Source organism: Faecalibacterium sp. An192, assembly GCF_002160175.1.
Lineage (GTDB): Bacteria > Bacillota > Clostridia > Oscillospirales > Ruminococcaceae > Faecalibacterium.
In genome coordinates this window covers 1-51,175 of the sequence record NZ_NFKB01000024.1, presented here as the reverse complement: position 1 = coordinate 51,175, position 51,175 = coordinate 1, and the positions used below count along the sequence as shown (strand labels likewise).

Here is a 51,175-nt window from a genome sequence, read left to right as displayed (position 1 = left end):
TGCCGCTTGAAAAAGTGATGAAATGCTTGAGCCGTATGACGGGAAATCTGTCACGTACGGTTCTTAGGCGGGAAAGCGGTGGTAACACCGCCGACCCAGCCGATTACGCAGCTCTGGTGGAACGTCTGAACGGGCAGGTCATCAAAATTTCGCCCACCAGTACCCAGTTCATCAACCCCATGGACATCAACAGCAATTACAGCGAGGAAGATAACCCGATTGCACTGAAATCGGATTTTATTTTGTCGCTGTGCGAACTGGTGGTGGGCGGCAAGGAAGGGTTGCTTCCTGTCGAGAAAACCGTCATCGACCGCTGTGTGCATCAAATTTACCAGGCGTACTTTCAGGACCCGCAGCCCGAGAAAATGCCGCTGCTGGAGGACCTCTACAAAGCCCTCTTGGAGCAGGAGGAAAAGGAGGCCCACCATGTGGCGACGGCTCTTGAAATCTACGTCAAGGGCAGTTTGAACCTGTTCAACCACCGCACCAACGTGGACATCGACAACCGCTTTGTCTGCTACGACATTCGGGAGCTGGGCAAACAGCTCAAGAAGATCGGGATGCTGGTGGTACAGGATGCCGTCTGGGGCCGTGTCACCACCAACCGCTACGCCGGAAAAACCACCCGGTTCTATGTCGACGAATTCCACCTTTTGCTCCGGGAGGAACAGACCGCCGCTTACTCGGTGGAAATCTGGAAGCGGTTCAGAAAATGGGGTGGCGCACCCACCGGCATCACCCAGAACGTGAAGGACCTGCTGGCCTCCCGGGAAGTCGAGAACATCTTTGAAAACTCGGACTTCATCCTCATGCTCAACCAGGCATCCGGCGACCGCCAGATTTTGGCCAAGCAGCTGAATATTTCTCCCTATCAGCTCAGTTATGTGACCCATTCCGGTGAAGGCGAGGGACTGCTGTTCTATGGCAATGTGATCTTGCCCTTCGTGGACCGGTTCCCCCAGGACCTGGAGCTGTATAAGATCATGACCACCAAGTTCTCGGACGGCACAGGTGAGGCCGGATGAAGCGCAAAAAATCCCGACTGACCTTTGTGGAGGAAAAGCAGCCTGGGACAGGTGCCCGCCCCGCAGGAGGCAAAACCCCTGGAGCCGATCAGAGCGGCAAGGCCAAAGCAAAACATTCCACCCGCGCCCCGCCCAAACGGGGCCTCAAGATGGATGCAGACAAAGCCAAAGAGCGGGCAGCACAGCTCCGGTTCGGCAAGGCTGAAATCATCGAAGAAAGCTCCAAACACCGCCGCCGCAAACCGGCTTTGGACGTGGTTCTGGCCGGGGAAACCCACAAACAGGTGGACCAGCAGAACCAGGATGAGAATACCGGCGTACAGGCTGCCCATGAAGGGGAACGTCTGGTGGAAGGCGCGGCAAAAAAGGGCGCAAAGAAGCTGAAAGATTCCAAGTACAGCCAGAAGCTGAAAGCCTCCCGAAAAGGGAAAAAGCCGGTCAAAGACCCCGACAAACCAAAGAGCCAGCCGGCGCAGGCGTATCGGGAGCAGCAAGCTGCACAGCCGCAGCCGGCATCCAACCCCATTTCCCGATGGAAGCAGCGCCAGAAGATCAAGGCTGGGTATTATGCCCGGAAGGCTGGGGGCAAGGCCGGGGGCGCAGCCGGTGAAAAAGCCGGGAGCACTGCTGCCAAAAAGGCTGCGGAAAAGGCCAAAGCTGCCGCTGCCAAGGCGGCGCAGTTCGTTTCCACCCATGCCCACCTGATCCTGATGGGCGGTCTCCTGGTGGTGCTGATTCTGGTACTCATTACCTTTATCACTTCCTGCTCGGTATTCTTCCCGGGCGGAACCGGTACTGTCTGGACCACCTCTTACACTGCTGAGGACGAGGACATTCTGGGTGCGGAGGAGGATTACTGTCTGTTGGAGGAAAAACTGATGGCCGAGATCGAGGCAATCCCGGCCAGTCATCCCGGCTATGACGAGTACAACTTCGACTTGGACCCCATCAACCATGATCCCTACGGGCTGGCAGCCATGCTGACGGCGATTCATGAAGCCTACACCCGGGGCGAAGTACAGGGCACCATGACAGCTATCTTTGATATGCAGTACGAGCTGATCTTGACCGAAACCATCGAGATACGAACCCGAACCGAAACCCGAACGGACATTGATCCGGCCACCGGTGAGACCTACACCTATGAGGTGGAAGTGGAGTATGAGTGGAAGATTTTGAATATCACCCTCATCAACTACGGCATTGATTTTGTGGCCGTTAATATGTTGTCCGGGGATGATCTGGAGCGGTATCAGATTCTGCAGGAAACCCAGGGCAACCGGCCGGAACTGTTCGGCGGATTGTCTCTGGTGATCGGTTCGGACGGCTCGGGAGAAGCGGGCATCGACTACCAGGTGCCCGCCGAGGCTCTCACCGACCCGGAGTTTGGTTCCATGCTGAAGGAAGCTGAGAAATACCTGGGCACCCCCTATGTCTGGGGCGGTTCTACCCCGGAAACGGGCTTTGACTGTTCCGGTTATGTCTGCTGGGTCCTGAACCAGTCAGGCTGGGACGTGGGCCGCACCACGGCCAACGGCCTGTGGCAAAAGGCTGCCAAAATCTCGGAACAGGAGGCCAAACCCGGTGACCTGGTTTTCTTTGAAGGCACCTATGATGTGGCTGGCGCGAGCCATGTGGGCATTTATGTGGGGAACGGCATGATGATCTCTGCCGGCGACCCCATCAAGTATTCCAATATCCATTCCAGTTATTGGGACAAACATCTGCTGGGATTCGGGAGAATCCCGAAGTGACAAGGAGGAAATATGAGCGAAAAACTTGAAAAGATGCGGGCTGACCTGGCAAAAGCCAAAGAGCGCCGCATCCAGCTGAATAACCGCATTGAGCTGCTGGAACGCCGGATTGCGGAGGCCGAAAAAGTGGAGGTGGCCGAGATGGTGCGCACCGCCAACGTCACGCCGGAGCAGCTGGCCATGCTGCTGAAGCAGGCGGCCAATGCAGCACCGAACCCTGCGGCCCTGGCTGCCGCTGGGGTAACTTTTGACAACAAGGAGGACATGGATGAAAGCATGGAATAAGTTCTGCTGCGCCCTGGCATCGCTGGTGCTGCTGATGGGCAGTCTGGCCGCCCCGGCCTTTGCCTATGGGACGGAAACGGCGGACCCCACCCCCGCCCCGGCACCTGCTCCCGTCACGGTTCCTACCGCGGAGCCTGCGGAAGAAACCCCGGTAACGGTACAGGAAGAAGTCACTGGTCCCCTGACGCCGGAGGGCAACCTGACCCTGGTGGATGATTACCACACCACTTATTCGGATGGCTCCGGGCAGCAGTTCATTACGCTTGTGAGCAAGTCCGGGGCTTATTTCTACCTGGTGATTGATCGTGCCGCGGATGGAGACGAGACGGTCCACTTCATGAATCTGGTGGATGAGGCAGATCTGCTGGCCCTCATGGAAGAAGAAGATATTCCGCAGCCGGAACCGGAACCGCAGCCGGAACCCGAACCGGAACCCGAGCCCATGCCGGAACCTGAACCGGAACCCGAGCCCATGCCGGAACCTGAACCGGAAAAAGAGGAAGGCGGAGCCGGTAAATTCGTGCTGGTTCTGTTGGTGCTGGCAGGCATCGCCGGCGGTGGAGGCTACTTCTGGATGAAGCTGCAGCAGAAGAAGCGGGAGGCCGAGGAAAACAAGCCTGATCCTGACGCCGATTACCGGGAAGATGAAGAAGAAATCATTCTTCCCGACGGTGAACCCGAACCGGATGCAGCGCAGGACGAGGAAGCTGAACGCAAGGCATACCAGACCAGCGACGGCTACGAGGAAACTGAATAATCCAAACAATCAAAAACGAGGGGATGGCAAAGCCGTCCCCTCAAATTACATATCACTATATCTTATACGTCGATATTTTTTTCCAGTTTAGAGGAAAGCCCATTGCGTTCAAAAGTTCATCTTCCGCTATGTGATTTGTTGCCTTCAATAATTTGTCAATGCATTGGGTTAGAGATTTTTTAAATGTGTGAAACTCATTCGGAGAAAGTAAGTATCGGAAGGCGATGACCATAGCAAACAGATCGCGTTTTCCTAATATATAGGCATTCCCTGTTTTAGAAATGCAAAGCTTTTGATGAAGAATGGTATCAGGAATGGTGTCCTTGGTACGGTAGGAAAAAAGCCGCTCATTATGGGCACACACGTTTCTGAATTTCGTTAGTACTGTTAAATATTGCCGGAGTTGTTTTTCATTAACATGGAGGAAATTTTTACTGACTTTGGTTTGAAGGTCTGATGTCAAAAAGATATACATTTTTGATAATGAACCAAATGTCATTGCGTTCACCAGTACCCACAATGGTACATTATTATAGGTGTTTCTTTGATATTCAATATAAGGGTACTGTGTAGACTGAGATAGCCTTGTCAGCTCGGAAATCAAACGAGAGATGCCAGCCTGATGTTTGGCGATACTATTGTAGTTTGTTGGATTTAAGTATGCGCTTTGGTTTTCTCCATATTTTTCTGTAAAGTAGTAGGACAAAAGAGAACGCAGATGTTGTTCTATATGTAAGAGATATTTTAAAAACAGAGCCCGGATGTTTTCGTCGAACTCATATAAAGATACAATTTCATCAAGAGAAGTTCCACTCTTATAAATTTTCTGACCTGGAATACGGAAGATATGCTTATAGCCGGTAACAAGAGAATAGTAACCAATTTCCTGTAACTTAGCCTTTGCTTTGACTTCGTCAGGAATAAGGATGTGTTTCTCATCTTTTAATTTTGTGAGCTGTTGCTCATACGTCATAAAAGGTTTTGGCATATTGTATCCTCATGTCAGCAAATAAAGAAAAGGAGGTCCCTTACGGAACCTCCCCTCTGGCTACGGGCCTCACAAGTTTCCGCAGCACGATCACTATACATAGTATATGCAGAAGGGTTGAAATTGTCAACAACAAATTTTGAAAGGAGAATTATTTTGCCTAAACTGATTTATGTAAAGATTTACATAAATCAGGTTATGCGAAGATTTGCAAGATGTGGAGTTTTTTGAGCAAATAACGTCACTAAGCAAAAAAATCATTCCTTTCTTTACATAAAATCAATGCTTGTAGCAGAGGTATATGTAGGTGTGCGACTCTACTACAAGCATTTGTTCTCCTTAATTAAAATTTTCCGAGATTAACCAGCCATCGCATCAGATCATCATCGTCGGTCCATGAACGAAGCGGCTGCGGCGTTTCTACCACATTGGCAGCTTCAATCGCTTTTCTTTTTAAAGTTACATCAGCCCTAGCATAGATTTGAGTGGTTTTTACATCCACATGGCCCAAAAAATCTCGAATGTAAATAAGATTCACTCCACCTTGTAACAAATGCATTGCTTTGGAGTGTCGTAGACAGTGTGGTGTCACTTGCTTCGGAATTAAGTCTGGATGAGACTGGCGTGCTACGTCAACATTTTTCTTGAGAATATAACCGACACCAGCACGTGTCATTTTTTGGTGTGAGTGATTGAAAAACAAATAGCTATCTTTTGTTGTCAGATAATGTTGTTGGTCATTCATATAGGCAGACAAAATTTGGACATTGCCTTTGAGAAGCGGAACGGTTCTTGACTTTTTCCCTTTTCCTGTAAGGCGAACAGTTGCAGGAGAAATCAAACGAACATCGCCTACCTTTAAATCAACAATTTCCTGCACGCGAGCAGCTGAATCATATAAAAGAGATAAAATCGCCAACTCTCGCCGGCCTTTGGCTGTATGAATGTCAGGGCTATCAAGAAGTATTTTAATTCCGTCAATCGAGAGATAACGAACCTCTTTTTGAGCCACCTTTGCGAATTTCAGAAATAAAATCTGCTGGCATCGAACAGCAAGTTCCGGATGCTCATACTGTGCATAACGAAAGAAAGCATGTATGGCTGCAAGACGCTGGTTGCACGTCGAAATACTTGAACCGCGTTTGGTCTTTAGCCAATTCAAAAATTTTTCTATCAATTCAGGGGTGACATCGTTAAAGGTTAAAGATTCGGCAGAAATGCCAATTTCTTCATTACAAAATGTCAAAAGGAGCTTGAATGTATCCCGATATGAACGAATTGTATTATCACTAAAATTACAGAGTCCAGCCAGATAGTGTGTTAGAAATTTTGTGAGTGTATAGGAAAAATCAGTCGGTTTCTGCAATATATTCACCTCCAATTTCAGGGAATACAGACGCTGTCAATAAATTCATTTTCTCTGTAACATCTGGAAAAGCTTCAGCCGTCAATCTGAGATACCATTGCGTTGAAAGAACGCCTTTGTGGCCAAGATATTTGGACAGTATAGGAAGCATAATCATTAAATCTGTTCCTTCGGTAGTCCACTTGTAAAGTTGGTGGCAAGCAAACGTATGGCGCAAATCATGAATTCTTGGGCCCAGCCGCTTTCCACCATAAGAAATTCCGACACTCCACATTAAATCTCGGAAATGCCGTTCGATTGCTGAAATGCAATAATGTTCGCCATGCATGGTAAAAATATATGGATAATCAAGAGAGTGTCCGCAGTGAGCTATAGATACATATTTTCTACAGTATTCAGTCAAAGAGTCAGACATCGGAACCAAACGTTCAATATTGTTCTTGGTTTTGTTTAAATGAACAACACCCGTTTTCAGGTCAACATCACCTAATTTCAGACTTAGAACTTCATTAATACGGAATCCACACGCATAGAGCATTCTGTACAGCATCGGAAATGTAAGATGTCTGGATGTCGATTTTTGCGAAAAAGAGGCTTCATCAACTTCTTGAATCATTTTGCGAATTTCATCATGTGTGAAGATATACGGCGTGTGAAGACGATCCCTTTTAAATTTAAACATGGGCAACTCCACTTCATATCCATTTTGTTCCAGAAATGAAACGAACTGGCGCATTACGAGAATACGCGAAGAACGGTGTAGCTCACTCTCATTATTTCTGGGTTGGCTCCATGCCTGAGCAATTTCAAGAGGGAATTTTTGACTTTCTATTTTAAAGTCCTTGCAGAAATCATCGAAAGCTCGAAGAAGATATATTTGTCCCATATATTTAATTCCTTGCGCTCTTTTATAGGAAACAAACGCAACACACATCTCTGCAAAAGGACCAGTAAAGATTGGATCTTTCCTCACACTTTTACTCAAATTGAGTCACCTCCATTGCACATTTTTTCAACAAGGAAGGACTTATACGAATGTAATTTCCAACTGAATGCAAATCACTGTGCCCTAAAGTTTGTGCAATAACGGTAACAGGAACATCATTTTCAAGCATACTTGTAGCAAGAGTTCTTCTTAACGTGTGCATTCCTACTCGTCTTCCTTCTTTACTGTACATTCCTGCTTTTCTCAAGTACTTGACAACATAGTTGGTATATTGAGTCAGATCATTATATGGAGGACAATGGCTTGTAAAAATGCTGGCAGATGTAGATTCGGGACGACCGTTTTTTATATAGTCGATTATAGCCCAGCCAACGTCCTCAGGTAGTGGTAGCGTGACCAAAACGTTCGTCTTTTTTTGAATAACATGAATTTCTTTTTTGCTCCAATCGATTGATCCAAACTTCAAAGAAATGGCATCGCAGCTTCTGAGTCCAAGTCGTATGCAAATAAGAACAATGGCGTAATCCCTTTTACCCAGCGGATTGTTTCGATCTATTGCAGCCAGAATTTTATTGATCTCGTCGGCAGTAAAACGATCTGGCAAGCGTTGCATCCGTGTGTTTTTAAAATGAGGCAGATCACCAGAAAAATCATCCGGCAGAATCTCGTTGATTTTGGCAAATTTAAAGAGATTTCTAAGCTCTCGTGTGACTTGACAAACGAACGAAGTCGAATGATCTGTCAGGCTGTATACATATTGTTTGACCAATTCATGTGTTATTGACTTGGGTTCAGAAATTCCATTATCCAACAAATAGTTTTGGAATCGGAGTAAATGAGACCGGCAATTCTGAATGCTGTCTTTCGCGTAATTTCTGCCTTGCATATAGTTTAGATATGATTGAAAAAGATTTGCGTAGGAACCTTCAAAACCACAAGTCGATCTGTACTTTTGACGAAAGATTGTCCCAGTTCTAATAAAATCATCCAGCATTGAAAATGGACGGTTATACCGATAGCTATGGTAGACATCTTGAAAATTATCGCCAGACTTTGAGATTACAAATTTTTGAACGGAAAAGCTGTCATACTCCACTATGCCATTATCCACTGCAAAGTCACAATACTGCTTTAAAACAGTCCTTGTGCGGCGGCATGTCGATTCAGAATAATCCATTTTTTGTAGTTGAAGGCAAAGCTGCTCAATGTACAAAGGTAAATCTTTAATGGGTATGCTGTTTTTTGACATAAGGGAACCTCCTCAAATTTTTTGTACATAAATGTACGTTACCATTCTGCAGCATTTGAGGATATTATGTAAAGAAAAAAGGAGAAAATAACGAGTTATGAATGCTTTTATTAAAAACTCCACATTTTGCAAATCTTCGCATAAGTTGATTGTGAGCGAAAAGCCCTCTGTCGCCCATGCCATAGCTAAGGCTCTGGGCATCACCAAACGCCATGACGGGTATCTGGAAGGAGAAAAGTATCTCGTCAGCTGGTGTGTTGGCCATCTGGTGGAGCTGGCTCCACCCGGCAGCTATGACCCAAAACTGGTCAAATGGTCCAGGGCGGACCTCCCTATTCTGCCCAAGGCATGGCAGTACCTGGTGTCGCCTGGAACCCAAAAGCAGTTTGAGGTCCTGCGGAGCCTTATGGCCCGGCCCGACGTGGACCAGCTTGTCTGTGCCACAGATGCCGGGCGGGAGGGAGAGCTGATTTTCCGCCTCGTCTATCACCAGTGTGGCTGTGCGAAACCCTTTACCCGGCTCTGGATCAGCAGCATGGAGGATGCCGCCATCCGGGAAGGATTCGCCCACCTCAAGCCCTCAACCGAATACGATGCTTTATTCAAAGCAGCCCTTTGCCGGGAGCGTGCCGACTGGTTGGTCGGCATCAACGCCACCCGGCTTTTTTCGTGTCTGTACGGTCAGCCCCTGAACGTAGGTCGGGTGATGACCCCGACGCTTGCCATGACGGTGAGCCGGGAAGCCGCCATTGATGCGTTCCAGCCTGAACCTTTCTACACGGTGCTTCTCAAGATGGAGGACTGTATGGCATCCAGCGAACGATTCAAGGACAAGTCCCAGGCAGAGGCTCTGCTGGCAGAGTGCCGGAAAGCAAGCCGGGCAGTCCTGCAAAAGACAGAACGAAAGGAGAAAACGGAACGTCCGCCCGCCCTCTATGACTTGACATCTCTCCAGCGGGATGCCAACCGGATGCTGGGATATTCAGCACAGCAAACTCTCGACTACACCCAATCTCTCTATGAAAAGAAGCTGGTGACCTACCCCCGCACCGACAGCAGGTTCCTGAGCGAGGATATGGAGCCGGGCCTGCCGGAGCTGGTCCAACAGACCGCCGCTCACTTTGGAGTAACCGGCGAAATCCCCATCCACGCAAAACAGGTCATCAACAACAAAAAGGTCAGCGACCACCATGCAATCCTGCCCACCAGGAGCATGGCGAAAGCTGACCTTTCTTCTTTGCCCGCAGGTGAGGCCAACGTCCTTCGGCTGATTGCGGCCCGCCTGCTGGCCGCCGTGGGAGAGCCGTACCGCTATGCAGAGACCACAGTACAGATGGGGTGTGCCGGGCAGGTTTTCGCTGCCAAAGGCAAGACTGTTCTGGCCGAGGGCTGGAAAGCGGTGGAGCGGGCTGTCCTTGGTGATACCGCCCAAAAGAACGAGGAAAAACTGGAACTTCTGCCCGAGGTGCAGGAGCAGGAAACCTTGCCTGTCCTGGATGCGCAACTGAAAGAGGGCAAAACGTCCCCGCCCAAGCATTTTACCGAGGACACTCTTTTGTCGGCCATGGAAACGGCCGGGAAAGAGCGTATGCCGGAAGAAGCCGAACGCCAGGGCATTGGAACCCCTGCCACCCGGGCGGGTATCATCGAGAAGCTGGTCAAGAAAGGTTTTCTGACCCGTGAGGGCAGCGGCAAAACCAAGAACCTGATCCCCACCGAAAAGGGCCGGGCGTTGATCGCTGTCATGCCCGAAGAAATCCAGTCTCCCGCCATGACCGCTGACTGGGAGCAGCAGCTCCTGCAGATCGAGCGGGGTGACTTGGAACCCGAAGCCTTTATGAATGAGATCGAACAGATGGTCGCCTCTCTGGTCCAGACCAGTGAGGCAGTGAAAGGAGCAAAAATGCTTATGAAGAACAATGGAAAGATCGTTGGTATCTGTCCCCACTGTGGTGCCGATGTGGCTGAACGGGATAAGGGCTGGTTCTGTTCCAACCGGGAGTGCCGGTTTGTGCTCTGGAAGGACAACGCCTTCTTTAAGCGGCTGGGAAAGCACCTCACTGGCCAGCTGGTGGATAAGCTGCTGCGGGATGGCCGTGCCCGGCTCAAGGACTGCAAGAGCCAGCGCACCAGTAGAACTTATAACGCCTCTGTCCTGATGACCACCGAGGCTGATGGGCGGGCACAGTTCAGCCTGGAGTTTGAGAACGGGGGCGGCAAATGACGAATTTCACCTACGAAGAAGTGAACTTGATGGCCCTCTACAACACTGGCAGCCGGGAACGGCTGATCGAAGTGCTGACTGAGATGAAGACCTATCTCACTCTTTCTGAAACGGAGCTGCGGGACCTGACCGACGGCACCCTCGATAAGCTGATCGGGATGACTGATGCCGAGTTCGATGCACTGGAACTGTACCCCGATTTTATCTAAGTAAGGAGGGCCTATGGCAGAGGAAAAAGACAACAAGTGGCAGTGCTATATCATCCCGGACCTTGCCACTTGGACGGGAGCAGCAGGGAGCAAACCCCATACACCCATCGAGTTCTATGACACCTACGAGCAGGCAGCAGCCCGATTTCAGGAGCTGCGCTCTGAACCCTATAACAGCGAGGACCTGTCGGCAGCCCGTCTGACCTTTGGCGTCCAGCGGGAGGACCCGCCCAGCGCTGCCGACCTGCTCCAGGTCCGACAGGGCAAAAACTACCTGGTGGACGATTACACCCGGATGGCATCGGTGAACCAAAGCCCCGAGGTTATGAGCATCCTGAAGCAGATGCGGAAGGACCTGGGCTTTGACCGGGTCCGAGTCTATGATCGGGACGCCTATGGCGGTTTCATCGGCCCCAAAGATATGGCTTTTGCCCGCTGGAAACACCCCCTCAAACCGATGCTGAGAAAATCGGTGCTGAAAGAATTGAAAGAAACTGACAGTAAGACTGCACCTGTTCCTAAAAATGCACATCGAAAAAGGACACAGGATAGAGAATAAGAGCTGTTTCCAAGGTCGATGAAAAGTGCATGAAAACCTATCATTTTTCTATTTTCAAAGGAAATCGGTTCCGATATAATGGTTAAAAATGCAAGCCGGTGGGAGGAGTATCAAGATGGAGGCTTCGCGGGATATTGCCAAGGATGTTGAGGCAGTTGTCACAAGTTTTAATCAAGGGACTATGATTATGGAAGCTGTTCGGTCTTTGTGCAAACAGACCACACCGCCCGCAAGGGTAATTCTTGTGGACGATGGATCTACGGATCAAGAGTCGCTGGAAGTCCTAAAGAAAGTAGAAACAACTTTTTCTAAAAATCTCCCCATTACACTGATACGGAAATCAAATGGAGGAGTATCATCAGCCAGAAACGCCGGAATTGCCGAGACAAAAACATCGTTGGTTTTGGTGCTGGACGGTGATGACAAGCTGGAGCCGTCTTATATTGAAAAGGTCAGTCAGCTGCTCCGCGGTGATTCATCTATGGTTGCAGCATCGTCATGGATGCAGACTTTTGGGGTGTTGGATGCGATTGTCTGCCCATGCGGGGGCGGATTAAATGCATTCCTTTCCAAAAATTGCTGCGCTGCGACTCATATGATGCGCCGTAAATACTGAGAGAAGTGCGGTGGTTATGATGAAAGTATGCGCTCAGGATTTGAAGATTGGGACTTCTTCCTGAGTATGCTGGAAACCGAACCGGATTTGCAGATTGGAGTAGTCCAGCAACCTTTGATTGACTACCGAACCGCGCCTGCCTCATCGAATATAACGAGTATGGATAAGCGTTTGGATCTTATGCGTTTTATCATTGGGAAGCATTTGGAATCTTACCGGAATCATGTAGCGGATGCGATTTTGGGAGTTGAAGCTACCTCAATGGCGCGGCTGTTTGGATGGGAAGCTGAAATCCTTCGTACGGTGAGAGGTAACCAGGAGCTGAGTAAAGCATCAGATGAGTTTATGCAGCATCCAACGTATGGAGATGGAGGTATGGCTGCAGCGGTCCGCATTGTGTCTGCAAAAAAGTGAAACGCAGAATCGCAACGAAAGTCAATAGGAATATTTATGATCCAGCGGGAAGCGTTTTGGCTTTCCGCTTTTCTTTTTTGAATTTTCGGAAAGGAGGAAATTCCTATGCCCACAAAAGCCGAGCTGTACTCACAGCTTGCGTCCGATACTGCCCGCCGTCTGACAGGAAACTGGGAACGGTGGGCGGATTTTTTATCTCTGGCAGGTCGGCTGTACAAGTACCCCTATTCCGACCAGCTGCTGATTTATGCCCAGCGCCCGGATGCCACCGCCTGCGCTGAGTATGATGTCTGGAACAACCGGATGAACCGGTTTGTCCGGCGCGGCTCCAAAGGCATCGCCCTGCTGGATGACAGCGGCGGCACCCCGCACCTGCGGTATGTCTTTGACGTGTCGGATACCGGCACCCGCCGAAACTCCCTGGACCCGGACCTCTGGCAGATGGATTACAGCTTCCGGGAACCAGTGGCCGAGATGCTGGCGAAAACCTATGGGGTCAGTGATCCCAACTTCGCCCAGCAGCTTGCAGATCTCTCCGGCAAACTGGTGGAGGACTACTGGGACAACAATGCTCAGGAAATCCGCGACATCGTTGACGGTTCGCTGCTGGAAGGGTATGATGATCTTGGGCTTGAGATGGAATTCAAGTCCGCAGGGGCCATTAGTATCACCTGGCTGCTTTTGTCCCGGTGCGGTATCGACCCCGAAGGATGGTTTGACCGGGATGATTTCCAGGCGGTCTATTCCTTCAGCACCCCGGCAGCCGCGAACGTCCTGGGAACGGCTGTTACGGAGAGCTGCAGCCAGGTGCTGCGGCAGATCGAGAGAGCCATCAAAACCACCACCCGGCGCAGAAATGCAGAAAGGAACCAAGAATATGAGCAGCTTAACTTATTCTCAGAACGGGGATTATCTGATCCCGAACCTGGTTCTCGACCCGGCCCCGGCCCAGCCCCTGGGCAAGTACGGGCGGATGCGGCAGGCTTATCTCAAAACCCACCGGCGTCTGATTTACAATCAGATGCTGCTGTCCGGGAGCCTGTTTCCGCACCTGCAGGAGGTGGACGAGACAGCGCACCAGCGGCTGGAGCAGATGATGCCCCAGCTGGCGAAGGAAGCGGGAGCAACGGAGGAGCTGAAAACCCGCGATCCGATGCAGTGGGTGGGCCTGATGAACACCTGCAAGGCACAGGCCGAGGAAATCCTGATGGCGGAACTCATCAACAACTGAGTTTCTTCCCCAGTGAAGCGGAGCAAATCGAACAGATCGACCGACGAGCGGAGACCGAAAAAGTCTCCGCTTTTTCGTTTTCGGGGGAAGATATTGCGCTGGCCATGGCCAGCGGCAGCGGCTTTGCCCAGGGCAAAGAGCGGATTGCAGCTTATTTTGAGGAAGATCACACCCCCAAAGAACGGGCCGAGTTTTTGAAAAACGAGTACGGTATCGGAGGGCAGACCTGGACTTTCCTGGATGGCAGCCACGGTTTCCTGGAGTACAATGCCCGCGGAATCCAGCTGCGCTCCTATCCCGATGGGCAGGAGCAGCGGTTTTCCTGGTCTGATGCAGCAAAAAGGATCGGCGTGCTGATTGCCGCCGGCAAGTATCTGGACGAGCCGAGCAAAGACGAACCGATTTGGGAATACAACGGCGTCAAGGAGCGCCACCCGGATAACCTCGTCCTTTACCAGATGGGGGACTTCTACGAGCTGTATGGTGAAGATGCCCGCACCGCCGCTGCCGAGCTGGACCTGAACCTTTTCAGCCGCTCCATTCCGGGCGGAGGCCGGGTGGAGATGTGCGGAATCCCGGCGACCCAGCTGGAACAGACTGTAGAACGGCTGCGCGACAAGCACGATGTGACGGTTTCCACCCAGCAGAAGGGCAGCGCCCAGCGCCGGGAATATACCGTTCTCTCCATCGACCACGAAGCAGAGCAGGCCATTGATGCCCACGAGGCTGAGTTTGGCGCAGATGGATTCCGGGCGTTTCCGAATGAGGAAGCCGGAAAGGCAGCTACGCTTCGGGAGCTGCATGAGCAGTTTAAGCCCATTGTGGTGGAAGCGGTTATCCAGGATACCAGATACGGGAATGTTTGTAGCGACGGCGACCGAGATCGCGCTGTGGTCGAAGGCCGGGCAGCCATCCAGCGGGCTGTTTTGTCATCTGGCAACCGGGAACTGCTCCATCTCTATTCCCACATCCCTGAGTTCCGGCAGCGCTTGACCCGGGAAGTCATTGATGAGACCTATCCCAAGCTCTATGAGCTGCTGCACCCCCTCTCGGATACAGACATCGACAAGGCCATCCAGGCTTGGAATGGCAAAATCGAGAGCAAGCACGCTGTTGTGCGTTTTATGCGAGACCATGCACGGGAGAAAGATACCGCCGCATGGCTGGCCCATGAGTATGACGGCAGTGACGGCAAAACCCCGTTTGTAGTTCGTCCCGGAAGTCCGGTCAGGACAGAGCTGCCCTGGCCCAAGGTCCAGCGGCGGATTGCACAGCTCATCAAAGAGAACCGTTTTTACACCCAGATCGAGCAGGACCGCTTAGATGATGTGGACCCTGTTTCGATCCGGGAAACCCTGGCTGATCGAGGTATCGTAAACGGCCAGGTGGTGGAACCTGAAAAGCTGGACAACGATCCCTTTATTCGGCAGGTGGTGTCGGACGCCGAGCAGGCAGCCGCAGAACCCGCCGCCGAAGCACCGGAGGAGCCGGAACCGGAAGCCCTGTCCGATGCAGAGTACGCCCGTCAGAATCTGATCCCGGGCGAAACCGCCTTTGACTTGGATGACCGTCGGTTCATGGTGGATCGGGTGGATTTGGATTTAGAGCGCGTCAGCCTGCGGGATGTGACCTTTGCCGAGGCCACCGGTTTCCCCATCTTCCGTTCGGAGCCGATTTGGGTGATTCGTCAGTACCTGGAGCAGGAAGCGGCCCCGGCCAAACCTGAGAAGCCCCTGACGGCGGAGGATGTGACCGATATCCGGCTGGAGAGCAGCAGCTATTCGGCGGTGTCCCGTGAAAAGGAGTATCACTTAACCTGTAAAATCAACGGGGTGCCGGACACGCTGGTCTACACCGTATCCCAGCACGATGACGGCGAAGGTTTTACCATCCAGAGTCAGAAGGACGATATCTGGAAGAAGATGTCCCGCCCGGAGCTGGAAAAGCTGGAGGATGTGCTGGCCAGAGCGGTGGAGTTTGACTACTGGAGCAAATCCATCGAACACGCAGCGGATGCAGACGCCCTTGAAGTAGTGGCACTGGATTACCGCTGGGCCGAAAATCTGAATCTGAGCGATGGACAGCGGGATGCACTTTGGAGCCAGATCGCGGCCCGCAGGGCGCAGCTTACCGCCCAGCCTACCTTTGCCACAGAACCGGTGGCGGTTTATCCGGCAGAGGAAACAAATCTGCCCTACGATGTAGTGGTCGAAAAACTCCACATCGAGCCGCCCATTGAGCCTCCCGCACAAGAAACGCCTGCGCCTCCCGCCCGGAACTTCCACATCTCCGACAGCCACCTGGGCGAGGGCGGACCGAAACAGAAGTTTGCCCGCAATGTGGAGGCCATCTGTACCTTGCAAACCCTGGAGAACGAGAACCGAAATGCCACCCCGGAAGAACAGGAAATCCTGTCCCAGTACGTTGGCTGGGGCGGTCTGGCAGATGCCTTTGACCCGGACAAAGACAGCTGGGCCAAGGAGTACACCCAGCTGAAAGAACTGCTGACCCCCGAGGAATATGCCGCTGCCCGTGCCAGCACCCTGAATGCTCACTATACCAGCCCCACCGTCATCCGTGCCATCTATGACGCAGTGGAGAAGATGGGCTTCCAGACTGGCAACATCCTGGAACCCTCCTGCGGCGTGGGCAACTTCTTCGGAATGTTGCCGGAATCTATGCAAGGCAGCCGCCTGTACGGCGTAGAACTGGACAGCATTTCGGGCCGCATCGCCCGAAAGCTGTACCCGGAGGCAAACATCACGGTGGCAGGCTTTGAGACCACCAAGCAGCAGGACTTCTACGATCTTGCCATTGGCAACGTGCCCTTTGGTCAGTATCGGGTGAACGATAAGGACTACAACAAGCTGGGATTCTCGATCCACAACTATTTCTTTGCCAAGGCGCTGGATCAGGTTCGCCCGGGCGGCGTGGTGGCCTTTGTCACCAGCCGATACACGATGGATTCCAAGGATTCCACCGCCCGCAAGTATTTGGCTGAGCGGGCCGACCTGCTGGGGGCCATCCGGCTGCCCAACAATGCGTTCCGCGCCAACGCCGGCACTGATGTGGTGTCCGATATCATCCTCCTTCAGAAACGTGACCGGCCCATCGACCGGGAACCTGACTGGGTACAGCTTGGCCAGACCGAGAGCGGCATCTCCATCAACCAGTATTTTGTGGACCATCCTGAGATGGTCCTGGGAGAACTGACCACCGAGAGCACCCAGTATGGCCGGGAGGAAAGCACTGTCCTGCCCATTGCCGGTGCAAACCTGAGCGAACAGCTGACGGAGGCTATCTCCCATCTGAAAGGCGAATACCGGGAAGCCGAGCATACTGCCCCGGATGTGGGAGAGGCTGAGACGGGCCGCGATTCCCTGCCCGCTGACCCCAATGTGAAGAACTTCTCCTACACGGTGGTGGACGGAGAGGTTTACTACCGCGAAAACTCGGTCATGACCCACCTGGAGCTGAATGACACGGCCAAGGGCAGGGTCAAAGGCATGGTGGAACTGCGGCAGATCGTCCACGACCTGATCGACCTGCAGATGGAGGACGGCCCAGATGATGCCATCCAGGCAAAACAGTCTGAACTCAACGCAGCTTACGATGCCTTTGCCAAAGAATACGGCCTGTTGAATGACCGCAAGAATGGCCGCCTGTTCGAGGACGATTCTTCCTATTACCTGCTCTGTTCTCTGGAGAACCTGGACGAGAACGGTAAGCTGAAAAGCAAGGCGGATATGTTCACGAAACGGACCATCCGGCCCGAACGGAACATCAGCCATGCCGCCACCCCCAGCGAGGCGCTGGCCATCTCCATCGGAGAACGAGGCCGGGTAGACCTGCCCTATATGTCCGAGCTGCTGGGCAAACCGGGAGACTATGACAGCATCATCACCGACCTGCGGGGCGTGATCTTCAAGGACCCTTCGGAGGATGTGACCGACCCGGAAGCAGGATGGCAGACTGCGGATGAATACTTGTCCGGCAACGTCCGCAACAAGCTGCGGATTGCCGAACTGGCAGTCCTAACCAACCCGGAATTTGCTCCTAACGTGGAAGCTCTGACCAAGGCTCAGCCCCGGGACCTGGAAGCCTCTGAAATTGATGTGCGTCTGGGTGCCACCTGGCTGGACCCCAAGGTGATCCAGCAGTTCATGCTGGAGACTTTCCAGGTGCCTTTCTATCTGCGGAGGGCTGTCCAGGTAAACTTCTCCCCTCTCACAGCTGAATGGCAGATCGAGGGCAAGGGCAAGACCGGTATCAACGATGTGGCCGCCTACGAGACCTATGGCACCAGCCGGGCCAACGGCTATAAAATCCTGGAGGACACCCTGAATCTGAAGGATGTACGGGTGTATGACACCATTGAGGACGTGAACGGCAAGCAGCAGCGGGTGCTGAACAAAAAGGAAACGACTCTGGCCCAGCAGAAGCAGCAGGCTCTCAAGGACGCTTTTGCGGGTTGGATTTGGAAGGACCCGCAGCGCCGTGAAACCCTGGTCAAGCAGTACAACGAGTTGTTCAATTCAACCCGGCCCCGGGAGTATGACGGCAGCCACATCCATTTCGTGGGGATGAACCCGGAAATCAGCCTGCGTGAACACCAGAAAAACGCCATTGCCCATGTGCTCTACGGCGGCAACACCCTGCTGGCCCACGAGGTCGGTGCCGGCAAGACCTTTGAAATGGCGGCCTCCGCCATGGAGGCCAAGCGGCTGGGTCTTTGCCAGAAATCCCTCTTTGTGGTGCCCAACCACCTGACCCTCCAGTGGGCACAGGAGTTTCTGCATCTCTATCCCAGCGCCAAACTGCTGGTGGCAAACAAGAAGGATTTTGAAACCGCCAACCGAAAGAAGTTCTGCGCCCGTATCGCCACCGGTGACTACGATGCCGTCATCATCGGTCATTCGCAATTCGAGAAGATTCCCCTCTCCTTTGAGCGGCAGGAGCGGATCATCCAGGAGCAGATCGACGAGATTCAGGCTGCCATCACGGAGATGAAGTACCGCGTAGGCGAACGGTTTACCATCAAGCAGATGGAGAAAACCCGAAAGGGCCTGGAACAGAGGCTGGAAAAGCTGAAAGCCACCGAGCGGAAAGATGACGTGGTGACCTTCGAGCAGTTGGGTGTGGACCGACTGTTTGTAGACGAAAGTCACAGTTTTAAGAACCTTTTTTTGTACACTAAGATGAGGAATGTGGCTGGACTGTCCACCTCAGAGGCCCAGAAGTCCAGCGATATGTTTGGCAAGTGCCGCTATATGGACGAGATCACCGGCGGCCGGGGCGTGATTTTCGCCACCGGCACCCCGGTGTCGAACTCCATGACAGAACTGTATACGGTGATGCGCTACCTGCAGTACGGCACGTTGCAGCAGAAGGGGCTGACCCACTTTGACTGCTGGGCATCCACCTTTGGCGAGACCACAACCAGTATAGAATTGGCCCCGGAAGGCACCGGCTACCGGGCGCGTACCCGCTTTGCAAAGTTCTTCAACCTGCCGGAACTCATGAATATGTTCAAGGAAGTCGCAGATATCAAAACTTCGGACCAGCTCCACCTGCCGGTGCCGGAGGCCAAGTTTGAGACTGTGGTGGTGAAGCCTTCGGATATCCAGAAGGACATGGTGGCCGAGCTTTCCAAGCGGGCCGCCGCCGTTCACAGCGGCGCGGTTGATGCTGCAGAGGACAATATGCTCTGCATCGTGCGCTGCTAAGCGCGAAGGTGTATCTCCCCCACAGGGGGACATTATTAAAAGTAAATAATGGGAACAACCAACCTACCTGGCGAGGAAACTCAAAGGGGACAATCGCATGTTGGTAAAGCGGATAAGAGATTAATCGTAAAATCTCGACGTTCCGCGAGTTCCGTGTTCTATGGTTAAAGCTAAACTGCCTGAACCTCAGTTCCGACTTGGTGCAAAGCATCGCCCATCGGAAAGCGATTGATACCGATGTTATTGCATATCCGGTAACGTGATGCAGTATCGGATAACTTTTTGTAATAAAAGAGCCTGCAATGAGCAGGAATAAAGGAACGAACAAGGAACCTAAGGAACACTCGACACGTACACTTTTGACGAATAGCAGGATGGCCTAAAGGGGGAGACCCCCATGGTCACGGAGCCGTCATAGTAGTCTGAGAAACCTGAAATAACAGGGATGGCCGTAAAATCGGAAGCGGGAAAGCCGCTCACATGGCGAAGGACGGCAGGTAATTTCGATTTGTTAGAAAGGAGTAGGTGCGTGAGATGCGTACAGCCCAAACTGTTTTAACAGTCATTCAAGAACGTGGAAAACAGCATAAACCCATCGAAAGAGTTTATAAGCTCTTATTCAACCGCGATCTTTATCTGAACGCCTATGCAAAGTTATACCCGAATAACGGCGCAATGACAAAAGGCGTCACCAAAGAAACGGTTGATGGTATGTCAATCCAGAAAATTGACAGGATGATTGAGCTTCTCAGAGAAGAAAAGTATCAGTGGAAACCAGCAAGGCGTGAATATATCCCAAAGAAAAACGGGAAAAAGCGTCCCCTGGGCATTCCAACATGGGGAGATAAACTGTTGCAGGAAGTAATGCGCGAGATTCTGGAAGCGTACTATGAACCGCAATTCAGCACACATTCTCATGGATTCCGGCCCAACAGGGGATGTCATACGGCCTTGCAGGAAATTCAAGTATGGAAAGGAACACGCTGGTTTATCGAAGGGGATATTTCCAAATACTTCGACACAATAGACCATGCTGTTCTGCTGAAAATACTTGAGAGAAATATCCATGACGGCAGATTTATCCGGCTAGTAGCGAACATGCTGAAAGCCGGGTACCTGGAGGACTGGAAGTTTAATCAGACAATCAGCGGAACTCCGCAGGGCGGCGTTATCAGTCCACTTCTGGCGAATATTTACCTCAATGAGTTTGACCAGTGGATTGAGAAAGTCCTGATTCCCAACAACACACGGGGAAAGCGGCAAAAGGCAAATCCTGTGTATAGTCGGATGAACGCTGAAATCAGCAAGGCGAGAAAGAACAGCGATATTCAAACTGCCCACAGACTTAAAGTTGAGCGACGAAATATTCCAGCGGTTGATCCGTATGACGAAAACTATCGCAGATGCAGATATGTCCGCTATGCGGATGATTTTCTCATTGGATTTACAGGCTCCAAAGCGGATGCTGAGGAAATCAAGGCGGCAATGCACGATTTTCTCGAAAAGGAGCTTCATCTGGAATTGTCGCAGGAAAAGACCTTAATTACCAATGCGAGTAGCCAGGCTGCCAAGTTCCTTGGTTATGAAATAAAGGCGCAAAGGGTGAATGATTATCTTGACCCCAAAGGCCGCAGAGGAGCCAATGGTGCGATCGCATTGTTTGTTCCGGCAAGGGTGATTGAGGATAGATGCAGGTCGTTCAAGCGAAATGGAAAAGTGACACACAGAAATGCGTTGCTTCACGATGATGATTTCTCTATCGTTCAAAGGTTTCAGCAGGAATATAGAGGACTGGTACAGTATTACGTTCTGGCCCAAAACCTATCTTGGTTTTCCAAACTCTACTGGACAATGGAAACCTCTCTGCTGAAAACCTTGGCTTGCAAACATCGGTCATCTATCAAAAAGCAAAAGGTAAAGTATAAAACTACGACCACAAGCACAAGCGGAAAAACGGTACCCTGCCTGCAAGTGGTTGTAGAACGCCCTGGGAAAAAGCCATTGGTGGCTACCTGGGGAGGAATTTCACTGGCCCATAAGCGTAAAGCTGTCATAGAGGACAAGCCCTACAAGGTATATGGAGGGCGTACAGAACTCATTAAGCGGTTGACAGCGGATACTTGTGAGTTGTGTGGGGGCAGAAAAGATATCGAAGTGCATCATATCCGTAAACTGGCGGATTTAAAGACCAAAGGCAAGTCCGCGCCGCCGGTCTGGGTTCAGATTATGGCTGCGCGGCAAAGAAAAACGCTGGTGGTATGTCGGGAATGCCACACAGCTATCCACAATGGAACATTAAATAGACGTTCTTGAAATGAAATTACTGGGGAGCCGGATGATGCGAAAGTATCAAGTCCGGTTCCGAGGGGGGATAACGGAAAAGGGACACTTACTACCTCGCCGGTATCCTACCCGACACCAGCGATGGCCGCAAAATCGGCCTGGACCAGCGCCTTATGAACCCGCTGCTGCCGGATAACCCGGACAGCAAGCTGAACGCCTGTGTTCGCAATGTCCTGAAGATCTGGGAAGAAGGAAAGGAACAGAAGCTGACCCAGCTCTTGTTCTGCGATCTGTCCACCCCCAAGGGGGATGGGAAGTTCAACGTTTATGATGATATCAAAAAGAAGCTGCTGGCAGCGGGGGTGCCCGAGAGCGAGGTGGCCTTCATCCACACCGCCGACACCGAAGCCAAGAAGAAGGAACTGTTCTCCAAGGTCCGTGCAGGCCAGGTCCGGGTTCTGCTGGGCAGCACCCAGAAGATGGGAGCAGGCACCAACGTACAAGACCGGCTGGTGGCAGTTCACCACCTGGATGTGGGCTGGAAGCCCTCGGATATGACCCAGCGCAATGGCCGCATCATCCGCCAGGGCAACCGGAACAAAGAAGTGCAGGTCTACAACTATGTCACGGAAGGGACCTTCGATGCCTACTTGTTCCAGACCCTTGAGAACAAACAGCGGTTCATCTCCCAGATCATGACCTCGAAATCTCCCGTCCGCTCCTGTGACGATGTAGACGAACAGGCTCTCAGCTATGCCGAGATCAAGGCTCTGTGTGCCGGAAATCCGCTCATCAAAGAGAAAATGGACCTGGATATCGAGGTGGCCCGGCTCAAGGTCCTCAAAGCGGACCACCAGAGTCAGCAGTACCGGCTGGAAGATAAGCTGCTCAAAACCTTTCCGGCCTCCATCCAGCATCAGAAAGAGGTTATCGCCTGCATGAAACAGGACGCAGAAACCGCAGAAGCACATCCCCAGGTGAAGGATGGCTTCTGTGGGATGACCATCAAAGGGATGCACTATGAGGACAAGCTCACCGCCGGCGAACGGCTGCTGGCTGCCTGCCAGGAGCTGCCCTCGGCAGGGGCGGTGGAGATCGGCAGTTACCGCGGCTTCCCGATGGAGCTTTCCTTCAGCACCCTTCACAACCAGTTTGAGCTTGCCTTCAAGGGCCAGTCCACCAACCATGTGTTCCTGGGCACCGACGCCCGGGGCAACATCACCCGGCTGGACAATGCCCTGGACAACTTCCCGGAACGGATTGAGAAGGCTGAGAACCGCCTTGGAACCTTAATTCAGCAGCGGGATGCCGCTCAGGCCGAGCTGGGCAAACCCTTCCCGCAAGAGGATGAACTGGCCGCGAAATCTGCCCGACTGGCAGAGCTGGACGCCCTTCTGAACATGGAGGAGAGCCCCAGCCAGGAAGCGCCCGAGAAAGAAAAGGCGGAGACAAAAGAGGAAGGCCGCAAGCCGTCCGTGCTGGCCGAGCTGAAAGCTGCGGTGTCTGACCGGACGCCCCGGCCCAAAACCCATGAAAAGGAGGCGGATGCCCGATGACCGATGCAGAATTGAACACAGCCCTTTATAAGAAAATGTTTGCGGAACAGGAGCAGTTCAAGGACTGGCTGCTGACACAGCCGCCTGAAAAAATTCTGGAACACAGCTATAAGTACAGTGTGCGGGAGGATTTTATTCTTGCACTGGAGTACGACGATCTGACCAGAGGTCAGGCCGCTGCCCTGCTGGCCTCTCCCACGCCGCTGGATGACCTCTTTCACACGTATGAATCAACCGAAACGCACCACATGGAGGAAGTCTGGAGCTGCCTTGAGAGCTTGGCGGAGTACCGCAAAGCGGAGCGGGCCGTGCAGGAGGAACGGATCAACATTTCCTGCAAGGAAGCCATTGAGGGAGCCATCGACGGCAACTACAAGGGGAACAGCCTGGACGCCAAAGCAGCGGCGCAGGAAGTCCTGGATCAGTTCGGACCCGAGCGGGTCCAGACTGTCCTTGCTGCAACAATAAAAGACAAGGACTGGGATGGCCGGTTCTCCTGTGAGAACAAAGCGTGGGCGCAGACGGTGCCCATGCAGGAGGGCGGCGAGAATAGGAACCGACGCTCCCACTGGGTGGTGGACAGCCATCCCGGACTCGTCAATCTGCTTGTGGATCAGGTCCGGGACATGGTCCGGGAACGGGAGAAGGAAAAGCCGTCGGTGATTCAGCAGCTGCGGCAGGAGTCTGCCGCCGGTAAAATCAAGGCGGCCCCGCCCAAAAAGCGGGAGACGGAAAGATGACCGCCCCCAAGAGAAAGCGGGACGTTCAACTTAACTTCCGGGTGACAGCCAAGGAACTGGAACAGATCGAGGAAAAGATGGGGCATCTGGGTATCTTTAACCGGGAAGCCTATCTGCGGAAGATGGCTTTGGATGGATATGCGGTTAAACTCGATCTGCCCGAGCTGAAAGAACTGCTGTCTCTCTTGCGGCGCAGCAGCAACAACCTCAATCAGCTTGTCCGAAGGGTCAACTCCACCAGCCGTGTCTATCAGGAAGATTTAGCTGACCTCTCCAGGCGTCAGGAGGAGATTTGGGAAGGAGTGCATACAATTCTGACACAGCTGGCGAATATTTTATAAGACAAAAAGGAGAGGCGGTGCATTGGCATCGCCTCTCCTCTTTTTTATTGGTTGACATCCTTGCTCTTTGAAAAAGGATTTGAGAGAATCACTACAGAAAACCACAAAGGAGGCCCTAAAAATGACTGTTCTGTTCTCGATCTTCAAGCTTTTGCTGAAAATTGCAGCAGCCCCTGTCATAGCCATTCTAGCCCTGTTTGTCTGGTTCTGCACATGGCTGGTGTGTGTATCCGGTGCGGTGCTGGGACTGGTCAGCCTGCTTCTTTGCGTTTGTTCGGCGTTCCTGTTCCTCAGTTCTTCTGTGGCAGGCGGCATCATTTACCTGGTTCTGGCCTTTTTGGCAAGTCCTTTTGGGCTGCCTGCTGCTGCCCTATGGCTGCTGGATAAGGTTCAAGGAATCCGGTATCTGATTCAGAATACTGTGTTTGAGTAGAATAAGAAATAGCCAGCCAATTCCTTACCAGCTGGCTATTTTACTGCTCCGTGTGTTCCAGGACTGCCTTTATCATGGTGAGGACAAGTTCCTGCTTTTGCGGGGGAGCATCCTTCCAGAGCTTTTCCACTTCACGAATGGTACTGATCTCGTTCTCTGTCAGTTCATCCTGCAGCAGATAGTCTGGTGAAATACGAAGTGCCTTGCAGATGTCGATGAAGACCGGCAGACTTGGCATTTTGGTCCCGCCCTCGATCTGTCGGAGATAGGTTGCATTGATGTTGCAGAGTTCTGAAAGCTTGTCTGAAGTAAGTCCGCGATCTTTTCGAACTGCATTGATGCGCTTTCCCAACTGGTTCTGTCCCATGCTGTATACCTGCCTGTAAGCTATTAGAAGTTATTCTATATACTTTTAGACTACATTATGATTGAGACTTTTAATAGTGTCTGTTAGACTATATAGTGTAAGCCGATGGCTTGGAGCCGGGAACGTGATACAGACAGAACGGGAGGGTTTAGGATGATCGTAACATTTTGCGGCCACAGGGAAATTGCGCAGACCACAGAAGTTGAGGAATGGCTGCAAACCGTGATCCATTGTCTGATTAAACAGGGAGCGACAACTTTTTACCTTGGCGGATACGGCGCTTTCGATGGATTGGCTGCATCTGTTCTGCGCAAGGAAAAGAAAAAACATCCCTGGATTGAACTGATTCTTGTCCAGGCATACCTGAACGACAGACAGGATGCTGCAGGTTATGACGGTTCTGTATATCCAGAACTTGAAAAGATACCGCGCCGCTTTGCGATTCTGCATAGGAATCGCTGGATGGTACAGTCCGCAGATGCAGTCGTAGCCTATGTCCTTCACGATTGGGGTGGGGCGGCGACAACGTTGCGATATGCTGAACAAAAAAGAAAAAAGATTATCTCATATTGTAAAGGAACAAGGGGACAGCATCTCTAGCTGCTCCTTTGAAAGGGGGGGAAGGAAAGTGGCCACCACCCGCATCATGCCGCTGCACACCGGGAAGGGCCGAACCGTGAGACGCGCCATTCGAGATATCATCGGGTATGTAAAGAACCCGGAAAAGACGGATGACGGCAGGCTTGTCACCAGCTATGCCTGTGACAGTCGGACTGCGGATGCCGAATTCCTGCTGGCCAAGCGGCAGTATATCGCGGCCACGGGCCGGGTACGGGGCAAGGATGATGTGATTGCCTATCACCTGCGGCAATCCTTTGTGCCGGGGGAGATCACAGCGGAGGAGGCAAACCGCCTCGGCGTGGAGATGGCGCGGCGGTTCACCAAAGGCAATCACGCTTTCATCGTCTGCACCCACATCGACAAGGCCCATGTTCATAATGTACGCCCAGATAGGGCAATGAGAAAAGCAGTATAAGGTACTGCCCCGTAAGATAACACGGGAAACAACCAGCCTAACCGAAAGGCGAAAGCTGACACGGGAACACAGTACGGCTGGAAAGCGGTAAGTCACCTAAAGGCAATCGGGTGCGACTGAACCGCAATGTTAATCGGATATAAGGTATAAGTTGGATTCACTGAACGCAAGCTTCCAGTTTCTGTTATGTGCCGATGGAGGAAAATTGCCTGAAACCTCTGGTACGGAAAAGGCAAGTTATGGTTGTGGGCTTGTCGGTTATCATTCATTCCGTACAACCTGTAGGAGAACCTATGGTAACGAAGCGAAAGCGATACCGAGAATCCGAATTTACCAAGTCTCATTGCTAACCGGGGATGCCCTAACCAGGAGTGCCGCATGAAAGGGGGAATGAAAAAGCGGCTATGGCTTTGGAGCCTGAAAATCCTGCATGGGTACGGAGTGCTCGTAGTAGTCCGAGAGGGGTAATGACCCTTACATGGCGAAGGAGCACAGTTATTGCGCACTAAAATTAGAAGTTGATTAGGGAGGAAAACCTCACATGAAACCAACAACGGAAATTTTAGCAAGAATCAGTCAAAACTCACTTGCAAATAAAGAAGAAGTATTTACAAAACTGTATCGCTATCTGCTGCGTCCTGACATCTACTTTGTGGCATACAAAAACCTGTATGCCAACAACGGTGCGGCAACGAAAGGAGTAACCGAGGATACGGCGGACGGTTTCAGTGAAGCCAAAATAGATAGTATTATCAAAGCATTGGCGGACGAAACCTATCAGCCCATGCCGGTGAGGCGAACCTATATCCAGAAGAAGAATAACCGCAAAAAGCTGCGTCCCTTAGGTATACCAACCTTTACTGACAAATTGGTGCAGGAAGTGTTACGGATGATACTGGAAGCGGTATATGAGCCTATCTTTCTGGATGTCTCCCACGGTTTTAGGCCAAAAAGAAGTTGCCATACGGCCTTAAAGCAGTTGAGACGGGAGTTCAACGGTACGCGTTGGTTCGTCGAAGGCGACATCAAAGGCTGCTTTGACAACATCAACCACGCCGTTCTTGTAGGTTTGTTGAGCAATAAAATCAAGGACGCCCGGATAACCAAGCTGATTTACAAATTCCTGAAAGCAGGATATTTAGAGAACTGGCAGTACCATAAGACATACAGTGGTACACCGCAAGGCGGTATCATTTCTCCGCTACTCGCCAACATCTACCTGCATGAATTGGATAAGTTTGTAATGAAGTTGAAGTCCGAATTTGACACGCCCGGAGTGGGACAAATCACACCTGAATACCGAGAGCTGCACAATGAAATCAAACGGCTATCCCACCGCTTGACGAAAGTAACGGGTGAGGAAAGGGAAATGGTGCTGGCAGAATATAAGTCCAAACGTCAGAAGCTGATGACCATTCCCTGCACTGCGCAGACCGACAAAAAACTGAAATATGTTCGGTATGCGGATGATTTTCTAATAGCAGTCAAAGGAAACCGTGAGGACTGTCAATGGATTAAGAGCAAACTGGCCGAGTTTATCGGAGATACACTGAAAATGGAACTCAGTGAAGATAAAACGCTCATAACCCATAGCAGTAAATGTGCAAGGTTCTTAGGCTATGATGTGCGTGTGCGCAGAAGCGGAAAAATAAAGCGGGGTGGCCCCGGTCATGTAAAAATGCGTACCCTCAATGGGGGCGTAGAGTTGTTGGTGCCACTTAACGATAAAATCCGCCAATTCGTTTTCACGAAAGGCGTGGCGATACAAAAAGAAGATGGTTCCATGTTTCCAGTCCATCGGAAATACCTAATTGGACTCACAGACTTAGAAATCGTTTCAGTATACAATGCGGAGTTAAGAGGAATATGCAACTATTATGGTATGGCAAGCAACTTCTGCAAGCTGCACTACTTTGCCTACCTTATGGAATACAGTTGCTTGAAAACCCTCGCTTCAAAGAATAAAACCAGCCTTTCCAAAATCATTGACAAGTTTAATGATGGTACAGGAAAATGGGGTGTCCCCTATGAAACGAAGCTGGGAAACAAAAGACGTTACTTCGCAAATTACGCTGACTGTAAAGGCAAAGGTTCAGCTACGGATTACATCAGCAATGCCGCCGTTGTCTACGGATACGCAGTCAATACCCTTGAAAACCGGTTGAAAGCAAAGGTCTGTGAGTTATGTGGAACGACAGAGAGCGATCATTACGAGGTTCACCACATTAACAAACTCAAAAATCTCAAAGGCAAGGAACGGTGGGAAATCGCAATGATTGCCAAGCATAGAAAAACGCTTGTGGTGTGCAGGGATTGCCACCGCAGTATTATCCACAAAAAGTGAGTTTTGTCTGAACGAGCAGTAACAGAGCCGTATACTCTGAGAGGGGTACGTACGGTTCCCGGAGAGGGTGGCGCAAACCTACCACAGCAATGTGACAAGGCGGTGCTTCCCTACTCCACCACATCATTTGGAGTGCAGTCAACCTGGACTGCGACCGGAAATTCCGCAATTTCTGGGGCAGCACCCGGGCGGTGCGGCGGCTCAGCGACACCATCTGCATTGAGAACGGATACTCCATCGTGGAGAATCCAAAGCCCCATGGAAAGAGCTACAACAAATGGCTGGGCGATCAAGCCAAGCCGTCTCACCGGGAGCTGCTGCGCACTGCAATCGACAAAGCACTGGCCCGAAAGCCAGCGGATATGCCGGCCTTTCTGAAGGAGCTGGAACAGTCGGGCTGCACGGTCGGCCAGCGAGGGAAGAACATCGCGATTTGTGCCCCTGGCTGGAAAAAACCGGCCCGCATGAGCAGCCTGGGCAAAGGCTATACCCAGGAGGATGTGGCGGCAGTTCTGTCCGGAAAGAAAGAGCACACGCCGCGCAAAAAGCCTGTTGCCGCTGTGCCGGCAGCCCCTAAGATCAACCTGCTGGTGGATATTCAGGCAAAGCTCCAGGAAGGGAAGGGGATGGGGTATGTCAACTGGGCCAAGACGTTCAATTTGAAACAGATGGCCCAGACCATGATGTACCTGTCCGAGCATAACCTGATGGACTATGCGGTCCTGAAAGAAAAGGCGTCCTCTGCCACGGCCCGTTATGATGCGTTGGCCGCCCGGATCAAGGCGGCAGAAAACCGGATGACCGAGATTGCAGAGCTGCGAACACAGATCATCAACTACGCCAAGACCCGAGAGGTGTATGAGGCTTACCGGAAAGCCGGGTACAGCAAAAAGTTCCTGGCCGAGCATGAGGGAGACATTCTGCTCCACAAGGCTGCCAAAGCAGCCTTTGACAAGCGGAAACTGAAAAAACTGCCCAAGGTCAAAGCGCTGAGTGCAGAGTATCAGGAACTGCTGGCTGAAAAAAGAAAGCTCTACCCGGAGTACCGCCGCGCCCGTGAGGAGATGCGGGAGCTGCTGACGGTGAAGGCCAACGTGGACCGGATTATAAATAGGGATGAACAAGAGACCGATAAAGAAAAAGACCGCGACCGGCATGAAGCTGGCCACGGTTAAAAGCGTTTGCAAAAACGCGCAGCCGCAGAAGGAACTTCTGCGACAGGCAGGGGATTGGGGAGTGCCCCAACAAGCAGCGTCTGGCTAAGTGGATAGCCAGACGCATTGCTTGCCCTTACACTTTTTATAGTTTTATTGAAGTTCTTGTTCCAGATCGTCAAACAGGGCGCAGGAGAAAAAGTTGCCCAATGTGATTTCCAAACCATCACAGAGCTTTTTTATCGTGGTGATGGAGATCTGCTGCCTTGATGGATCAAGCATGCTGTATACAGTAGAGGGGGTAACGCCTGCTCGATTAGCCAGTTCATTTGGGCAGATGCCCCGCTGTTGACAAAGCATAAGAAACCGTTTGGCGACAGCATCCTTCACGGTCATATCGAATATCACCTCAAATCAGATGATACCGAAATTTTTGCATTCGCGTATACGCAGTTGCGTATAAAAGGGCTTAAGAATCCAAGCGTGAAAATTTCCACACACTTGGAAAGAGCTTTAAATGTCAGGAATGGGACAAAAACAAAAAGTATCCTCCATCTATAAAATGGAGGATACCTCTTACTGGTCCTGTTTAGACACAGGTTCAATAAATTTATTAGTATTTTATCATGTTTTTCCAGAATTTGCAACCGTGGCCAAATTATTTCACGATCAAAAAGATGCGTCATTCCACTTAAAAATTGTACAAGATGTACTGCTGTTAAAACTTGCGGCGTGCGTAATATGCTGGAAGTTGATGATTAGATGAAAGATTGTTCATTATTGGAGGTTTTATGTTCAAAAAAAGTGAAGGTCAAATGACATTTGCAGAATTGTCGGAGCAGTGGCTTCGATCTGTGTCCCATGGCATCAAAGAATCCACGCTGGCTCATTATCAGTATACGCTGAACCGGTATCTTTTACCGGTCTTTGGTCAATTCCATTTGAGAACGCTGAACACGCAGAAATTGGAGATGGGCATTCTTCAGGTGATCTCTCCCGAGGATGACAGTCATCTGCCTTTAGGTGCCTCTTCTTCACGGGAGTGTCTGACGATTCTACGCAGAATTTGCAAGTATGCGGCTCACCTCCGTCTCATGCGTTCGGTTGAAATCATTGTCAAATTGCCTCAAATAGAGCAGAACCACACAAAGCCTCTTTCCGCCAAGGAACAAGCCGCTCTCCAGACCTTTGTCCTGCAGAATCCTACTGCACGAAAAGTCGGATTGCTTTTACAGATGCAGATGGGGTTGCGGATCGGGGAAGTATGTGGGCTTCAGTGGGGAGACTTCGATTTTAAGGGGAGTACGCTGACCATTCGCCGCACCGTGACCCGGATTTACTGCGGTCCCCAAAAAACAAAGCTGGTGGTACAGACACCAAAAACCAAGAGCTCAGGCCGGGAAATTCCCATTCCCCGGGAACTGGTGGCTTTGCTGCGCACATTGAGAGGAAGGGCCACTCCCTGCACATGGTTTCTCTCTGGCAGTGAAGCCAAACCGGTTGAACCTCGGTGCTACCGCAAGAGCATCCGAGATTACTTGCGCCGTGCAGCAGTACGGCAGGTTCACCCCCATGCGCTGCGTCATACCTTTGCAACAACTTGCCTCCAGACAGGCTGCGATATCAAGACACTGAGCGAAATTCTAGGACATGCAGATCCGAATATCACGCTGAAACGCTATGTCCACTCTGACATGAAAAGAAAACGGAGTGAGCTGGAACGAATCTTCTCTTCCGTATGGAAAAAGAGCCGGAAGAGAAGCGAGCTGGAACGGGTTTTCTCTTCGGTGTGGAGGAAGCGGCCGGCATCGGTACTAGGCAACACGCTATAAGAAACAAGCGTGTCTTATAGATACCTCCATTTTATAGATGGAGGATACCCCTACATATCAGTGAAAGGGGGGCTTGGATGGCATTGCAGCTTTATGAACACAACCTAAAAGCATACTATGCCGCAGCAGAGATGCTGTCGCGGTATGGCAAAGCTGCTGTAGTACATCCCACTGGCACAGGCAAGAGCTATATTGCATTCAAGCTCATCGAGGACCATCCCGATGCGGCCATCCTCTGGCTGTCCCCCAGCGAGTACATTTTCAAGACCCAGGTCGAGGGTCTGCATAAGCAGGAACCGGTCTTCCCGCTGGACCATGTCCACTTTTATACCTATGCAAAACTCATGTTCTGCACACCGGAACAGCTGACAGAGATTGCCTCTCTGCACCCTGCTTATATCATTCTGGATGAATTTCACCGGGCGGGGGCCGAGCGCTGGGGTAAAAGTGTCCGGGAATTACTGAAACTTTGTCCAAATGCAAAGCTGCTGGGACTGACCGCCACCAGTATCCGGTATCTGGACAATCACCGGGATATGGCGGAGGAGCTTTTTGAAAATCATATTGCATCTGAAATGACCCTGGGCGAGGCAATCGTGCGGGGAATTTTACCTGCGCCCAGATATGTGACCACCGTGTTCCGGTATCAGCAGGAGCTGCAGCGGTATCAGGCCAGGGTGGACAGTCTGCGCAGCCCCGGCGTGCAGGATGCAAACCAGAAGTACCTGGATGTGCTGCGCCGGGCACTGGAACAGGCCGACGGCCTGGACAAGGTGTTTGCAAAGCATATCACAGACCGCAGTGGAAAGTACATTGTCTTTTGTTCGGGAAAAGAGCACATGGATGAAATGCTCTCCCATGTGCAGGAATGGTTTGCAGCAGTCAATCAGGAAATCAAGACCTATTGCACATATTCCAGCGACCCGGAGGCCAGCAGGGAATTTGCAGCCTTCAAGGCAGACCAGGGCTGCCACCTCAAGCTGCTGTTCTGCATTGATATGCTGAACGAGGGCGTTCATGTGGAGGGCATTTCGGGCGTGATTTTGTTCCGTCCCACCGTGTCGCCCATTATCTACAAACAGCAGATTGGCCGCGCCCTGACGGCGGGGACCGCGTCAACGCCTCTGATTCTGGATGTGGTCAATAACTTTGAGGGCCTGTCCAGCATCTCGGGCCTCCAAAAAGAGATGGAGACGGCAGTCCAGCGGCTCTATCAAAACGGAGAAGGGGACAAAATTGTTGCAGATCACTTTGAGGTGATCGAACAGGTGAGAGACTGCCGGCTGCTGTTTGAGCAGCTGGAAAGCAGCCTTTCTTCCAGCTGGGACCACTATTTTGCCCAGGCGCGGATTTACTTTGCGGAGCATGGTGACCTGTGTGTTCCGCTGCGGTACAAAACGCCTGGCGGGCTGAGCCTGGGGGACTGGGTGCAGACCCAGCGGCGGCTGCGGAGGGGCAAATGTCAGTTCGGCGTGCTGACCCAGCAGCAGATCGACAAGCTGGACAGCATCGGGATGGTGTGGGAAACCCGTACCGAAACGGCCTGGAACAGGGGGCTGGAAGCAGCCCGGCGCTATTACCAACAATATGGAGATTTGCAAATACCGCAAACATACAAAGATGATACAGGCTTTGCCCTGAGCAACTGGATCAACAATACCCGGGCCCGCTACCGAATCGGCGGGCTGAACCAGAGCCAGGTGGACGCCCTGGAAGCCATGGGTGTCATCTGGAACATCGTGGACAGCCGCTGGGAGTACTGTTACGCCGAGGCGGCGCGGTATTACGAGCAGCACGGTGATTTGGGATTTCCGAAAAACTATGTGACCGAGACCGGCCTGCGGCTGGGGCCGTGGCTGGAAAACCAGCGGGCCGCCTATTTAAAAGGCGCTTTGCCCGCCGACAAGGTGCAGCGGCTGGAGGCCATCGGAATGCTGTGGGAAGGGCGCAACGACCGCCAGTGGCGGCAGGCATACCAGCTGGCAAAGCAATACTACCGCGCCCATGGCAACCTGGAAATCCCTTACAACTACACAGCACCCAATGGCATTCAGCTTGGCAAATGGATCATACGCCAGCGGATGATGTACAAAGGAAGCCTTTCCGGCAGTGGAAAAGGCAGCCGCAAGCCTCTCAGTTCTGAACGGAAGAGGCTTCTGGATGCCATTGGAATGGACTGGCGGGAAGAAGATTCCTGGCAGAAGCATTTTGAAGATGTCTGTGCCTATCGGAAAGAGCATGGCACCCTTGTCATTCCGGCAGCCTATCGGACAGCAGACGGCTGCTGGCTGAACCACTGGCTTTACACCCAGAGGCAAAGGATGCGGGATGCACCCGAAAAACTGACGCCGGAGCAGCGCCAAAAGATGGAGATGCTCCTGGGCCGGGCAGGAATGGGGGAAGCAGCTGGATGAAGCATCAGGGATGGATCGAGATGCACAGTCATGTGCTGCCCCATTTGGATGATGGAAGCAATTCCATCATGATGTCATTGGATATGCTTCGCCGGGAAGCAGCACAAGGTGTCTCTATCGTTTGTGCTACGCCCCATTATTATGCGGATCAAGCCTCGATTGGGCGTTTTTGTCAGCGCAGGGAGGCATCTTTCCAGATGCTCCGCTCCGCTCTGTCGTACGAGACTCTGCCCCGGATCCTTCCGGCGGCCGAGGTGGCATTCTTCTCAGGAATGGGTGAGTGCGCTGACCTGGAACAGCTTTGCATCCGGGGCACCAGAACCTTGATGCTGGAGATGCCCTTCACCGAATGGAATGACTTCCAGATCGAGGAAGTTTCTGCATTGGTGCTGGACCGTGGGTTTCATGTGGTGCTGGTGCATCCGGAGCGGTTTTGCGGCAGCAAGAACAACGTCTGGAGATTGAAAGAACTGGCAGAACTTCCGGTTGCTTTTCAGGTGAATGCCGGAACGCTGATCCGCTGGCGCACCCGTAAGCTGGGATTGAAGCTGCTGCAGGAAACCCAATACCCGCTGCTGGGCAGCGACTGCCACAACCTTACCACTCGCCCGCCCAACCTGGCAGAAGGCAGAGGAGTTGTGGCCCGGAAACTGGGAGAAACATTTCTGATGAAGATGGACCAGAGTGCCGCCAGGCTGATTGAGCCGGCAGCAGAAAAGGTGGTTCCATGAGCCGATACGGAAGAAGGAAAATCAGCCGGCGGGACCTGTTGAAGGCAGCCGGCGTGGTGGTTCTGGCGGGTGCCGCATTGGGCGGCGGGGCCTATGCTCTGGGCCGCTGGGAAGACAACCAGGATCAGGTGGAGTCCGCTGACAGCTACACCACCAACGATCACCGGACTGAAGCAGAACTGAAAGAAATTACCTATCAAGGCAAGACCTACCGCCAGCGGCCCAAGATCAAGAGCTACCTGTTCCTGGGCATCGACGAGATGGGGCCGGCGGTGGGTACCCAGAGCTATATCGCAGGCGGCCAGGCGGATGCCCAGATGCTGCTGGTGCTGGATGACGAAGCCAAGACCTGGCAGGTTTTGCAGATCAACCGGGACAGCATGGTGGAAGTACCGGTCATCAGCATGATGGGCACCGTGCCCTATACCATCGTGCAGCAGATTGCTCTGGCCCATGCCTACGGCAACGGCCGGGAGCAGAGCTGTGAAAACAACGTGACCGCCGTCTCGATGATGCTGGATGACCAGCCCATCGACGGTTATTTCTCCCTGAACATGGGGGGCGTCGGGATTCTGGTGGACCTGATCGGCGGGGTGACCATTACGGTCACCTCTGACTTCTCCGCTGTGGACCCGTCCCTGGTGGAAGGGGAGACCATCACCCTGAACGGGGAGCAGGCTTTTGAGTATGTGCGCTCCCGTCGGGACGTGGACGACCAGACCAACCTGGCCCGTATGGGCCGCCAGCGGCAGTTCCTGAAAGCCTTTGAAGAACAGATCAGAGGCATGGACGCTGACTTTGCAGTAACTGCCTATGATGCTTTGTCTGACTATGTCATTACCGACATTGCCAGCGGCACAGCGGTGGACATTGCAGACCGGCTGAAATCCTACGAGGAGCTGCCTTTGCTGACCATCGACGGTGAAAACACGGTGGAGGATGGCTACTGGGCCTACTACCTGGACCAAGACAGCCTGCAGCAGGCCATTCTCCAGCTGTTTTATGAGGAAATTTGAGAGAGGAAAGGGATTTATGGAAAATCAAGCCATCAACCAACCAACAGCACAAACTGTCCGGCGGCAGGATGACGATGTCATTGATTTGGTGGAACTGTTCTATGTGATGTGGGGCCATGCCTGGCAGATCATCCTCTGCCTGGTTGCAGGTGCAGCCATTGCCTTTGGCGTGACGCGGTTCCTGATCACGCCGATGTACCAGGCGACCTCCAGCATTTACATTGTTTCCGCTTCCAACAACTCTGTGGTCGACCTGACCGACCTGCAGATCGGCGCCCAGCTGACCGCTGATTACCAGGAACTGCTGGTGAGCCGTCCTCTGCTGGAGGATGTGATCAAGAACCTGGATCTGGATCTTACTACAAATGACCTGGCCGGCATGGTTTCCATTACCAACACCGCTGATACACGTATCCTGAAAATCACAGTCACCAGCCCCGATCCTCGGGAGTCAGCAGACATTGCCAACGAGCTGGTAGACCAGGCCTGTATCTATCTGCCCCAGATCATGGAAACCGACGAACCCAACCTGGTGGAGGAGGCAATCCCGCCCACGTCCAAGTCCAGCCCCAGTTACTCGAAGAACATTGTGCTGGGCGGCCTTCTGGGTGTGATTCTCTGCTGCGGCGTTCTGGTATTGCGGTACCTGATGAATGATACCTTTATGACGCCGGATGATGTGGCCCGGTATCTCGGCGTTCAGCCTCTGGCTACGATTCCCGAGGCAGATCTGGGGAATTTCGGTCAAGACAAGAAGCGCGGCTTGCTGAAGAGAAAGGAAGCAAAATGAAAGAACTGGAAATTAAAAAACTGCCTGAGCTTCCTTTTGATGTAACCGAAGCGCTGAACCAGCTCCGAATCAACCTGGGTTTCTGCGGGGAGCAGATCAAGACCATCATGGTGACCAGCAGTGTCCCCAACGAGGGCAAGAGCTTTATTACCATGCAGCTGTGGAAGATGATGGCAGAAGTCGGCGCCCCGGTTCTGCTGATCGACTGCGATTTCCGCAAGTCGGAAATGCGCCGGAAGTACAGCATCAGCAGCGTCAACAACGAAAAATTGATCGGGGCAGCCCATTACCTGGCAGGTCAGGCGGAAATTGAGGACGTGATTTACAAGACCAACATCTCCAATGGCTACATGATCCCGGTAACTTCGGCCATCGCGAATCCCACGATTCTGCTGGAAAGCCCGAATTTCACCAAAATGCTGGAATACTGCGAGCAGCGGTTCGCCTATGTTCTGGTGGATACACCGCCGCTGGGCAGCGTGGCGGATGCGCTGAATATCACCCGTCACTGCGACGGCAGTGTATTGGTGATTCACAGCGGCAGTACGCCCCGCAAGGTGGTACTGGATTCGGTTCAGATGCTGAAGCGGGCGGAGAGTCCGCTGCTGGGGGTTGTGCTGAACCGGGCCGATGTAAACGGACGTTCCAGCGCCTACTATCACCGGTATTACCATTCCAACTACTACTATAAGAATGGCTATCGATATGGCAGCTATGGCTATGGTTCCGGCCACGGCCATTCCCGCAATAAAAAAGAGAACAATGGAGGTAAGTAATATGAAAAAGAAATTGGCAGTCACGTTAACCAGTGTTGCGCTGGTTGCTGCAATGGCAGCTGTGATGGGCGGCCAGGCTCTGGCCATTGAGTGGCATCCCAGCCGTACCCAGAGTGAAGTGGGCGTTTCTGAGAGCACCACCACCACCACGACCGGCACTACCATTACGGTGACCACGCCCACTGGTTCCCAGGTTCAGGATACTTCTGCCCCCGTGATTCAGGTGACCCCTGTTTCCGAAACCCTGGCAGCCAACGCCGCCGTGGATGCAGCCAACCCCGGTGCTACTGGCGATCAGCTGGCAGGAATTGCCACGCAGAGCGGTCTGTCCTATGCAGCCAACGGGCAGCTGAACAACCTGTACAACCAGGTGACTTCTGCTGAATCCACTGAGCAGCTGCTGGCTGCGACTGCCCCTGCAGCAGCGGCAGAGTTCCAGTCCGCAGTGGGGGAGAGTGCCAACGCCTATACCCCGATCGCTCTGTACGACGTGGCAGCATCTCCCAGTGCTGAGGCCGCTATTGCCCAGAGCGGCAGCGTTCAGGTGGCTATTTCTGTGCCCGGCGTGGCAGACGGCACCCAGCTGGTTGCTGTCTGCTGGGACCGCAATGGCAACTCCTACCTGGTTCCGGTGCGTGTGGTGAACGGTGTTGTTTACCTGACTGTGCGCGCTTCCGGCCCTGTCATGATTATGGCTCGTGTCCGGGTGCAGGGATAAACAGATCTTGAAGGCAACAACTCTTTCAGGCCAGGGCGGCCGGCCTGAAGGAGCTGTAGGAATGAGAAGATATCAGGGCTGCTTTCCAAACACGAAGATCGTGCAGGAGAGCAGCTCTCTTTCTTTTGATGTCTTTTTCAAAAGACAGGCTGCTTTTGGATGTATAAGGAGAGTTGTATGTCAAAATTTCAGCATGATGTGATGCTGCGAATCGTCAAAGTACTGGATGTGGTGCTGGTTACGCTGCCGTTTGCAGCCTGCTGGTTTCTGTATTATGAGAGGCAAGTTAAATCAACTTTAACATGGGTGGGAAACAGTGCAGTTCTGCTGCTCTATGCAGCTTTGTTTATTGTACTGGGCAAGGTATACGATGCCTTCCTGATGTCGATGCAGCACGTCTCGGAGCTTTTCTATAGCCAGGCGCTGGCGGCAATGGCATCCGATGGCCTTATGTATATCGTGATTTGCCTGATGTCAGCGAAAGTCTGTAATTTGCTGCCGGGAATTGCAGCCATTGCAGGCCAGCTGGTGATGGCCGCAGTGTGGTCTTTTGGTTCTCATAAGTGGTACTATACAGTTTTTCCGCCTCGTCCGACGGCTGTTGTATATGATCATCGTCAGGGAATGGAGAAGCTGATTCAGGAGTACGATCTTGGCCTGAAATATGACGTCCAGGAGACACTGAGTGTCGATGAATGCCTGGATAATCTGAGTCTTTTGAATGATATGGATACTGTATTCCTAAGCGGGATCCACAGCCATGACAGAAATATTATTTTGAAATATTGTGTTGCGCGCGGCATTGATGTTTTTGTGATCCCCCGGGTGGGCGACGTCATCATGAGCGGTGCACACCACATGCATATGTTCCATTTGCCGATGCTGCGGGTAGGGCGTTACATGGCAAACCCTGAATATCTGTTTGTCAAGCGTGCAATGGATATTGTGCTGTCCCTGGTCGCGCTGGTGATTACCAGCCCAATTTTCCTGATCACCGCGATCGCCATTAAATTAGATGGAGGGCCTGCCTTTTACAAGCAGGTACGGCTGACAAAAGATGGCAGGACCTTTGAAATCATGAAGTTCCGCAGCATGCGGGTGGACGCTGAAAAAGATGGCGTGGCGCGGCTGTCCACAGGTGACAAGGATGACCGCATCACGCCGGTGGGCCATATCATCCGCAAGTGCCGGATTGATGAACTGCCCCAGCTGATCAATATCCTGAAAGGGGATTTGTCCATCTGCGGACCCCGCCCGGAACGTCCCGAGATTGCAGCGCAGTACTGCGAGGAAATGCCTGAATTTGCGTTGAGATTGCAGGCAAAAGCAGGCCTGACCGGCTATGCCCAGGTGTATGGAAAATACAATACGACGCCTTACGACAAACTGCAAATGGATCTGATGTACATTGCACATCCCAGTATTGTTGAAGATCTCAAAATTATGCTGGCAACGGTGAAGATTCTTTTTATGCCGGAGAGTACTGAGGGGATCGCGGAAGGGGCAACAACAGCCATGAGCGGAGAAGAGCATTAATCAGGATTATAACTATTTCACAATCAACTTTTTGACATTACAGGTATCGTGCATAGTGTCGGTTGATTCGTATGCCATGGTGAAATGTTCATGAAATTATAAAAGTTTGAGAAGAAAGAATCAACTTGAATTCTTTAAAGTTAATTCGGGCGGTTTATGTGTGATAGAGGAATGTAAATGAAAAAGGTTTTATTCGTTGCGACGGTTGTAAAAACACATATTATGGAATTCCACGTTCCTTATCTCAAGATGTTCAAGGAGATGGGCTGGGAAACAGCAGTCGCTGCGAGAAATGATTACGAAAATCCTGCTGACTGCGTAATTCCCTATTGTGATACATATTATAATATTCCATTTGAGCGTAATCCGTTAAAAATTGGAAATCTGAAAGCATACAAAAATCTGAAAAAAGTTATCGATAACGGTGGGTATGATATTATTCATTGTCACACGCCTGTTGGTGCGATGCTGACGCGTCTTGCTGCAAAGCGGGCACGAAAGAATGGAACAAAGGTGTTTTATACCGCACATGGATTCCATTTTTACACAGGTGCGCCTATTATAAATTGGATTTTATATTATCCAGTTGAAAGATGGCTTGCTCATTACACGGATGTTTTGATAACAATAAATCAAGAAGACTATAAACGTGCCCAAAAATTTCAATGCAGAAAGGTGATCTATATACCAGGCGTTGGAATTGATTTAAGTAAATTTAATACAATGGAGTTCAATAGAGATAGAAAACGTGAAGAACTTGGAATATCACATAATAGTTTTGTTATTTTGTCTGTAGGAGAACTTATACCAAGAAAGAACCATAAAATTGTTCTAGAAGCATTGTCGATCTTAAAAAATATCGATAAAATTAGTGATATTCAGTATCTTATTTGTGGAAATGGCCGCTTAAAAAAGGATCTAAAGCAGCTGACGTTAGAATATGGGATTTCGGAACATGTACATTTCTTGGGCTATAGAAATGATGTTTCTGAAATGTATAAATGCAGTGATTTGTTTGTTTTCATGTCAAAGCAGGAGGGACTACCGGTTGCTCTAATGGAGGCAATGGCATGTGGAGTGCCCATAATATGTTCTAATGTTAGAGGCAACAGAGACTTAGTAGAAAACAAATATAATGGCATAATAATTAAATTGGATCCCCAATTACTTTCAGAAAAAATTTTGGAATTAAAATCCAATGAGAAAGATAAAAAAATTTATTTGAATCATAGTCTAGAGAAAATCAAACATTTTGAATTGTCATATGTTCTAAAGGAAATGAAAGATATTTATGAAGGACAATAAAGAAATAAAAGATTCCAAAGTTGCTCTACTAATGCAAAGCGCTGTAAATGGCGGAGTTCAAAAAATTATAATTAATTTAGCAAAAGGAATGATAAAAAAAGGACTAAAAGTTGACCTTCTTATTGCAGACGCAACTGGCGAAATGCGTGAATTAGTTCCTGATGAATGTGCAGTATATGATTTTAAAAAAAGAAAGTATCATGGAGACCTTAAAGTTTTGATGGCTATGCCAGATATTGCTAAATATATTAAGCAAAATCCGGGCATTACTATTCTAGCTGCTCCAGGATTATCTTGCTCGGTTCTAGCTTTTTTAAAAATTTTTAATAAAGATTTAAAAGCGATTTTGATTAACGATAATAAATGCTCGCTTCTATGGAAAAAAACAGTATATCATAAAGCCGTTTTTTGTATAAATGCTATTTTGTATCGATTCGCAGATTATATCGTGGCAGCTCATACTCCGGCTAAAGACGATATAATACAATGGTATAAGATTAGTCCAGATAAAATCAAGGTAATATATCATCCGTTAATAGACTTGACCGAAATAAATGAAGCCCTCGCCGAAAAAGAACACCCATTTATTAAATTAAAAAAAGAAGGATATAAGCTGGTTTTAGCCGTAGGACGTTTGGTTCCAGAAAAAGCATATGATAATTTAATAAAGGCAATTCAATATGTAAAAAAAGAAGAAAAAGTGAAACTAATTATACTTGGAGAGGGACAGCAAAGAAAATTCTTAGAAAGCTGCGTAAAGAAAAATGGTTTAGAAAGTGATATAGAATTATATGGATATACAGATAAAGTATTCCAATTTATGAAAAGTTCAGATTTATTTGTCCTTTCATCAAGGCAAGAAGCATTTGGAAACGTACTAATAGAAGCTATAGCGTGCGGCGTGCCTTGTGTTGCAACAGATTGCGATAGTGGTGGCCCGAGAGAAATTATGGAGTCGCATGGAATAGGAAAATATGGAGTTTTATGTGATTGCAATGATGCACAACAACTGGCGAATGCTATAATTGCTGCTTTAAAACTTGATTATAATCGTAAACTGTTTGAAGAGAAAGCAATTAAATTTACAATTGATCATGCCGCAAGCGAGTATTTGAATGTAATAAGGAAAGTAAACGGATGAGTATTTGTAATAAAAATCCTGTTGCATCTATTGTGATGATTGCTACAACGATCGGTGCAGTACTTATATCGAGTATTTCACTAATTATCGGAAATGACGATGTATGCTATGGCCTGCTTGTTCTTGGAATTCTCTCTGGTGGTTTGGCAATTTCTGCAATAAAAAGATCCCATACAGGAAATGCAATAGCAATTGCATATATCACTCGACTGATAATATGCATTCTGTATACTGTTCAAAACGATGGAGATGCAGATGGCTATGGCATTTATGCTGTACAATTTGCAGCTATGCCAATAAGTGATGTGTTCTCTTCAATTCCAACTGGTGCATACTTTTACTCGTGGGTTATTAGCTTTTTGTTTCGTGTATTCGGAGAAAACTATATGCCTGTGCGGGCCATGAATATGGCAATAAGTGTTTACTGCGTTTATATTGCAATAGATGTTGTTGATCTAATCTATGGAAATAAAAAAACAACAAATGTTGCGGCATGGTGTATGGCGTTGTTTCCTAATTTGATCAGATTTTCAAGCTACTTTGCAAATAGAGAACCATTATTAATGATTTTTACATTGTTATATATAAAACACTCATATATATATTATTTGAAGAATAATAAAACGCATTTATTCCTATCTGTCGTATTTTTAATACCTGCAATGATATTACATACTTCAATGATAATTATGATTGCATTAACTGTTTTAATTATCTTAAGTAGAAAAGATAAGTATAGTAGCAGGCTTTCAAATGCATTGAAAAAAGGGTTGCTGGCAGGTGGATTGATTGTATTTTTTATATATATGCTTTCAAATGGTGTCGGTACAGAAAAATTGGGGGTTGGAGGTGGAGTAGAATTAAGTATATCTGGCATTAGTAGTATTGGAAATATGTCTGCTGAAGGCCGTGCAGCGTATCTAAAGGGTGTAAGCTTTTCTAATCCAATTCTGACAATTCTGTTTTTACCAATAAGAATGATGTATTTTTTATATACCCCGTTTCTATGGATGATTAGAAATTTGGTTGATATTGCGGGTCTATTTGATGCGCTCTTATACATCTATCTTTCAATTGCAGTAATAAAAAAGAGCATAAGTATTCTGAAATGCGATCACAAATCAACAGAAGAAAAATTTATCCTAATGCTACTTTTGGTTTTAGTTGTAATTGTGGCAATGTTTGCAGCCGTTACTTCAAATTACGGAACTGCAATTCGACATCGCTGCAAGCTGTTTCCAATCTTTTTGTTTATTGCAGTTGATGGCATTCAATCTAAAATTGAATCTATCATAATAAAAAAGTGAAATATTGTGTATGAAAATTAAAGTAGTAATTCCTTATTTTGGAAAATTGCCTGATTATTTTGATTTGTTTTTAAAAAGCTGTGAAATCAATTCTGAAATTGAATTCCTTATTTTTACAGATCAAAAAGTTAAAAAAGAGTATCCTACTAATGTTACAGTGTATCATACTGAATTTGAGGTGTTGAAGAAAAAAATTTGTTGTGCGCTTAATTTGTCAAAAAGCGCAATGAAAAACTTTTCACCTTATAAATTATGCGATTTTAGACCCACATACGGTTTGATCTTTGAAGACTATTTAAAAGATTCAGATTATTGGGGATATTGTGACGTTGATTTGATCTTTGGCAAAATCTTTGACATTCTTGACATTGGAGAAGTTGCTAAAAGTGAGAGAATTCTTACACAAGGACACTTGACTCTTTATAAAAATTGTCCGAAGATGAATCACATGTTTAAATTACCACTAAAGGGCGGGATTAATTTTGATAAAGTAATTACATATACGGAGCCCTGCTTTTTTGACGAAATTTTTATGCCAGCAATTTGCAAATCTCAAAATGTGATTCAATATGGAGATAATTGCTTTGCCGATATATTGCCTCAGTATAATCAATTTGTGGTTGCACCAACATGTACGATTAAAAATGTAAGCAACCAAAAGTTCTATTGGGAAAATGGACGCCTTTTACGCGAATATACAGAATCTGGAAATAAAATGACAGATAGCCTTATGTATATTCATTTGCAAAAAAGAAAATTGGACTGTCACTATTCTTATGATGATCTGAAAGGCAGAATATATATTACTCCGCAAGGCTTCTTTTCGGCTTCTAAGTATTCAGAGCAGTGCGAAATGCCAAGCAGCAGTCAGAAAAAAATATATTTTGCCAATAGATGGAAAGGCTTTACGCCGAGAAAAATCTGGATTAAAATAAAAGCTGAAAAATTCAAGGAGATACTAAGTTGAAAGTAGGAATCTTAACCTTTCACAGGACAACAAATTATGGAGCTGTATTGCAGACGTATGCATTGCAGAAAACCATTCTGGATTTAGGATACGATGTAAAGGTCATTGATTATAATAATGAAGAGATTTATTCTTATTGTGACTATAGAGTATTATATGGAAAATTGCCTTTAAAGACACGGGTTGGAAAAATAATAAGATATTCACATAACAAAAAAATAGCAAAAACTTTCAATAAATTTAGAAATAAGTGGATTGATTTATCCGTTGAATGCAATACGAATGCACAACTTCAAAGTGTTGAAGATGGATATGATGCTATTATTTGCGGAAGTGATCAGGTCTGGAATCCCCTTGCAATTCATTTTGATTTCGATGCATTTTTGCTGTCAGGTGTTAAAGGCAAACGCATATCTTATGCGGCGAGTGCTGGTAACATAACGCTATGGGAAAAATATTTGAAAAAGTATTGGATATGTTTGCATCGGTTTGATTCGATTTCGGTCAGAGAATCTGAAATGATACAACCTGTGGAAAATCTCTCCGAAAAGAAAGTGAGGCTTGTTCTGGATCCAACATTGCTTTTAAATAAAAAGGAATGGGAAAAGCTGGAAGAACCTCTGGGAAATGAAATTGAAAAGGATAACTATATATTGGTTTACTATTTGGGGAAAAATCGAGCACTGACAGATACGGTCAAAAAACTTCAGAAGCAAACAGGATTGCCGGTAGTATTATTAGGCAGACAAATTGAAGGAATAAAATCAATTTCTGTCCCCGCAGGACCCAGTCAATTTCTGTCATTGTTTCATCACGCTAAATTTGTAATAACAAGTTCCTTTCATGGAACAGTATTTTCAATTCTATATCACAAACCCTTCTTGGTGTTTGGAAATGGAAATTATAACTCTCGTATGAATACGTTGTTGTCAGCGCTCAAATTGCAGAGCAGGATGATTGATAATGAGAGTGCCAATTTGGAGAGAATAAATAAGGTGGTTGACTGGGGTCAAGTCGATTCTTTACATAAGGCCTTAAAAGAAAAATCTATTAATTTCTTAATTGAAGCTTTAAGGTAAGAGGGTTTAAAATGTTGCCATTGGATGAATGTGTAGGGTGCGCTGCTTGTCGGGCTGTTTGCCCGAAAAAATGTATTACAATGGAGCCGGATGAAAAGGGTTTTTTACATCCTTTTATCAAAATGGAAAATTGTATTGCATGCCATGCATGCGAAAATATTTGTCAGGTATATCATCCGGAAAGTAAAATTTTGCCAAAACTTGTATTGGCGGCAAGAGTAAAGAATACAGAAATTCTGAAGGGTAGTTCATCAGGAGGTATTGCATATCTTCTTTCAAAGGTGGTTTTAGATCAGGGCGGGTGTGTTTATGGAGCTGCTTTTGATGAACATTTGAAGGTTAAGCATATTCGAGTGGATTCATTACACAACCTTGAGAAACTTCAAGGAAGTAAGTATATTCAAAGCGATATTCAAAATGTTTATGATTCGATAAGAGATGATTTGAAAAGTAAAACAGTTTTGTTCATTGGGACACCTTGTCAAGTGGCCGCTGTGAAAAAATTTTTTTATGGTAGGGAGAATTTAATTACATGTGACCTGATATGTCATAGCGCACCAAGTCCCAAAGTTTTTTCTGATCATATCCGGGCAATTGAATCAAATAAAAAGAAAGTTGCAAAGTTTAATTTCCGGGATAAAGCATTAGGGTGGCATTATAATTTAAATCGTATTATCTATAAAGATGGACGTGAAGAGTTGCATTCGTATTGGAATCAGTGTTACAAAAGGTTGTTTTTAATGAATTTAATAGAAAGAGAGTCATGTTATAGTTGTCCATATACAAGCTGTTCACGTGTAGGAGATATCACGTTAGGAGATTATTGGAACATAAAAGATGTTACGTCTTTATTTGACGATGATAAGGGTGTGAATTCGGTTTTCTTTAATACAGATAAAGCAATTGATTTTTTTGGTATACATGTAAAGAAAAAAACAGTTTGGATGAAAACTAAGTTGGAAGATGCACTTCAAATACACTTAGTTATGCCATGTAAAAAAAAACCAGAAGTAGATCAATTCTGGGCATATTATAAGAAAAATGGATACAAGAAAGCTGCATATAAATTTGCGGGAGGTTATCATAAGCTGACAATCCGAAATTACATTAAAGACACACTGGAAAAATATGGACTACTAAAAGTTATTCTAAATAGGGGATAATAGTTAATGAGGCGAGATATAATTCTAATAAAAAATACTCTGATTATTTTGTTTGGAAAAGTTTGTACGCAACTCATTTCATATTTGCTGCTCCCTGTTTACACAACCGTTTTATCAACGGAAGAGTATGGAACGGTCGATTTGCTCATTACTTACGTTACGCTGATTGCACCTGTAATTACTTTACAGTTTGAATCAGCTGTATTTCGGTTTTTAATTGATGCGAGGGATAATCAGAGTGCCGAGTCAAAAATTATAACCAATAGTGTGGTTTGCCTGTTTATTTCCGTGTGTGGTTTTTGTGTGGTTTATGGAATACTATCTAAATATATAATGCTAGAGTATGCGTTTCCATTTATTTTATGTGTAATTGCAAACGCATTAATTTCTATTTTCCTGCAGGTTGCACGTGGCCTCGGGGATAATATAGTCTATGCTGTGGGCAGTGCCATTTCTGGTATTTTTACAGTTTTTTTTAATATTTTGTTTATTGTAATATACTCGTTTGGCGTATCGGGTATGATGTATGCTACAGCTTTGTCTCAGATAATTGGAACTCTTTATATTTTTGCAAAATTAAATATTGTAAAATATATTGATTTCAAAAAAATAAATTTGAACCAAATAAGAGAAATGTCAAAGTATTCACTTCCACTTATTCCTAATAGTCTTTCCTGGTGGATTATTAGTGTATCTGACCGTACCCTGGTATCAATTTTTATAGGCGTAGATGCAAACGGGATACTGGCTGTAGCTACCAAGTTTTCCACCATCGTAGTGAATGTGTTTTCTATTTTTAATCTTTCATGGACTGAATCGGTGGCGGTGCATATCAATGATGAAGATGGTGCAGAGTATATTTCCAAAATTACCAATCAGTGTTTTAAAATGTTCGCTTCATGTGGTCTCGTCTTGATTATGGGGTGTTCAGTTTTCTTTAAATATCTGGTTGGTGTGAATTTTTTACAGGCGTATAACCTTATTCCTTTGCTGGTAGTTGGCAGCATTTTAAATGTATTGCAGACTTTGTATGGAATTATTTATATTGGATTGAAAGATACAAAGCAGGTGTCCAAATCGAGTTTGATGGCAGCTGCTATAAATATGTTGGTTGATTTGATGGTTATTAGGTATATTGGATTGTATGCGGCTGCGGTTTCTACAATCTGTGCCATGCTTCTACTTTCGATATATAGGTATATAGATGTAAATAGGATTATAAAAATTAAAATCTCATTTTCTGATATTAGATATATTTTACTTGCGTATGGATTGATTTGTATAATATATTTTTGGAATAATAATATGTTTAATATTATTGGCTTGATTGCATCTGTGTTTTGTTGCATGATATGGAATAGGAGCATGATTGCTTCGATTTATACCTCAGTGAGCAATCGAGTTATGAAATCTTAACTGTTGACAGTTGACAGATGAGGAGAACAGTATGGGAAAGTATTTTGGTACCGATGGCTTCCGTGGGGAAGCCAACATCAATCTGACCGCAGACCATGCCTACAAAATCGGCCGCTTCATCGGCTGGTATTATGGGATGCTGCGCCAGCGCAATGGGGACAACCAGCCTCCGCGCATCGTGATCGGCAAGGACACCCGCCGCTCCAGCTATATGTTTGAGTATTCGCTGGTCAGCGGCCTGGTGGCTTCGGGGGCGGACGCCTATCTGCTCCACGTCACAACCACCCCCAGCGTGGCCTATATCGCCCGGGTGGATGACTTTGACTGCGGCATCATGATCTCGGCCAGCCACAACCCCTATTGGGACAACGGCATCAAGCTGATCGACTACTGCGGCGAGAAGATGGACGAGGATACGCTGCTGCTGATTGAGGACTACCTGGATGGCAAGCTCCACGTCTTTGACCAGGACTGGCCCGAGCTGCCCTTTGCCCACCGGGATCGGATCGGCCGCACCGTGGATTACGTGGCAGGCCGCAACCGGTATATGGGCTATCTGATTTCCCTGGGGGTCTACTCCTTCAAGGGGATGAAGGTGGGCCTGGACTGCGCCAACGGCAGCAGCTGGAACATTGCAAAATCCATCTTTGACGCCCTGGGCGCAGATACATATGTCATCAACAACCAGCCCAATGGCCTGAACATCAACCTGAATGCCGGCTCCACCCACATCGAGGGCCTGCAGAAGTTTGTGGTGGAGAAGGACCTGGACGTAGGCTTTGCCTACGACGGCGACGCCGACCGGTGCCTGTGTGTGGATGAAAAGGGCCAGGTGGTGGATGGCGATGCCATCCTTTACATCTACGGCTGCTACATGAAGGAGCGGGGCAAGCTGGACAACAACACCATCGTCACCACCATCATGTCCAACTTTGGCCTGTACAAGGCGTTGGACAAGCAGGGGATTGACTACGCCAAGACCCCGGTGGGCGATAAATACGTCTATGAATATATGGCCAAAAATGGCTGCCGCCTGGGCGGCGAGCAGAGCGGCCACATCATTTTCAGCAAGTACGCCACCACCGGCGACGGCATCCTCACCAGTCTGAAGATGATGGAAGTGATGCTGGCCCGGAAGAAAAAGCTCAGCGAGCTGGCGGCCCCCTTCAAGGTATATCCCCAGGTGCTGGAGAATGTCCGGGTGGCAGACAAAAAGGCTGCCCAGGCAGACGCTGAGGTCCAGGCCGCAGTGGCCAAAGTGGCCGAAGCCCTGGGTGACACCGGCCGGATTCTGGTCCGTGAATCCGGCACAGAGCCGGTGGTCCGCGTTATGGTGGAAGCACCGGAACATGAGATGTGCCAAAAGTATGTAGACGATGTGGTGGCAGTGATCAAGGCAAGGGGCTATGGTGTCTGATCGCTTGGCTGCACGATGAACAGATCAGAGTGGGAAGGGGAGTATCCGTTATGTGCGGAATTGTAGGATTTACCGGTCACCAGCAGGCAGCGCCTATTTTGCTGGAAGGCCTGTCCCGGCTGGAATACCGCGGCTATGACTCGGCGGGACTGGCTGTTCGGGATGGCGAGAACCTGGCCGAGGTGGTGAAAGCCACCGGCAAGCTGCGCAACCTGGCTGAAAAGACAGACAATGGCCGCGCTATGGCCGGAACTTGCGGAATCGGTCATACCCGCTGGGCTACGCATGGAGCGCCCAGCGTGACCAACGCCCATCCCCATGTCAGCGGAAACTGCCGCCATTCGGCGTCTGGTCCGGTGGAGTCTGAGGTGGTAGGGGTCCACAACGGCATTGTGGAGAACTACCAGGAACTGAAAGACAAGCTGCTGCGCCATGGCTATACGTTTTACAGCCAGACAGACACCGAAGTCCTGATCAAGCTGGTGGACTATTACTATAAGAAGTATAAAATGGGGCCTGTTGATGCCATAACCAGAACCATGGTACGGGTTCGCGGCAGCTATGCGCTGGAGGTTATGTTTAAGGACTATCCGGGAGAAATTTTTGTGGCCCGGAAAGATTCCCCCATGATCATCGGCATTGCAGATGGCGAAACTTATGTGGCTTCGGATGTGCCTGCCATCCTGAAATATACCCGGAGCGTCTATTACATCGGCAATCTGGAACTGGCACGGCTGACCCCGGGCAACGCAGTCTTCTATGACCTGAACGGCGATGAAGTGGAAAAACAGCCTGTAGAAATCACTTTCTCGGCGGAGGCAGCTGAAAAGGGCGGCTTTGAACACTTCATGATGAAGGAAATCCATGAGCAGCCCAAAGCCATCGAGGATACGCTCCACGCCGTGATCCAGGACGGGCAGATCAACCTGACCGGCGTTGGTTTGACCGAGGAAGAAATTGCCAGCATTTCGCAGCTGTACATTGTGGCCTGCGGTTCGGCATGGCATGTGGGTATGGTGGCCCAGTATGTCTTTGAAGACCTGGTCAAGATTCCGGTGCGGGTTGAACTGGCGTCGGAGTTCCGTTACCGCCGGATGCCGCTGGACCCCAGCGGCCTGGTGGTGATCATCAGCCAAAGCGGTGAGACGGCTGACAGCCTAGCGGCTCTGCGGGAAGCCAAGAGCCGCGGCCTGCGCACCCTGGGGATTGTCAATGTGGTAGGCAGCAGCATTGCCCGTGAGGCAGACAATGTCTTTTATACCCTTGCCGGCCCCGAAATTGCAGTGGCCACCACCAAGGCCTATTCTGCACAGCTGGCAGCCTGCTACACTTTGGCTGTCCAGTTTGCCAAAGTCCGCGGAGAACTGGATGCACAGAGCTGCAGCGATCTGATTGCAGAGCTGCAGACCCTGCCCGACAAAGTGGCCCGCATCCTGGAGGCTAAAGAGCGGATTCAGTGGTTTGCTGCCAAGTTCGCCAATGCCCATGATGTGTTCTTTGTGGGGCGCGGCATTGATTATGCTGTCAGCCTGGAAGGCAGCCTCAAGATGAAAGAGATCAGCTATATCCATTCGGAGGCATACGCGGCAGGTGAGCTGAAACATGGAACGATCAGCCTGATCGAAGACGGTACACTGGTGATTGGCATCCTGACCCAGAACAAATTGTTTGAAAAGACAGTCTCCAATATGGTGGAGTGCAAGTCCCGCGGAGCTTACCTGATGGGTCTGACCAGCTATGGCAACTACTCTTTGGAGGACACTGCAAACTTCACGGTGTACATTCCCAAGACAGACGAGCACTTCGCCGCCAGCCTGGCGGTGATCCCTCTGCAGCTGCTGGGGTATTATTTGAGCGTAAGCGCTCCATAATCCCCCGACTGTAAAAAAGTACTGACCTGTGAGAAAATAAGAGAAAGTATCAAAAGTCTTAGAAGTCTTAGAAATCTGAGAAGTCTCGCAGGG

39 protein-coding genes and 5 pseudogenes are annotated in these 51,175 nt (G+C 49.4%); 37 read left to right on the top strand and 7 right to left on the bottom strand.

The annotated features are described in order from the left end of the window. From B5F27_RS08790 to B5F27_RS08775, 4 genes and pseudogenes are all read left to right on the top strand, one after another. Positions 1 to 1,025: pseudogene (locus B5F27_RS08790) on the top strand (conjugal transfer protein TraE); the annotation flags it as partial. Beyond that, on the top strand, positions 1,022 to 2,779 hold the full coding sequence (locus B5F27_RS08785) for an NlpC/P60 family protein (protein WP_087366642.1): 1,758 nt from the start codon (positions 1,022 to 1,024) through the stop codon (positions 2,777 to 2,779). The pseudogene B5F27_RS08790 and the gene B5F27_RS08785, both read left to right, overlap by 4 nt. A gap of 12 nt (positions 2,780 to 2,791) precedes the next feature. Then, entirely contained in the window at positions 2,792 to 3,064 is a 273-nt protein-coding gene (locus B5F27_RS08780) for a DUF4315 family protein (RefSeq protein ID WP_087366639.1), read from the top strand. Next, positions 3,048 to 3,821, top strand: coding sequence for a DUF4366 domain-containing protein (locus B5F27_RS08775; protein WP_087366636.1), 774 nt, complete (start codon positions 3,048 to 3,050; stop codon positions 3,819 to 3,821). The genes B5F27_RS08780 and B5F27_RS08775 overlap by 17 nt, the downstream gene beginning before the upstream one ends. A gap of 55 nt (positions 3,822 to 3,876) precedes the next feature. Here B5F27_RS08775 and B5F27_RS08770 read toward each other — a convergent pair whose 3' ends face one another. The 4 genes from B5F27_RS08770 to B5F27_RS08755 all read right to left on the bottom strand — a co-directional run bounded on the left by B5F27_RS08770 (position 3,877) and on the right by B5F27_RS08755 (position 8,370). Continuing rightward, on the bottom strand, positions 3,877 to 4,809 hold the full coding sequence (locus B5F27_RS08770; RefSeq protein ID WP_087366633.1) for an Abi family protein: 933 nt from the start codon (positions 4,807 to 4,809) through the stop codon (positions 3,877 to 3,879). Positions 4,810 to 5,152: 343 nt separating this feature from the next. Continuing rightward, a complete protein-coding gene (locus B5F27_RS08765; protein WP_087366630.1) occupies positions 5,153 to 6,175 on the bottom strand; it encodes a tyrosine-type recombinase/integrase in 1,023 nt (340 codons plus the stop codon). Further along, on the bottom strand, positions 6,159 to 7,160 hold the full coding sequence (locus B5F27_RS08760; RefSeq protein WP_087366627.1) for a tyrosine-type recombinase/integrase: 1,002 nt from the start codon (positions 7,158 to 7,160) through the stop codon (positions 6,159 to 6,161). The genes B5F27_RS08765 and B5F27_RS08760 overlap by 17 nt, the downstream gene beginning before the upstream one ends. Further along, entirely contained in the window at positions 7,153 to 8,370 is a 1,218-nt protein-coding gene (locus B5F27_RS08755; RefSeq protein WP_087366624.1) for a site-specific integrase, read from the bottom strand. Before B5F27_RS08755 ends, B5F27_RS08760 begins: the two co-directional genes overlap by 8 nt. A 97-nt stretch (positions 8,371 to 8,467) precedes the next feature. Here B5F27_RS08755 and B5F27_RS08750 point away from each other — a divergent pair, with 97 nt between their 5' ends. The 5 genes from B5F27_RS08750 to B5F27_RS17220 all read left to right on the top strand — a co-directional run bounded on the left by B5F27_RS08750 (position 8,468) and on the right by B5F27_RS17220 (position 12,392). After that, a complete protein-coding gene (locus B5F27_RS08750; protein WP_087366621.1) occupies positions 8,468 to 10,594 on the top strand; it encodes a DNA topoisomerase 3 in 2,127 nt (708 codons plus the stop codon). Then, positions 10,591 to 10,803 (top strand): transposon-transfer assisting family protein, encoded by a 213-nt coding sequence (locus tag B5F27_RS08745; protein ID WP_087366618.1) that lies wholly within the window; start codon positions 10,591 to 10,593, stop codon positions 10,801 to 10,803. Before B5F27_RS08750 ends, B5F27_RS08745 begins: the two co-directional genes overlap by 4 nt. 13 nt (positions 10,804 to 10,816) lie before the next feature. After that, on the top strand, positions 10,817 to 11,362 hold the full coding sequence (locus tag B5F27_RS08740; protein WP_087366615.1) for a hypothetical protein: 546 nt from the start codon (positions 10,817 to 10,819) through the stop codon (positions 11,360 to 11,362). 115 nt (positions 11,363 to 11,477) lie between these two features. Further along, the gene (locus B5F27_RS17225) at positions 11,478 to 11,978 is read left to right on the top strand and encodes a glycosyltransferase family A protein (RefSeq protein WP_242962141.1); all 501 of its coding nucleotides are present in this window, start codon (positions 11,478 to 11,480) and stop codon (positions 11,976 to 11,978) included. A 66-nt stretch (positions 11,979 to 12,044) separates the two neighbouring features. Continuing rightward, positions 12,045 to 12,392 carry a hypothetical protein gene (locus tag B5F27_RS17220; protein WP_242962140.1) on the top strand — a complete coding sequence of 116 codons (348 nt, stop codon included), beginning with the start codon at positions 12,045 to 12,047 and terminating at the stop codon, positions 12,390 to 12,392. Between the two features lie 192 nt (positions 12,393 to 12,584). Here the strand turns inward: B5F27_RS17220 and B5F27_RS17215 are convergent, their stop codons facing one another. Continuing rightward, a complete protein-coding gene (locus B5F27_RS17215) occupies positions 12,585 to 13,265 on the bottom strand; it encodes a hypothetical protein (protein WP_242962139.1) in 681 nt (226 codons plus the stop codon). Between the two features lie 4 nt (positions 13,266 to 13,269). Between B5F27_RS17215 and B5F27_RS17210 the strand changes: the two genes are divergently transcribed. The 7 genes and pseudogenes from B5F27_RS17210 to B5F27_RS08705 all read left to right on the top strand — a co-directional run bounded on the left by B5F27_RS17210 (position 13,270) and on the right by B5F27_RS08705 (position 24,702). Then, positions 13,270 to 13,623, top strand: a complete 354-nt coding sequence (locus B5F27_RS17210) for a TnpV protein (RefSeq protein ID WP_242962138.1) — start codon at positions 13,270 to 13,272, stop codon at positions 13,621 to 13,623. After that, positions 13,551 to 19,337: pseudogene (locus tag B5F27_RS08730) on the top strand (SNF2-related protein); the annotation flags it as partial. The gene B5F27_RS17210 and the pseudogene B5F27_RS08730, both read left to right, overlap by 73 nt. A gap of 546 nt (positions 19,338 to 19,883) precedes the next feature. Continuing rightward, the gene (locus tag B5F27_RS08725) at positions 19,884 to 21,662 is read left to right on the top strand and encodes a reverse transcriptase/maturase family protein (RefSeq protein WP_087366609.1); all 1,779 of its coding nucleotides are present in this window, start codon (positions 19,884 to 19,886) and stop codon (positions 21,660 to 21,662) included. 104 nt (positions 21,663 to 21,766) lie between these two features. Next, positions 21,767 to 23,188 (top strand): annotated as a pseudogene (locus tag B5F27_RS08720) (helicase C-terminal domain-containing protein); the annotation flags it as partial. Next, positions 23,185 to 23,928, top strand: coding sequence for a DUF3849 domain-containing protein (locus B5F27_RS08715; protein WP_087366603.1), 744 nt, complete (start codon positions 23,185 to 23,187; stop codon positions 23,926 to 23,928). The pseudogene B5F27_RS08720 and the gene B5F27_RS08715, both read left to right, overlap by 4 nt. Further along, complete coding sequence (gene mobC / locus B5F27_RS08710) at positions 23,925 to 24,269, top strand: plasmid mobilization relaxosome protein MobC (RefSeq protein ID WP_087366600.1); 345 nt, start codon at positions 23,925 to 23,927, stop codon at positions 24,267 to 24,269. Before B5F27_RS08715 ends, mobC begins: the two co-directional genes overlap by 4 nt. Before the next feature lie 121 nt (positions 24,270 to 24,390). Then, on the top strand, positions 24,391 to 24,702 hold the full coding sequence (locus B5F27_RS08705; protein ID WP_087366597.1) for a CD1845 family protein: 312 nt from the start codon (positions 24,391 to 24,393) through the stop codon (positions 24,700 to 24,702). Positions 24,703 to 24,742: 40 nt separating this feature from the next. Here the strand turns inward: B5F27_RS08705 and B5F27_RS08700 are convergent, their stop codons facing one another. Next, positions 24,743 to 25,069, bottom strand: a complete 327-nt coding sequence (locus tag B5F27_RS08700; protein ID WP_087366593.1) for a helix-turn-helix transcriptional regulator — start codon at positions 25,067 to 25,069, stop codon at positions 24,743 to 24,745. 153 nt (positions 25,070 to 25,222) lie between these two features. Between B5F27_RS08700 and B5F27_RS08695 the strand changes: the two genes are divergently transcribed. The 4 genes and pseudogenes from B5F27_RS08695 to B5F27_RS08680 form a co-directional block, all read left to right on the top strand. Continuing rightward, on the top strand, positions 25,223 to 25,669 hold the full coding sequence (locus tag B5F27_RS08695; RefSeq protein ID WP_087366589.1) for a hypothetical protein: 447 nt from the start codon (positions 25,223 to 25,225) through the stop codon (positions 25,667 to 25,669). Positions 25,670 to 25,697: 28 nt separating this feature from the next. Beyond that, a pseudogene (locus B5F27_RS08690) lies at positions 25,698 to 26,069 on the top strand (relaxase/mobilization nuclease domain-containing protein); the annotation flags it as partial. A 577-nt stretch (positions 26,070 to 26,646) separates the two neighbouring features. After that, positions 26,647 to 28,449, top strand: coding sequence for a reverse transcriptase domain-containing protein (locus B5F27_RS08685; protein ID WP_087366583.1), 1,803 nt, complete (start codon positions 26,647 to 26,649; stop codon positions 28,447 to 28,449). Between the two features lie 116 nt (positions 28,450 to 28,565). Continuing rightward, positions 28,566 to 29,624, top strand: a pseudogene (locus B5F27_RS08680) (relaxase/mobilization nuclease domain-containing protein); the annotation flags it as partial. A gap of 132 nt (positions 29,625 to 29,756) precedes the next feature. Here the strand turns inward: B5F27_RS08680 and B5F27_RS08675 are convergent. Further along, the gene (locus B5F27_RS08675) at positions 29,757 to 29,999 is read right to left on the bottom strand and encodes a helix-turn-helix transcriptional regulator (RefSeq protein ID WP_087366577.1); all 243 of its coding nucleotides are present in this window, start codon (positions 29,997 to 29,999) and stop codon (positions 29,757 to 29,759) included. Positions 30,000 to 30,394: 395 nt separating this feature from the next. On the opposite strand from B5F27_RS08675, the gene B5F27_RS08670 reads away from it, so the two are divergent. The 17 genes from B5F27_RS08670 (at position 30,395) to glmS (ending at position 51,082) form a co-directional block, all read left to right on the top strand. Further along, entirely contained in the window at positions 30,395 to 31,435 is a 1,041-nt protein-coding gene (locus B5F27_RS08670) for a site-specific integrase (protein ID WP_087366573.1), read from the top strand. Positions 31,436 to 31,512: 77 nt separating this feature from the next. Continuing rightward, complete coding sequence (locus B5F27_RS08665) at positions 31,513 to 33,849, top strand: Helicase associated domain protein (RefSeq protein ID WP_087366570.1); 2,337 nt, start codon at positions 31,513 to 31,515, stop codon at positions 33,847 to 33,849. Beyond that, positions 33,846 to 34,580, top strand: coding sequence for a CpsB/CapC family capsule biosynthesis tyrosine phosphatase (locus tag B5F27_RS08660; protein WP_144066504.1), 735 nt, complete (start codon positions 33,846 to 33,848; stop codon positions 34,578 to 34,580). Before B5F27_RS08665 ends, B5F27_RS08660 begins: the two co-directional genes overlap by 4 nt. Beyond that, positions 34,577 to 35,596, top strand: coding sequence for an LCP family protein (locus B5F27_RS08655; RefSeq protein ID WP_087366564.1), 1,020 nt, complete (start codon positions 34,577 to 34,579; stop codon positions 35,594 to 35,596). The genes B5F27_RS08660 and B5F27_RS08655 overlap by 4 nt, the downstream gene beginning before the upstream one ends. Positions 35,597 to 35,612: 16 nt before the next feature. Beyond that, positions 35,613 to 36,386: a Wzz/FepE/Etk N-terminal domain-containing protein gene (locus B5F27_RS08650; RefSeq protein WP_158098224.1), complete on the top strand. Its 774-nt coding sequence runs from the start codon at positions 35,613 to 35,615 to the stop codon at positions 36,384 to 36,386. Continuing rightward, positions 36,383 to 37,162 carry a CpsD/CapB family tyrosine-protein kinase gene (locus B5F27_RS08645; protein WP_087366558.1) on the top strand — a complete coding sequence of 260 codons (780 nt, stop codon included), beginning with the start codon at positions 36,383 to 36,385 and terminating at the stop codon, positions 37,160 to 37,162. Before B5F27_RS08650 ends, B5F27_RS08645 begins: the two co-directional genes overlap by 4 nt. Position 37,163: 1 nt before the next feature. Then, entirely contained in the window at positions 37,164 to 37,880 is a 717-nt protein-coding gene (locus tag B5F27_RS08640; protein WP_087366553.1) for a hypothetical protein, read from the top strand. A 177-nt stretch (positions 37,881 to 38,057) separates the two neighbouring features. Continuing rightward, on the top strand, positions 38,058 to 39,416 hold the full coding sequence (locus B5F27_RS08635; RefSeq protein ID WP_087366552.1) for a sugar transferase: 1,359 nt from the start codon (positions 38,058 to 38,060) through the stop codon (positions 39,414 to 39,416). A 177-nt stretch (positions 39,417 to 39,593) separates the two neighbouring features. Then, positions 39,594 to 40,721, top strand: coding sequence for a glycosyltransferase family 4 protein (locus tag B5F27_RS08630; protein ID WP_087366549.1), 1,128 nt, complete (start codon positions 39,594 to 39,596; stop codon positions 40,719 to 40,721). Continuing rightward, on the top strand, positions 40,708 to 41,862 hold the full coding sequence (locus B5F27_RS08625) for a glycosyltransferase (protein WP_087366546.1): 1,155 nt from the start codon (positions 40,708 to 40,710) through the stop codon (positions 41,860 to 41,862). Before B5F27_RS08630 ends, B5F27_RS08625 begins: the two co-directional genes overlap by 14 nt. After that, positions 41,859 to 43,169 carry a glycosyltransferase family 39 protein gene (locus B5F27_RS08620; protein WP_087366543.1) on the top strand — a complete coding sequence of 437 codons (1,311 nt, stop codon included), beginning with the start codon at positions 41,859 to 41,861 and terminating at the stop codon, positions 43,167 to 43,169. Before B5F27_RS08625 ends, B5F27_RS08620 begins: the two co-directional genes overlap by 4 nt. A gap of 10 nt (positions 43,170 to 43,179) precedes the next feature. Continuing rightward, complete coding sequence (locus B5F27_RS08615) at positions 43,180 to 44,136, top strand: DUF6625 family protein (protein ID WP_087366540.1); 957 nt, start codon at positions 43,180 to 43,182, stop codon at positions 44,134 to 44,136. After that, positions 44,133 to 45,215: a polysaccharide pyruvyl transferase family protein gene (locus B5F27_RS08610; RefSeq protein ID WP_158098223.1), complete on the top strand. Its 1,083-nt coding sequence runs from the start codon at positions 44,133 to 44,135 to the stop codon at positions 45,213 to 45,215. Before B5F27_RS08615 ends, B5F27_RS08610 begins: the two co-directional genes overlap by 4 nt. A gap of 11 nt (positions 45,216 to 45,226) precedes the next feature. Continuing rightward, entirely contained in the window at positions 45,227 to 46,378 is a 1,152-nt protein-coding gene (locus B5F27_RS08605; RefSeq protein ID WP_087366533.1) for a Coenzyme F420 hydrogenase/dehydrogenase, beta subunit C-terminal domain, read from the top strand. Between the two features lie 6 nt (positions 46,379 to 46,384). Beyond that, on the top strand, positions 46,385 to 47,794 hold the full coding sequence (locus B5F27_RS08600) for an oligosaccharide flippase family protein (protein ID WP_087366530.1): 1,410 nt from the start codon (positions 46,385 to 46,387) through the stop codon (positions 47,792 to 47,794). 31 nt (positions 47,795 to 47,825) lie between these two features. Next, positions 47,826 to 49,211 carry a phosphoglucosamine mutase gene (gene glmM, locus B5F27_RS08595; RefSeq protein ID WP_087366527.1) on the top strand — a complete coding sequence of 462 codons (1,386 nt, stop codon included), beginning with the start codon at positions 47,826 to 47,828 and terminating at the stop codon, positions 49,209 to 49,211. 50 nt (positions 49,212 to 49,261) lie between these two features. Then, the gene (glmS, locus tag B5F27_RS08590) at positions 49,262 to 51,082 is read left to right on the top strand and encodes a glutamine--fructose-6-phosphate transaminase (isomerizing) (protein ID WP_087366523.1); all 1,821 of its coding nucleotides are present in this window, start codon (positions 49,262 to 49,264) and stop codon (positions 51,080 to 51,082) included. Positions 51,083 to 51,175 lie beyond the last annotated feature (93 nt).

Bases quoted from the DNA above. Each gene is read 5' to 3' on its own strand.
- B5F27_RS08785 (WP_087366642.1), top strand. From the start codon at position 1,022: ATGAAGCGCAAAAAATCCCGACTGACCTTTGTGGAGGAAAAGCAGCCT.
- B5F27_RS08780 (WP_087366639.1), top strand. From the start codon at position 2,792: ATGAGCGAAAAACTTGAAAAGATGCGGGCTGACCTGGCAAAAGCCAAA.
- B5F27_RS08775 (WP_087366636.1), top strand. From the start codon at position 3,048: ATGAAAGCATGGAATAAGTTCTGCTGCGCCCTGGCATCGCTGGTGCTG.
- B5F27_RS08770 (WP_087366633.1), bottom strand. From the start codon at position 4,809: ATGCCAAAACCTTTTATGACGTATGAGCAACAGCTCACAAAATTAAAA.
- B5F27_RS08755 (WP_087366624.1), bottom strand. From the start codon at position 8,370: ATGTCAAAAAACAGCATACCCATTAAAGATTTACCTTTGTACATTGAG.
- B5F27_RS08750 (WP_087366621.1), top strand. From the start codon at position 8,468: ATGAATGCTTTTATTAAAAACTCCACATTTTGCAAATCTTCGCATAAG.
- B5F27_RS08745 (WP_087366618.1), top strand. From the start codon at position 10,591: ATGACGAATTTCACCTACGAAGAAGTGAACTTGATGGCCCTCTACAAC.
- B5F27_RS08740 (WP_087366615.1), top strand. From the start codon at position 10,817: ATGGCAGAGGAAAAAGACAACAAGTGGCAGTGCTATATCATCCCGGAC.
- B5F27_RS17225 (WP_242962141.1), top strand. From the start codon at position 11,478: ATGGAGGCTTCGCGGGATATTGCCAAGGATGTTGAGGCAGTTGTCACA.
- B5F27_RS17220 (WP_242962140.1), top strand. From the start codon at position 12,045: ATGCTGGAAACCGAACCGGATTTGCAGATTGGAGTAGTCCAGCAACCT.
- B5F27_RS17210 (WP_242962138.1), top strand. From the start codon at position 13,270: ATGAGCAGCTTAACTTATTCTCAGAACGGGGATTATCTGATCCCGAAC.
- B5F27_RS08725 (WP_087366609.1), top strand. From the start codon at position 19,884: ATGCGTACAGCCCAAACTGTTTTAACAGTCATTCAAGAACGTGGAAAA.
- B5F27_RS08715 (WP_087366603.1), top strand. From the start codon at position 23,185: ATGACCGATGCAGAATTGAACACAGCCCTTTATAAGAAAATGTTTGCG.
- mobC (WP_087366600.1), top strand. From the start codon at position 23,925: ATGACCGCCCCCAAGAGAAAGCGGGACGTTCAACTTAACTTCCGGGTG.
- B5F27_RS08705 (WP_087366597.1), top strand. From the start codon at position 24,391: ATGACTGTTCTGTTCTCGATCTTCAAGCTTTTGCTGAAAATTGCAGCA.
- B5F27_RS08700 (WP_087366593.1), bottom strand. From the start codon at position 25,069: ATGGGACAGAACCAGTTGGGAAAGCGCATCAATGCAGTTCGAAAAGAT.
- B5F27_RS08695 (WP_087366589.1), top strand. From the start codon at position 25,223: ATGATCGTAACATTTTGCGGCCACAGGGAAATTGCGCAGACCACAGAA.
- B5F27_RS08685 (WP_087366583.1), top strand. From the start codon at position 26,647: ATGAAACCAACAACGGAAATTTTAGCAAGAATCAGTCAAAACTCACTT.
- B5F27_RS08675 (WP_087366577.1), bottom strand. From the start codon at position 29,999: ATGACCGTGAAGGATGCTGTCGCCAAACGGTTTCTTATGCTTTGTCAA.
- B5F27_RS08670 (WP_087366573.1), top strand. From the start codon at position 30,395: ATGTTCAAAAAAAGTGAAGGTCAAATGACATTTGCAGAATTGTCGGAG.
- B5F27_RS08665 (WP_087366570.1), top strand. From the start codon at position 31,513: ATGGCATTGCAGCTTTATGAACACAACCTAAAAGCATACTATGCCGCA.
- B5F27_RS08660 (WP_144066504.1), top strand. From the start codon at position 33,846: ATGAAGCATCAGGGATGGATCGAGATGCACAGTCATGTGCTGCCCCAT.
- B5F27_RS08655 (WP_087366564.1), top strand. From the start codon at position 34,577: ATGAGCCGATACGGAAGAAGGAAAATCAGCCGGCGGGACCTGTTGAAG.
- B5F27_RS08650 (WP_158098224.1), top strand. From the start codon at position 35,613: ATGGAAAATCAAGCCATCAACCAACCAACAGCACAAACTGTCCGGCGG.
- B5F27_RS08645 (WP_087366558.1), top strand. From the start codon at position 36,383: ATGAAAGAACTGGAAATTAAAAAACTGCCTGAGCTTCCTTTTGATGTA.
- B5F27_RS08640 (WP_087366553.1), top strand. From the start codon at position 37,164: ATGAAAAAGAAATTGGCAGTCACGTTAACCAGTGTTGCGCTGGTTGCT.
- B5F27_RS08635 (WP_087366552.1), top strand. From the start codon at position 38,058: ATGTCAAAATTTCAGCATGATGTGATGCTGCGAATCGTCAAAGTACTG.
- B5F27_RS08630 (WP_087366549.1), top strand. From the start codon at position 39,594: ATGAAAAAGGTTTTATTCGTTGCGACGGTTGTAAAAACACATATTATG.
- B5F27_RS08625 (WP_087366546.1), top strand. From the start codon at position 40,708: ATGAAGGACAATAAAGAAATAAAAGATTCCAAAGTTGCTCTACTAATG.
- B5F27_RS08620 (WP_087366543.1), top strand. From the start codon at position 41,859: ATGAGTATTTGTAATAAAAATCCTGTTGCATCTATTGTGATGATTGCT.
- B5F27_RS08615 (WP_087366540.1), top strand. From the start codon at position 43,180: ATGAAAATTAAAGTAGTAATTCCTTATTTTGGAAAATTGCCTGATTAT.
- B5F27_RS08605 (WP_087366533.1), top strand. From the start codon at position 45,227: ATGTTGCCATTGGATGAATGTGTAGGGTGCGCTGCTTGTCGGGCTGTT.
- B5F27_RS08600 (WP_087366530.1), top strand. From the start codon at position 46,385: ATGAGGCGAGATATAATTCTAATAAAAAATACTCTGATTATTTTGTTT.
- glmM (WP_087366527.1), top strand. From the start codon at position 47,826: ATGGGAAAGTATTTTGGTACCGATGGCTTCCGTGGGGAAGCCAACATC.
- glmS (WP_087366523.1), top strand. From the start codon at position 49,262: ATGTGCGGAATTGTAGGATTTACCGGTCACCAGCAGGCAGCGCCTATT.